Here is a 56,784-nt window from a genome sequence, read left to right on the forward strand (position 1 = left end):
GGTCAACAATCAGTCGGGTTTTGGACGGACAGGCGCAACGCACAGCACGGCGGTGCAAAGCGGCGTCATTATCCTGAATTTGAATCACCTGGTCGGGATGGATTTGGAGCGGGTCGGCGATTTTGCGACCATGCGGCTGCTTGCCCCGGGCCTGATTCCGTTCGAGCATCAGTTGGATGAGCCGACTTCGGTGACAGCGCCATTTATTGCTGACGAGGGCGAGACCGTGCTTACGCGGTTCGATCGCGCCTATCTGCGCGCGCTTTATGGCCTGCAGCCCAATGCTGCCGCCAATCGGCTGCCAGCCGCAGTCGTGCGGGAATATGAAGAGGACGAGTAGGCGGCCTCGATCAGGCCGTCGCCATCTCCAGCACCCGGCCTTGCAAAGAACTTGGCCCCGCCTGCACCAACTCTGCGCGCACCATGTCGCCGATCTGCAATTTGCTGTCGAAGAACACCGATTGTAGCCAGGGAGACTTGCCGAGCATCTGGCCCGGGCGGCGACCTTTACGCTCGATCAGCACATCGCAGGTCTTGCCGACGCTTGCTTGGTTGAATGCATATTGATCGCGGCTGAGATGGGCCTGAAGGCGTTGCAGACGCCCATCCATCACTTCCATCGGCACTTGGTTTTCCATGCTGGCAGCAGGCGTGCCGGGGCGCGGCGAATATTTGAAGCTGAAGGCCGAAGCATAGCCGACCGCATCGACGATCTGCAGCGTCTCTTCAAATTCAGCATCGGTCTCACCAGGGAAGCCGACGATGAAATCGCCGCTGAGCGCAATGTCCGGGCGCACTTCACGGAACCGGTCGAGCAGCTTCAGATAGCTTTCTGCCGTGTGGCTGCGGTTCATGGCTTTGAGCACCCGGTCGCTGCCGCTTTGCACCGGCAGGTGGAGATACGGCATCAGCTTGTCGACTTCGCCATGCGCCGCGATCAGCGCGTCGGTCATGTCGTTGGGGTGGCTGGTGGTGTAGCGGATGCGCTTGAGATCGGGCAGGGCGGCGAGCGCATGGATCAGGCCTTCAAGGCCGACGCTGCGGCCCTTGCCGTCCTCGCCGTTCCACGCATTCACATTCTGGCCGAGCAGCGTGATTTCGCGCGCGCCAGCATCAACCAGTCTCTTCGCTTCCTCGACCAGGTCGTTGTACGGGCGCGAAATTTCGGCGCCGCGGGTGTAGGGCACCACGCAATAGGTGCAGAATTTGTCGCAGCCTTCCTGCACGGTGAGGAAGGCCGTCGGAGACACGCGCCGACGTGCCGGAAGGGCGCCGAATTTCGCATTCTCCGGCATGTCCGTATCGGTCGAACGCTCGCCTTTGGCGGCGCGGTCCACCATATCGCCCAACCGGTGATAGGCCTGCGGGCCCACGACCATGCCAACGCCGGGAGAGCGCTTGATGATCTCTTCGCCCTCCGCCTGCGCCACGCAACCGGCGACCGCGATCATGGGCTTTTTGCCCGCCTCACGGCCCGATTTTTCGATCCGGCCGATGTCCGAATAGACTTTCTCGGTCGCCTTTTCGCGGATGTGGCAGGTGTTGAGCACGACCAGGTCAGCATCTTCACCCTCGGCAGCAGGCGTGATGCCTTTGGCTTCCAGCAATTCGCCCATCCGCTCACCATCATAGACGTTCATCTGGCAGCCAAAGCTTTTGACCCGGTAGGTCTTAGGGGAGTCATTCGATTTCATGATGGCGCGCCTTTAAGCGAATTTTGCGCGCAATTAAAGCATCGCTTCGTGAATCGCCTCTTGCGCAGCGGCGGTCATTGTCTTGCGGTTCTTCAGTTCATCCCCCGACAGCGGCGGGAGGAAGTGGACTGTCAGCCGCACGGGCTTCAGCCGGGCGAGAATGCGTTTGAAGTTGTCGAGGCCGGGCTCGTCTCCTACCCAGCTTACATGCGGCACGTCTTCATAGGCGAGCAGAACCGGCTGCACCGTGGCGCCTTCGGGCAGCGGTTCTAGAGCGCCGAGCAGCGAGGACTTGAACGGCAGCAAGTCGGTGCCGTCGCTTGTCGTTCCCTCGGGAAAGAGAGTCAGCGTGCCGCCATGGTCCAGCGCGGCGCGGATGGCATCGGTCTGCTCACCCACGCTGGTGCGGCGGTGGCGGGCGACAAAAATCGTCTCATTCATTTCGCACAGCCATTTCAGCAGGCCGAACTGCGCCAGCCCGTCATGCGCGACATAGGCAGAATTTGCAGCGTGCGAGAGCGCGAGAATATCCATCCAGCTGACATGGTTGGAAAGCAGAAGCGCGCCGGGAACGCGTTTGCCCTTCTTGCTGAGATTAAGTCCCGCCGCAAAGCCTACGCCCGTCAGGAACATGCGCGGCCACATCCGATCGAGCCCCAGCAACTTCCACAGATAATGCAGCGGCACGCACACGATCAGCAGCACCAGCATCAGCAGGAGACGAAGGGCCATGAGGAGGTAACCCAGCGGCGAAATTCGCACCACGGGGTAGGGAACAGATTGGGCCATTACTGGCGCGCTCAGCTCTTCTTTTCTTCGCGGTCGAGGCGGACGGCGTAAAGCTCCATGCGGTGATCGACGAGGCGATAGCCCAGCTTCTCCGCAATCTGGCGTTGCAGCGCCTCCAATTCCGGATCGACGAATTCAACGACCTTGCCGGTCTCGACATCGATCAGGTGATCGTGATGCGCTTCGGGTGCAGCTTCATAACGCGCGCGGCCATCGCCGAAGTCGTGGCGGTCGAGAATGCCCGCCTCTTCGAAAAGGCGGACGGTACGATAGACGGTGGCGATGGAGATCTTGGGATCGACAGCAGAGGCACGCTCATGCAGCTTTTCCACGTCCGGATGGTCGTCGCTTTCTGTTAAAACCTTGGCGATGGTGCGCCGTTGGTCGGTAATCCGCAGGCCGCGTTCGGCGCAAAGGGCTTCAAGATCGATCATCGTTATGTTCTGGCCTGATTTGGCTGAAATTCAAACCCCAAAAGGGAAACGCCCCGCAGCCTTAGGGGCACGGGCCGTTTCGCTCAAGATCGTGTCCGGCAGAAACACCGGGACAATTTGATCGATTGGATCGATCAGACAGACTTCAGGACTTTGCCTCTTTCTTCTTCGGGCGTTCACCTGGCTTGCGGCCCAGGCCGATCTTTTTTGCCAGCTCGCGGCGCTTCTCAGCATAGGCGGGGGCGACCATGGGATAGTCGGCGGGCAAGTTCCAACGCTCGCGATATTCATCAGGGGTCATGCCGTAAGCCGTCATCAGGTGACGTTTGAGCATTTTCATCTTCTTGCCGTCTTCAAGACACACGATGTAGTCATGTTTGACGGAAGAGCGGATCGGGACCGCCGGTTCGGGCCGCTCCTCGCTCGGCGCTTCGACACCGAGACCGGCAAGCGCACCGTACACATTCTGGATCAGCGTCGGCACCGCATCGACATCGACATTGTTATTCGCGACATGCGCGGTGACGATGTCGGCTGTCAGCTCGATCAGCGTGCCTGTATTATCTGTATTCGTAGAGTCCATAAGTTCCTCTGATTGCGACCGAATTTTTGTATTGCCAAGCGTCTTTCGCGCGCCGGTTCGCGGGAGCCCATGCGATAATTACGGTTGCCAAACAAGACCTATTCGGAGGCCCTGCATAGCATATTTCGACGTGCTGTTGGAAACAAACGACTTAAATTCGGATACGCTTAAGTTAGGCGAGGTCGCGGGCGAAAGTAATCGCGTCCAAAGGCCCGCCAATTGCACCGCGATAATAGCCTTTGCGAAGACCGACCTGTTTGAATCCCAGCTTGCGATAGAGATGCTCTGCAGCATTGCCCTCGCGCATTTCCAGAAACACCCGGCGAACACCGCGCGCGCGGGCACTGGTGAAGAATTGCTCCATCATGTCGCTCCCAAGTCCCTGACCGCGATATTCTGGGCGAACGGCGATCAGGAGCAGCTCTTCTTCGTCTGCCGCGCTGCGTGATAGGGTAAATGCCGTCGGACCTGAGCCGTCCTCGGTCTCGCCCCCAAGCATAAAATGCGTGTTGGGCGTGACGAGCGCATCGGAAACCTGACGCCGCGTCCATGCCTCGCCATAGGCGTGATCGAAGGCATCCTGCATCACCGCCATGATCGCATCGACCGGATCCCCCATCACGCTTGCCCCGGCTTTTTCGCGTCAGGCGCGCGGCCGTAGATCGGCGTGAGGTCCGCAAGTAGATGCGTTTCGTGCAGCAGGGACGCCGCCCGCGCGTCCGGCCCGAGATCGAGCGACATGGTGTCGTCACCAAGCAACTCCGCCAGCTCGCTAGACCGATTGCCTACCACGACCCGATGTTTCGCGAAGTGCGCAGCATCCTGCGGGGACAGCGACTGGACAGGTCCTTCAGCGGTGCTGCTGTCCGAAAAGTTCTGCACGAACCATTCTCCATGGCCGCCATTCATGCACACGGTGACGGGGCGCGGATTGGGCTGCCAGCTCCGCACGGCCACCAGCGTGAGCGTAGGATACCCCAGCACTTCTGCGCCCCAGGCAAGCCCAAGCGCACGCGCTGTGGCGAGGCCGATGCGAACTCCGGTGAAACTGCCGGGACCGAGCGAGACCAGAATACGGTCTGCCCGGCCCTTATTCGGCAATTCGGCGATCATCGGCACAAGCCGTTCGGCATGGCCGCGGCCGAGGACTTCGTGGCGGAAATGCTTCTGGTCCCCGCCCAGCAAAGCTACGGAGCAAGCCTCTGTCGCACATTCGATCGCTAGCGTTCGCATAGCGACCGCGCCTAGCGCCTCAGATCACTTTGTTGAAGGTATCAAATTCGGGACGCGGGCTGCGATCGAAAATCGACTCCGGATCGCCATAGCCGATCGAACACAGCCAATCGGCGGTGTAGCGCGGCTGGTCGGCGAAGAATTGCTTGGTGGTCTTCTCCGGATCGAAGCCCGACATCGGACCGCAATCGAGGCCGAGCGCGCGGGCGGCGATCATCAGATAGGCGCCCTGCAGCACGGAATTGCGGAATGCGCTTTCCTTGCGGCCTTCAACCTTGCCTTCGAACCAGCTTTTCGCATCGGTGTGGGGGAAAAGCCACGGCAGCTGCTCGTGGAAATCGAGGTCGTAGCCGATGATGACGGTGACAGGCGCGCCAAGGATTTTCTCCTTGTTTCCTTCATCCGCGCAATCGGCGAGCCGCTGCTTGGCTTCGTCAGTCGTGACCCAGACGAAGCGGCCCGGCTGCTGGTTGGCAGAAGTAGGGCCCATTTTCATCAGGTCGTAAATCGCTTCGATTTGCTCGCGAGAGACATCTTTGTCGAGCCAGCCATTATAGCTGCGGGCGTCGCGGAAAATGATATCGAGCGCGGAATCGGAAAGCGTTTCTGACATGAAGGGTATATCCTTGAAAGAAAGGTAAGAGGGTTCGACCGGGCAACGCAGGAGCGCCCGGTTGGTTCTCGAAAAATCCTGGGCAGGCTTACGCTGCGCGCACTTCCTTCACTTCAGGAACGTAATGTTTCAGCAGGCCCTCGATGCCGTGTTTCAGCGTGGCGGTGGAGCTGGGGCAGCCCGAGCACGCGCCCTGCATTTGCAGGAACACCACTCCGTCGCGGAAACCACGGTAGCGGATATCGCCGCCATCGCTCGCCACGGCGGGGCGCACGCGCGTTTCGAGGAGTTCGTGGATCTGCGCGACGATATCTTCAGTGCCTTCGTCGTCCTCGATATCAGCAAGGTCCTCTTCGGGCGGCACAGCGATACCGCTCGCATCGCCGCCAGCAAACAGCGGAGCTTCGGAAACGAAATGGTCGAGCAGGATGGCGACCACCTGCGGCTTCAGATCGCTCCATGACACGCCCGGTGCCGAGGTGACCGAGACGAAATTGTAGCCATAGAAAACGCCGGTGACTTCGCCTGTATCGAACAGCGCCTGCGCCAGCGGGCTCGCCTCTGCCTCTTCCGGCGTCGCGAAATCGCGAGTACCGCTTTTGATCACTTCCCGTCCGGGAAGGAATTTGAGCGTGGAGGGGTTGGGCGTTGTTTCGGTTTCTATGAACATACCTGCAAATGTAGTGCTGAGGCGCGGGTGCGGCAAGGGAACAAAGGCTGGGGCGCGGCACAGTTTTTCTTGAGCGTATTCACCGGACCTTCATTCCTCGCTAAGCTAATGGGCACCATGCACAAATTTGTCCGCGCCACTCGCGCTCTTCTGCCCTTTGCTTTTGTCGCCACCTTGGCGGCGCCGCTGCCTGCCTTTGCGCAGAACCCGTGCTTTATCGGCGCGAGCGCGGAAGATGAGCCGGAATTCGCGCGCCCCGATGATCCGTGGATTTACCGCGGCACCGATATTCCGGTCGATGAGCAATGGCTGTTTGGAGAGCTGCCCAATGGCGTGCGCTATGCCGTGCGGCAGAACGATGTGCCGCCGTGCCAGATCTCCCTGCGCGTGCGGATCGATGCAGGATCGTTGCACGAGGAAGATGACGAGCGCGGTTTTGCTCACTTGCTCGAGCACATGGTTTTTCGCGAAAGCGCGACATTCGGCCCTGGCGAAGCGATCCCGCATTTCCAGCGGCTCGGTGCAAGCTTCGGTTTCGATACCAATGCGACGACTAGCCCCACGGCGACCACATACAATCTGAACCTGCCGAACATCACTCGCGCGACTGTCGATGACAGTGTGCGCCGCTTTGCCGGCATGGTGATTTCGCCAATCCTGTCAGAAGAAAACCTCGCACAGGATGTGCCGATTGTATTGAGCGAACGGCGCGAGCAGGCCGGGCCGCAGCGCCGCGTAGCCGAGCGCACGACGCAGACCTTCTTTGCCGGACAGCGCCTTGCAGAGCGCAGCCCCATCGGCACGGTCGAAACGCTGGAAGGCGCAACGGCAGAGGCGGTGCAGGCCTTCCATTCGCGCTGGTATCGCCCGGAAAATGCCGTCGTTGTGCTGGTCGGCGATGCCGATCCGCGCGTGCTTGCCAGCATCGTTGAAGAGCATTTCCGCGATTGGGAAGGCGAGGGCGCATTCGTGCCAGCGCCCGATTTCGGAGACCCTATCGCGCCCGCCGATGCCGATCCGGAAAATCCGGTGGGCGAAGTCGATGTCATCGTCGAGTCCGGCCAGCCGCGTGCGATGACATTCGCAATCATGCGTCCGTGGGTCGAGGTGGTCGACAATCTTGAATATAACCGCGGCAATCTGCTGATGCAGGTCGCCTCCAGCGTCGTCAATCGGCGGCTCGAAAACCGTGCGCGGGCAGGCGGAGCGTTCCTGTTTGCAGGGATCGGTCGCGAGAAAATCAGCCGCTCGGCGGATGCGACTTTCGTGACTCTCGTGCCACTGACAGAGGACTGGGAAACCGCGCTCACCGATGTGCGCAGCGTGATCGCCGATGCACTTGCAGAACCGCCCGCACAGAGCGAAATCGATCAGGCGGTATCCTCTTTCGATGTCGCATTTGTCGACATGGTCGATCAGTCTCGCATTCAGGCAGGTTCTTCGCTCGCCGATCAGATCGTGCAGGCGGTGGACATTCGCGAAGCTGTGGCGAGCCCGGAGACTTTCCTCGAAGTGTTCCGCTCAGTCGCGCCGCGTTTCACGCCCGAAGACGTCTTCGCCGCCACTCAGCGCCTGTTCGAAGGCGACGTTATTCGCGCGACGCTGATGACGCCGTCGCCGGGCGAAGCGACGCCGGTGGATGTGCGCACGGCGCTTTCCACCCCGGTGGCCGCGAGCGCGCTGGCGCGTGACGATGCAGAGGCGATCGATTTCGCCGAACTCCCGCCCGTGGGTGAACCTGCTGCCCCTGTCAGCCGTCGACCCATCGGCATTCTCGAAATGGAGGAAGTCGAATTCCCCAACGGCGTGCGCGCTCTTCTCATGTCGCGCGACAATGAGCCGGGCCGTGTCACCGTGCGCGTGCGCTTCGGTGCTGGCTGGCGCGGGGTTGAGGATGATGAAGCAGCGATTGCCAATCTTGGTCCGCTCGCGCTTGTCAATTCCGGCATCGGTCCGCTCGATCAGAACGATCTCGACCGGCTGGCGGCAACGCTAAAGGTCAGCTTCGATTTCCGGATCGAGGACGGCGCTTTCGTCTTCGAAGGCCTGACCCGGCAGGAAGATCTGGAGGAACAGCTCTATCTCTTCGCAGCCCAGCTCTCCATGCCCGCATGGGACCCCAATCCGCTGGACCGGGCGCGCGCTTCGTCCGTGCTCGCCTATGACAGCTACGGCAATGATCCGAACGGCGTGCTGAATCGCGATCTCGACTGGCTGCTGAAAGACCGCGACCCGCGCTTCGCAACCCCGACGCCCGACCAGCTGGCAGAAGTGACCGCAGCGGATTTTCGCAGCACGTGGGAGCGCCTGCTCGGCCAAGGTCCGATTGAAGTCGCCGTATTTGGCGATATCGACCGCGACGCTGCGGTCGCGGCGCTGGGCAGCACCTTTGGCGCGCTGCCTGCGCGTGATCCGCTTCCTAGCGATGTGGCGATGCGCGAGCAGTCTTTCCCCGAAGCCGGGCGCATGCCGACGACACTAACCCATGCGGGCGATGCCGATCAGGCAGCGGGCGTGATTGCCTGGGAGACCGGCGGCGGTTCGGACGGTATCGTCATGAGCCGCAAGCTGGATCTCCTCGCACAGATTTTCAGCAATCGGCTGCTCGATGGCCTGCGGGAGCGTTCCGGCGCTGCCTACTCGCCTTTCGTCACCAGCAATTGGCCGCTCGATACCGATAGCGGTGGCGTGCTGTTCGCGCTGGTGCAGATGGAGCCGCAATTGCTCTCCGCCTTCTTCGATGAAGCGGAAAGCCAGGCGCAGGATCTGGCAACCAATGGCCCGACGGCTGATGAGCTTGAACGCGCTGCAGAGCCCGCCCGCCAGTATCTCAACCGCGCGCAGACGGGGCATACCTTCTGGCTCAACCAGATCCAGGGTGCTGCCTTCGATCGCAACCGGCTGGTCTATCTCCCCTCGATCTATCGCGACTACGATGAAGCGACCGTGGAAGAGATGCGCAGCCTTGCAGAGCGTTTCCTGACTGGGCCGGGCTTCCGCCTACAGATCCTGCCCGCCACCAACGGAATGGCAGGATCGGCGACGGCGGCAGAGGCGGGGCGGTGAAGGCGAAGGCTGGCTATCCCGCCCGGCAGATAAGATTTCGCAAGTAACCTTTGCGCCTGTGCAATTGCGGGAGTAGAAAGTCGTTTCTCCCCGCAATTTTCGCATACTTCACCCGCCGGGGACGGGCGCATATTGGACGAATTGACCGTGGCACAGAATTGGACACCCGATAGCTGGATGCAGGATCGCTTCACCGCGATGCACCTGCCGCAGTATGAAGACGCTGGCGCGTTGGCCGATGCCACGCAGACGCTCGCCGGGTTTCCGCCGCTGGTCTTTGCCGGGGAAGCGCGCAAGCTGCGCGGAGAGCTTGGCCGCGTCGCGCAGGGAGAGGCGTTCCTGCTGCAGGGCGGCGACTGCGCGGAAAGCTTCGCCGAATTCTCGCCCAACAACATCCGCGATACGTTCCGCGTGATCTTGCAGATGGCGGCGGTGCTAACCTTCGCAAGCAAGCTGCCGGTGGTGAAGCTGGGCCGCATGGCCGGACAGTTCGCCAAGCCGCGCAGCTCGGACACCGAGACGCAGGGCGATGTCACTCTGCCAAGCTATTTTGGCGATAATGTCAACGGGATCGAATTTTCGCCCGAAAGCCGCACCAATGATCCGCAGCGCATGGTCCGCGCCTATTCGCAGGCGGCGGCCACGCTCAACCTGCTGCGCGCCTTTGCCGGCGGCGGCTATGCCAATCTGCGGCAGGTGCACAGCTGGACGCTCGATTTCATGGGCCGTAGCCCGTGGGCCGAGCAATACCAGAGCATTGCCGACCGGATTGGCGAAGCGCTCGATTTCATGGAAGCCTGCGGGATCGACATCGAAGACCAGCCGCAGCTGAAAACCTCCAGCTTCTATACCTCTCACGAGGCGCTGCTGTTGCCTTACGAGCAGGCGATGACGCGCGAGGATTCGCTGACCGGCGAATGGTATGACACTTCCGCCCACTTCCTGTGGATCGGCGATCGCACGCGGTTTGAAGGCAGCGCGCATGTCGAATTCCTGCGCGGTGTGAATAATCCTATCGGCATCAAATGCGGGCCGAGCCTCGATCCTGATGTGCTGCTGAAATTGCTCGATGTGCTCAACCCGTCGCGCGATCCGGGCCGCATTACGCTCATTAGCCGCTTCGGCCATGACAAGGTGGAGCAGGGCCTGCCGCCGCTGGTGCGCGCGGTGACGCGTGAAGGCCAGCCGGTAGTGTGGAGCTGCGATCCGATGCACGGCAATGTGATCAAGGCGGACAGCGGCTACAAGACGCGGCCCTTCGAGCGGATCCTTGCCGAGGTGCGCGGCTTCTTCGCGGTTCATCGGGCAGAGGGTACGCATGCTGGCGGTGTCCATCTGGAAATGACCGGACAGGATGTGACCGAATGCACCGGCGGCGCCGTGGCGATTACCGATGAGGGACTGAACCACCGTTATCACACGCATTGCGATCCGCGTCTCAACGCCGCGCAATCGCTGGAATTGGCCTTCCTGCTTGCCGAAATGCTCAATCTGGAGCTGGGCGAAAAAGGTCGCGCCGCCGCCTGATACGTTCCTTCACTGCGCATCAGGGATAACCCCTAAGTGCGCGCGCGGTGTCGGCTAACCCAATTCGCATAATGATCTTCCATCACCTGTTGGAGGATCATTTTGCCCATCTGGCAACACCTACGTGTAGCATTGGTCGCGGCGCTCGCTTGGGCACTGCTGGCAGCGGGCAGTCTTGCAATGGTCAATTCGGCCGGAGCCGCGCTATTGATCTGGGTGCCGGCGGGCGTCGTTGTCGCAGCCTTCCGCTTTACCCCGCGCCAGCACTGGCCGGTTCTTGCCGCGCTGCTGCTGCCGCTGATTTACATCACAATGATCCTGTTGGGCAGCGAAGCGATTGCATCGATAGCCTTCACCATTTCCGCTTTGGCGCAAGCTGCAATCTGCGCTCTCATCAGCGTGCGGATCCTCGGCGGGCGCACTGCTTTGCCGCGAAGCGCGCGCCAGGTGGTCGGTCTGTTTGGCGCTGCTGTTACGGGTTGTCTCGCAGGGGCGATGATCGCCCTTCCGTTTCGTGCGGAGCAGACTTTTGCAGAGTTCGCCTACCTGTTTCTCGCCAATGTCCTGGGCATCCTGATCATCACGCCGATGGTCTTGCACGTCGGGGGCATCATCCTGCGCATTCGTCGCGGCCGCGCGCTGGAATTCGACCGCGAAATGACATTGGCCTTGCTCGCCTGCGGATCGCTCTGCTTTCTGGCGCTGCGGGTGGAAGGTATCTCGCTCATGCCGCTGCTTGTGGCGGCGATGGTCGCAATGGCGGTACGCTTCGGCCATGCCGCCATTTACCTGACGCTGATCAGCTATGCTGCCGTCGCCACAGTGCTCAGCCTTGGCGGAGAGAACCCGGTTGCCTTCATTTCCGTAACGCGCGATCAGGGCGTGCTGCTGATTCAGAGCTGGCTGCTCACTCTGCTTGCCACCGCGCTGCCCATCGCGGCCATGCTGATGAAGTGGCAGGACATGCAGTTCGAGCTTATCCGGCGCAATTCGGGCATGCACGAAAACCTCATGATGCTCGACTTGTCGGAGCAGATGGCCGGCATCGGGCGCTGGCGCATGGATCTGGTAACGGGGGAGCAAGAATGGTCGCAGCGCATGCTCGAAATCTCCGGTCTGCCCGATCACTTCGAACCCAATTTCGACGACCTGCGCGAACTGCTGCCGGACAAGGGGCTTGAGCTGATTGGCCATCTGGCGCGCAATCGCCGGGCGCGTGAGCCTTTCACTTTCGATTACAAGGTCAATTCGCCGGAGAAAGGCGAGCGCATCCTGCGCATTTCCGTGCTCAATGAATTCGACATCACCGGACGGCGTATCGCGTTGTTCGGCATTGCCATGGATGTGACCGAGCAGGTCCACCGCGTACAGGCGCTCGATCTGGCGCGCGGACAGGCGATGCGGCTGGCGGCAGAGGCGCAGAAGCTCGCCAATACCGATCCGCTCACCAATTTGCCCAATCGCCGCTGCACTTTCGGGCGGCTGGAATCGATGGTGGCTGTCGCTGCCAAGCACGATTCCGCGCTGACGGCGATTATGTTCGACATCGATCACTTCAAGTCGATCAATGATCAGCACGGCCACCAGACGGGCGATGAAGTCATTGTGCAGGTGGCCGAGCTCGCCCGCAGGCAGGCACGGCAGGCCGATGTTGTCGGGCGGATCGGGGGCGAGGAATTCGTGTGGCTGCTTGCCGGCGTCGATGCCCGCAGAGCACGTTCCTTGGCAGAAAGGCTGCGCCAGGCTGTCGAAAGCGGTATCGAAGGATCGCCACTGCCCAACGTCACGATCAGCGTCGGTATGGCCCAATTCCGGGCAGGCGATGACGGGGACGAACTGCTCGCCCGTGCCGATGCGGCGCTTTACGAAGCGAAGGAAGCCGGGCGCAATCAGGTGCGCCGCGCCGCCTGACATTAAGCGGGAAACTCTTTGCAATCCGGGGGTTTCATTTGCAGCCGGTGTGCCGCATGGTATTGCTGAGTGTCCAAACCGCTTGACAGGAGATGGCGTTGCCCGAAGCCGCTCAGCAATCCACGACTGCCGCAACGCCTGATGACCTAGCCGCGCAATTCCGCGAGACGCGGGCGCTTACGGAGAGCCTGCTTGAGCCGCTGAGCGAGGCGGATGCCACCATTCAGTCGATGGAAGATGCCTCTCCCGCGAAATGGCATGCGGCGCATACCACGTGGTTCTGGGAGACATTCCTGCTGCGCGATCACGTGGCCGATTACCAGCTGTATGACGAGCGCTGGCCGTTCCTCTTTAATTCCTATTACGAGGCGGAGGGCGACCGCATCCTGCGTGGGAAGCGCGGCCTGATTTCACGGCCTACCGTGGCGCAGGTGCTGGACTGGCGGCACGCGGTCAACGATGCGATGGATGCTTTGTTGGATGATCCGGCACATACTGAACTCATCGCCCTCGGCATCGCGCATGAACAGCAGCATATCGAATTGCTGCTCACCGATATCAAACACGCTTTCAGCAAAAACCCGCTCGGCCCGGCGATGTGGGAGCATGCGGAAAACCGGTCGCCGTCGCAGGGGACGGGCTGGACGGAGCACCCCGGCGGCATCGCGATGATCGGCCATCAGGGTAATGACTTTGCATTCGATAATGAAGGGCCCGCCCACCGCGTCTTGCTGGAGCCTTTTGCTCTCTCTAAGAGCCTCGTCACAAATGGCGAGTGGGCGGATTTCATCTCCGATGGCGGCTATGAGGATCACCGCCTGTGGCTGTCCGATGCCTGGGCATGGCTCAGCCGCTGCAACATCACCGCGCCGCTCTACTGGCGTGAGGACGAGCATTTCACGCATACCGGCTGGCAAAAGCGCGATCCCGATGCGCCGGTCGCGCATATATCCTATTATGAGGCGGATGCCTTTGCGACCTGGGCGGGCAAGCGCCTGCCGACCGAATTCGAATGGGAAGCGATTGCGCGAGGTAGCGATGCATCCGGCGGAAACCAGCTCGACAATGCCGCGCCGCCTTCGCCCCGGGGCACGCCATCGCTGTTTGGCGATGTCTGGCAATTCACCCGCTCCGGCTATCTGCCATACCCGCGCTTCCAGCCTGCGGAGGGCGCGGTCGGCGAATACAATGGCAAGTTCATGGCCGGACAATGGGTGCTGAAAGGCGCGAGCTGCGCCACCGTGCGCGGCCACTCGCGCGCCACCTATCGTAACTTCTTCTACCCCCAGCAGCGCTGGCAGTTTACCGGACTGCGCTTGGCCAAGGACCTTTGATGAATACCAAGACTGATATCCGCCTTGTCGATCTGGATGAGGATGGTGTGGACCGCGCCTTTCGCGCAGATGTGCTGACGGGCCTCAAATCGGATCAAAAAGCGATCCCTGCCCGCTGGTTTTATGATGAGCGCGGATCGCAGCTGTTCGAAGATATCACCAAAGTCGAGGAATATTATCCCACCCGCGCCGAGACCGAGATTTTGCGCGAACGCGGCGATGAATTTGCGAAGCTGATCGGGCCGGGCCGGGCTGTCGTCGAATTCGGCTCCGGCTCTTCGGTGAAAACGCCGCTTCTGCTGTCTGCGATTGAACCCGGCTCATATGTTCCGCTCGATATTTCGGGCGAATTCCTGCGCGCCGCAGCGGCCGATCTGTCAGCGAAATTTCCCGGCCTGCCAGTCTATCCGGTAGAGGCGGATTTTACGAAGCCTGTCGAATTGCCAGCTGAAGTCTCCGACGCGCCCAAGCTGGGCTTCTTCCCCGGCTCTACCATCGGCAATATGGTGGCGCGCACCGCCACAGACCTCCTGCGCAACATGCGCGAGACGCTCGGCGATGAGGCGCTGCTGCTGATCGGCATGGACCTCATCAAAGACGAGGCGATGCTGAAAAGCGCCTATGATGATGCAGAAGGCGTGACCGCGGCGTTCAATATGAACCTGCTGACCCGCATCAATCGGGAGCTTGATGGCGACATTCCGGTCGATGCGTTCCGCCACGAAGCGCGGTGGGTCGAACCCTATGCGCGGATCGAGATGCATCTTGTCGCGCAGGAGGATGTTACCTTCACCGTCTCGGGCGAGAGTTTCTCGATGCAGGCGGGTGAGACAATTCACACGGAAAACAGCCACAAATTCGATCTGCGCAGCGCGAATATGATGCTGCTCGCAGGCCGATGGACGCCGGTGAAGCGCTGGACCGATGCAGAAGAGCGCTTCTCCCTCATCCTCGCTCGTGCCGCAATGCCGAGGAATGCGCCATGAGCGACTGGCCGAGCCTCGATTTCGCAGCGGATCGGCCAACAATCGAGACCGCGCACCTCGTCCTGCAAATGGTCGGCAAACTGCCCACACGGCTACACCCTTGGGTCAATCACGGCTGGCATGTCGCCCTGCGCGTCACGCCGCGCGGCTTCGCCACCCGCATGATGCCGGCCGCCAAGGCGCGCGATTTCGCGGTAGAAGTCGATATGCGTGACGGGCTGGTCCGCGCTTGGTGCAGCCATGGGGGATCTTGGACGACAGACATCCCCGGCAAAACAATCGCGCAGCTTCACGCCGATATGAGCGCGATGCTCGAAGAAGCGGATCTGCCCGCTCCGCTCCACGGCGCGCCGAATGAAATGCCGGACGTAATCCCCTTCGCCGCGGATGACAGGCCGCGCGAATGGGATGCGGATGCGGCCACCCGGTTGCACGGTGCTTTCGCTGCGGCAGACCGCGTATTCAGCACATTTCGCTCGCGCTATCTCGGCAAGTCCTCTCCCAGCCACATGTTCTGGGGCAGCTTCGATCTCGCGGTCACGCGCTTCTCCGGACGCCGCGCACCGCCACATCCCGGCGGGTTTCCCAATTTACCGGATGAGGTCACGCGAGAGGCCTACAGCCACGAGGTCATTAGCGCAGGCTTCTGGCCCGGCGGCAATGGCGTGGATGAAGCGGCATTTTATGCATACGCCTATCCATCGCCCGATGACCTCTCGGAAGGCACAATCGCGCCTGCTGCCGCCTATTGGCACAAGGACCTGGGCGAATTCGTGCTTCACTATGCCGATGTCGCCGCCGCCGGAGATCCCGAAGCCGCGCTGATGGCGTTCCTCCATTCGAGCTTCGATGCGGCAGCCGCGCGCATGGATTGGCCGGATGATCTGGCGACCTTGCAGGTTTCCTATGGCGAACCGGCGCAGCAAATATGAGCGGCGTCTCGCGCCGCAGGAAATTGCTTCCTATATAGCGTGAATGGACCTCGCTCCCGTCTTTGACCAACTGGCGCAATCGATCCGCGAAATTCCGCGATCAGGCCTTTTGCTGGCGGCGTTCGCGGCCATGGTGCTGGGCGTGCTCGGCTCATTCGTTGCGCGGCGTAATCTGGCGCTGGGCCGGGCCATGCGCTTCGGCAGCACGCTGACACTGATCGCCGTGCTTGGCCTAGTCGTGCTGCAGCTTTCTCGCCTCGATCCGCGTTTCGCCATTGCCGTTCCGCAATTCGGCTTTCCCGAGCAGGTGGTCGAGGGGACGGAAACCCGCGTTCCGCTGCATGTCGATGGGCATTATTGGCTGGAGGCCGAAGTGAATGGCCACCGCGCCGCTTTCCTTGTCGATACGGGCGCGACGCTGACTGCCGTTTCCGAACAGACCGCGCAGGCGGCGGGGCTTGAAGCTCTCGATAGCAGCGTGCCCGTGCGGTTACAGACTGCAAACGGCACTGTGGCGGCACACATGACCAATATCGAAGAAATGCGCTTCGGCAATGTTGCGGCGCGCGGGCTCGATGCCGTCATTGCGCCGGGGCTGGGCGATACGAACGTCATCGGCATGAACCTGCTCAACCGCATGGCATCGGTGCGGATCGAAGCGAATGAGCTGATCCTCACGCCCAATAATCCGCAGCCGCCACTCGAAACGCAAGAGTAGCACTTTGCAATTGGCTGGCGGCTGGGGCAGGGCAAAGCCATGATTCGCCGCGCATTGACCAATACCGGCTGGCTTATGGGTGCGCGCGCCATCAATGCCGTGCTCTCCTTGGTCTACCTCGCCATTGCGACGCGCGAGCTTGGTCCCGAGCGTTTCGGCATTTTCGTGATTGCCTTTACGTTTGCGCAGCTGGTGGTGGGCTTTTGCAGCTTCCAGACATGGCAGAGCATCATCCGCTGGGGTCAGGATGATGACGGCCGCAAGACTGCAACAGGCTTTGCCCTCGCTCTCGATAGTTTGACGATCGTCGTGGGGGCGATCCTCGGCGCGCTGATCCTTTTCAATTTCCACGAAGTCCTGCTGCTGCCGGACAAGATGGTCGTGCCCACTTATCTCTTCACGCTCGCATCCCTGCTGGCAATCCGATCGACGCCGATCGGATTGCTGCGCCTGCATGATCGCTATGACCGCGCGGCGATTGCCGATGCGACGACCAGCATCGTTCGCGCCTTAGGCGCCGGAGTTGTCGTGGTGACGCATCCCAGCATCCAGAGTTTCCTGATCGTTTGGGGCGCGGCAGAGGTGCTGACCGCAGCGATTTACTGGTGGCTCGCCGCGCGGACTGAACCGATCCATTGGCAACGCTACAGCCTCAGACGCCTGCCGCGCGAAGCCAAGGCGCGCGGCGAAAAGGTGTGGAGTTTTGCCATCGGCACAAGCCTTACCGGCATTCTCTCCATCGCCAGCCGCCAACTCCTCGTGGTGCTGACCGGCGTATTCGGCGGTGCAGCGCTGGCCGGTGTCTATCGGGTCGCAAACCAGTTGGGCGATGGATTGCTGAAACTCGCCCAGGCGCTGCTGAAAGCGGTCTATCCCGAGCTCGTGCGCAATCCCGATGCGGCAAAGGCCTTGACCACAAAACTCACCCGTATCGCGATATTCACAGGCGTGATCGTGGTCGCCTTCGGCTTGCTTGCGGGTGAGTGGATCATCACCGCAATTGCAGGCCGCGAATATCTCGCAGCTTTCGTGCCCATGATCGTGCTGGCAGGCGCGGCTTCCATAGAGCTGGCAGGTGCAAGCCTCGAAGCTTTGCTCGTCGCGCGCGGCCACGCGATCCGCAACTTCCTGCTGCGTGGCATCCCGCTCGCCATCGGCCTGATTATGCTGCCTTGGCTGATCGACTGGTTCGGCGCGACCGGTGCTGCCCTCGTCGTCCTCGGCACAAGCCTCGCCAGCGTCACCGGCTTTATCCTGGCGACGCGGGATCAGAAGGTCGTCGAAAAAGGGAGATAGTGGCTGGGGTGGCAGGGATCGAACCTGCGAATGGCGATACCAAAAACCGCTGCCTTACCACTTGGCTACACCCCAGCAGAGATGCGTGCATATAACCGCGTGGCTGCGCGGTGCAAGACCGCGCAGCGCACTATTTGCAGGTCAATCCAGATTGAGGCCGTCGAAGTCGGATGCGGAGTGCCGTTCCGGCAGTCTTTTGTCCTCATCACCCCATGAGCGGTTGACCGCGCGCCCGCGCTTGAAACCGGGGCGGGCGGCGATTTCGCCTGCCCAGCGCATCACATTTTCATAGCTTTCGATTTCGAGGAACGTCTTGGCGTCCTCGTAGATCGTGCCCTCGGTGAACGGCACCAGCCAGGGTGCGGTCGCGATATCGGCCACGGTGTAATCGTCTCCGCCAAGGAAGCGCGTTTCGCCGAGCCGCTTGTCCGCGACATCGAACAGCCGCTTTGTTTCCATGGCATAGCGGTTGATCGGATATTCGTATTTCTCGGGCGCATAGGCGTAGAAATGGCCGAAGCCGCCACCGATGAAAGGCGCGCTGCCAATTTGCCAGAACAGCCAGCTGAGCACTTCGACGCGGGTGTGATCGGTGGGCAGGAACTTGCCGAACTTCTCCGCGAGGTGGACAAGGATTGCGCCGCTTTCGAATACGCGGATTTCGCGGTTTCCGCTGCGATCAAGTAAGGCGGGGATCTTCCCGTTAGGATTGATTGCAGTGAAGCCGCTGCCGAATTGGTCGACTTCGGAAATATCGATCAGCCACGCGTCATAATCCGCGTCCGAATGGCCTGCCTCCAGCAATTCTTCAAACATCACCGTGGCCTTCACGCCATTGGGTGTGGCGAGCGAGTAAAGCTGGAAAGGATGCTCTCCCTGCGGAAGCTCCTTCTCATGCCGCGCGCCAGCTGTAGGGCGATTGATATTGGCGAATTTACCGCCGCTTTCCGTGGGCTTCCAGACTTTCGGCGGCGTGTAGGCAGGATCGGCCATTCATATTCTCCTTCATCCAGGAATGCGTTGGCGTGGAGATAGGTCCGCCAGCGAAGCCAGCAACAGAGCTTTGCTTTGGCCTGCCCGCAGTGCGGCTTCACCGGTGCAAAAATCCATAGGAACCGCGTGGCAGATCAAGGCGTTATCCTGCCACGATGGCCAGCGCCCCTCCAAAACTCGTCTATGTCGATGACACGCAGCCCGGCATTACCCGTAAAGGGGCTGGCAAAGGCTGGGCGTATTACCGGCCCGATGGCGACCTGATAAAAGATCGGTTGGAAAAGAAGCGCCTGAATGCGATTGCCCTGCCGCCCGCCTATGTGAATGCGTGGTTTTGCTGCGATCCCAATGGCCACATCCTTGCGACCGGATATGATGCGCGTGGGCGCAAGCAATATCGGTATCACCCTGAATTTCGCGCCTGGCGTGAAGGTGAGAAGTTCGATGGCTGCGTCGCCTTTGGCGAGATGCTGCCCATCCTTCGCGAAAAGGTTCAGAAGGATATGCGTTCACCCAAATTGGGTCGCGACCGGGCGGTGGCGGCGCTCGTGAAACTGCTCGATCTTGGCGCGATCCGGGTCGGCAACACGCATTACGCCAAAGAGAACAAGAGTTACGGTGCAACAACCCTGCAGCATCGCCATGCCGAGGTGACCGGACGAACGTTGCGCCTGCGTTTCACGGCAAAGGGCGGCAAGGAGCGCGATGTGAAGTTGTCCGATGCATCGCTCGCTCGTGTGGTGCGGCTGATGCAGGATCTGAACGGGCAGGAACTGTTTGCCTGGGTCGGTGATGATGGCGCGCCGCAGGATGTCAATTCGGGCCATGTGAACACCTATCTTCGCGAAATCATGGGCGAGAACTTCTCAGCCAAGAATTTCCGCACCTGGCACGCCAGCGTCATGGCCTTTCGCATGCTGGCAGAGGCGGACGAGGTGCTGACGATCAAGGCCGTGCTGGAGCGCGTGGCGGAGCATCTTGGCAATACCCCCGCAGTAACGCGTAAGAGCTATATCCACCCTGCCGTGATCGATCTCGTTTCGAGGCAGGAAGATTGGCGCGCGCAATTGAAACTGCCGCAGGCAACACCGTTTCTCAACGAATATGAGCGTGGACTGATGCAGTTTCTGGAAGACAGCCCGGAGGCAGGCGAATTGCTGGCGGCAGCTGCCTGATCGGCCCTCTGGCACGTTGAGCCGCATCCCGCTAAAGCGCCGCCCATGGCCATTCCGCACCCTCCCACCAATGCTCCCGTGTGTGTCGCTGCGCTCTATCAGTTCACGCGGTTTGAGGATCATGCTGCGCTACGAGAGCCGCTGTTCAGCGTGTGCGAGGCGCAAGGCGTGAAAGGCACGCTGCTGCTTGCCGCCGAGGGGATCAACGGCACGATTGCAGGCTCGCGGAAGGGGATTGCTGCGGTGCTCGAATACATCCGCAGCCTGCCCGGGTGCGAGGCGCTGGAGGTCAAATTCTCGGGCGCGCAGGAGATGCCGTTCCACCGCATGAAGGTGCGCCTCAAACGCGAAATCGTGACCATGGGAGAGCCCGATATCGACCCGCGCGAACATGCCGGCACCTATGTCGATCCGGCGGAATGGAATGCGCTCATCGCCGATCCCGACACCATCGTGATCGATACCCGCAACGACTATGAAGTGGCCATCGGCCAGTTCGACGGTGCGATCGACCCGAAGACCGCCAGCTTCCGTGAATTTCCCGAATGGTTTCGCAGAGAGCGCGAGCGGCTCTTGGGCGAAGGCAAGCAGCCCAAGGTCGCCATGTATTGCACCGGCGGCATTCGCTGCGAGAAATCGACCGCATTCCTCAACAAGGAAGGCGTGTACGAGGTATATCACCTGAAAGGCGGCATCCTCAAATACCTCGAAGAAATCCCGCCAGAGCTGAGCATGTGGAGCGGCCAGTGCTTCGTTTTCGATGAGCGGGTGAGCGTGGGCCATGGCCTCGCGCAGGGGGAATATGGCCTCTGCCGCGCCTGCCGCCGTCCGGTTAGCACGGAAGATGCCGCGTCCGAGCTATACGAAGAAGGCGTCAGCTGCCCGGCCTGCCATGGCGAGCGCACCGAAGAACAGCGCGCCCGTTACCGCGAACGCCAGCGGCAGGAACGCCTTGCTGCCGAACGCGGTGAGGAGCACGTCGGACGTGAGGAGAATCCCGATGGCTGATCGCATACTCTACAGCTTCCGCCGCTGCCCCTATGCGATGCGCGCGCGCATGGCGCTGGTGGTGAGCAAGACGCGTTGCGAATTGCGCGAAGTAAAGCTGTCGGACAAGCCGCAGGCGATGCTCGACGTGTCGCCCAAAGCGACTGTGCCCGTGCTGATGCACAGCGACGGCAGGTTCCTGGAAGAAAGCCTCGACATAATGCGCTGGGCACTCGGCCACACCGATCCCGAAGGCTGGCTGGAGCGCGACGATCCGGAGCTGATCGCCGAGAATGACGGCCCGTTCAAACACGCGCTCGACCATTACAAATACCCGACCCGCTACAACGATTGCGACCCGCTGCCCCACCGCGCCCGCGGCGAGGAATTCCTGGCGAAGCTGGAAGCGCGGATCGCAGGGCAGGGCCAACTATGCGGCGAACAGCGCGGCGTTACAGACGTCGCGATTTTCCCCTTCATCCGCCAATTCGCCAATCACGACCGCAAATGGTTCGACGCGCTCGACCTGCCGCATGTGCAAAAATGGCTGGCGGGGCATTTAGAAAGCACCCTGTTCAAGACTGCAATGCAGCGCGAGAAACCATGGCAGGAGGGTGATGCGCCCATCGCCATGGCGATCTAAGTCTTAGTCGATCTTCATCACCCAGCCATGTGTGTCCTCGACCGTGCCGCGCTGGATGCCGACGAGTTTTTCGCGGATCGTGCCGGTCAGCTGGCCTGGGCCGCCTGAGCCAATGGTGAATTCGAAACCATCGCTCGCCACTTTGCCGACCGATGTCACTACGGCTGCCGTGCCGCAGGCCATCGTTTCGACGAGCTTGCCGCTTTCCGCATCGGCGCGCCACTGGTCGATGGAATACATCTCTTCGCTCACATCGAGGCCTTGCTCTCGCGCGAGAGTCAGGATGGAATCGCGGGTGATGCCGGGCAGGATCGTGCCGCGCAGGGGCGGGGTGATCATGCGGCCATCGTCGAACACGAAGAACAGGTTCATGCCGCCCAGCTCCTCGATCCACTTGCGCTCTGCCGCATCGAGGAACACGACCTGGTCGTGCCCCTTGGCGAAGGCCTCTCCGGTCGGGACGAGGCTGGCGGCGTAATTGCCGCCGCATTTGGCTTCACCCGTGCCGCCGGGGGCCGCGCGGGTGTAATCGCTCACCCACACCGAAACCGCGGGCGCGCCCGATTTGAAGTAATTCCCGGCGGGCGAAAGGATCACGACGAATTTGTATTGCTTGGCCGGACGCACTCCGAGGAATGCCTCGGTCGCGAACATAAAGGGCCGGATGTAGAGCGCGCCGCCCTCCACGCTGGGGAACCAGTCCTTGTCCGCCAGAACCACTTCCTTCACCGCTTCGACGAACAGGTCTTCTGGGAAGTCCGGCATGGCGAGGCGCGCAGCCGACTTGTTGAACCGCGCTGCATTCGCCTCAGGCCGGAACAGAGCCATGCTGCCATCCTGCAGCTTGTATGCCTTCATACCCTCGAAGATTTCCTGCGCGTAATGCAGCACCGATGCCGCCGGATCGAGGGCAATAGGGCCGCGAGGGCCAAGCGTGGGCGAATGCCAGCCTTTGCCCTCGTCGTAGTCCACCGTGATCATGTGGTCGGTGAACAGCGTGCCGAAACCGGGATTGGCGATAGCCTGATCGCGCGTGGCGCCGGGGGCAGGAGCGGGATGGGGAAGGCGTGTGAAATCCATGGGAGGGCGATTAGTGGGGAGCGTGAGTCGAGGCAAGGGTACCTGTCTTCACCATTCGCGCGCGCCGCACTTCGGACAGATCCTCAAGGCATAGGGCCAAAAGAAAATCGGTAGCGATCCGCTTTGGCCGCATAAGCCATGTCCGCAGCGACGAGGCATAAAAACAGTTACCCAGATCGCGATAGCAAGAACCAGAAGACCAGAGGCGGGTAAAATGACAAGTGGCCATTCCGTCGTGAGGGCGAATAGTCCGACCGGAAGCCAAAGAATTGCAAACCAAGGCGAATAGGGCAAGAGCCTGCGCATGTTCATACCTTAATCCGGGCCGCAAAAAATGAGAAGGCCAGCTTCACCTCGGTGAAACTGGCCTTCGCATGGTCAGCGGTCGTTACACCGCCAACGAAGCCTTACTCGGCGAAAAAAGCCTACCGAATATGCTCCGCACGGGTCGTTTCCGACCTCCCTGCTGAACCATGAGACATCGGATCACCTCCTTTCGCGCTTGAAAGCCAAGAGCCGCCTTTTCACCGGGGCCCAAGACCTGCGATCATCGCCGGTCTTGATACCTGTTGTGAATCGCCAGAGTCGGTAAAACAAGTCTTGAATTATCTTTTTTCACAGGGATAATTCGGCGCTTCCCTTCTTACCCCCTACAATCCTCCATCACCCGGGTGATTTCCGGATAGGCGGGGACGTAGATCGGCTGTGTGCCGGAGACATCCACGGCGAAACGGCCTTTGGAAAAGGCGATCGCATCGAGCAGGCTGTCATTGGGTGACAACTCCACCGTGATAAGCTGCGCGACGTCGTTTACCGGTGTGGCAGTCAGTGTGCGGTCCTGTGTTTCAGTGCGGATCAGCATATCGACCTGGCCGCTTGCTGCGCCGGAGCGCGCAATGCCGACGCGGCGCGTGGCCAGATCGCAACGGATGATTAGATCCACCGTATCGGGCGTGCGACCGGTGCCGAAGACGGCGAGCGTTTCCAGCGGCTCTGCCACGTAGGACCAGTCACCCGGCGTCTGCCGCTCATCCTGCCAAGCTTCCACGACCGGTACAGATTCCTGCGGCTGCGCGGCTGGAGGCGCGGCAACGGGTGCTGGCGTCTCGGCGGCTACTGGCGTGGACGGCGGGAGCGGGGTCGGTTCGGGCTCGGGCGCATTGCAGGCGGAAAGCGCCAGTGCGCAGATCAGGGCAGCACTCACCGGATAGGTACTTCTGACGGTGCGATCACCGCATCGGGTGTTTCCTGCGCTATTGGTGCGGCTGCCATTGGATTGCATCGATCGAGTACCCTGCGAATGCCCGGATGGGTGGGAAATTGGGAAGGCTGGCCCTGCGGAGAGGTCAGCATGAAGACACCCCCCTGATCGGCGAGCGACTGGATAATGGCAAGCCCTTGATTCACCTGCGCGGTCAGTTCGGGCAGCACGCCGCCCGATGGCAGCATGTCGATCCGCGCCGCTTCGCCGCCGGCATCAAGCCGCCATGCCTGCGGGCCACCCGCTGTAGCAGCGACCGATAGTGACACCGAGTTGTAAGTCGGATCGCATGTCACAGTGACCGAGGGTCGCTCTCCGGCCTCAGCATATTGCGCGCGCACGCCCATCGCATCCTCGCCGACGGTCCACGATCCGGGGACAAGTGCCGTGCCATCGGGCGCGACGGTTGCAGCTGCACCCGGTGTCAGCACGGGTGCGGGCGCTTCGGCCACGGCCTGCTCGGGCCCTCCCATCTCCGGTTCGGAATTGCATCCGGCGACCAGGATGGCGCACACGGTGATGCAGCAGAAATGCGCGGATTTGCGGCTGAGGTGCACTGGCGATTGAGCCCTTCGCGATAAAGAATCTGGCCTTGCGGCGTGGCTGGCACTATCGCTCACCCGCATGGCCGAAAGCAAGCCTTCACGCAGCCGGATCGATCAAATGCTTGTCGCTCGCGGCGAGGCGGAAAGCCGCACGCGGGCGCAGGCGCTGGTGATGGCGGGGCTGGTATTCGCCGGACCGCCGGGAAAGCTGCAGCGCATTGTAAAGTCCGGCCAGCAAGTGCCTGAAGAATGGTCGATAGAGGTGCGCGGGCGCGACCACCCCTGGGTGGGACGCGGCGGCATGAAGCTGGACCATGCGATCAAACATTTCGGTCTTGATGCGAGCGGCGCGGTGGCGATGGATATTGGCAGTTCGACCGGCGGGTTCACTCAGGTGCTTCTCCATCACGGGGCGGACCACGTCTTCGCGGTGGATGTCGGCACCAACCAGCTCGACTGGAAGCTGCGCCAAGATGATCGGATAACCGTCCTCGAACAGACCAATGCCCGCGCACTTACTCCGCAGCTGATCGATAGACCCTGCGATTGGGTGGTGTGCGATGCGAGCTTTATTGGCCTAGCAAAAGTGCTCGAAGTTCCCCTGCAGCTCGCCGCAACCGATGCGCGGGTGGTGGCACTGATCAAGCCGCAATTCGAAGTCGCCAAGCATGAAGTCGGCAAAGGCGGTATCGTGCGCGATTCTGCGCTGCATACCCGCGTATGCGATGAAGTCAGCCAATGGCTGGAGGAAAGTGGCTGGCGCATCGCGGGCCTCATTGAAAGCCCCATTACAGGCACGGAGGGCAATGTGGAATTCCTCGTGCACGCGGTGCGCGGTTCGTCTAGTTGATTGCGCAGACTGACCTGCCTGCGGACAGTTCGGCGCATGCTCCTTGCCCAAGCGGCGCTGGCTCGTCACAAACCTGCCTCAGACGAATCACTCGTGTCGGAGCCTGAATGAACCGCCTTGCCTCTCCCGCGCAATTGCGTGCCAGCCTGATCCGCTGGGCTCTGTTCCTCGTGCCGCTGACAATGCTGCTCGGCTTTCTCGCAGGCACGGTGGGCGGAGATGCGGACAGCGCGTGGTTCCAGTCGCTCGACAAGCCCGGTATTTTCCCGCCGCCCGCAACGTTCGGCATCGTCTGGACGGTCCTGTACGCGATGATGGGATTCGCCTTTGCGATGGTGTGCGCCGCATGGGGATCGCGCCTGCGCACCTGGGCGATCATCGCCTTTCTCGTGCAATTTGCGATCAACCTCACCTGGTCGCCGATTTTCTTCGGACAGCAGCAGATCGAGGCTGCGCTGTATGTGATTGTCGCGCTGGACGTGGCGCTAGTCGTGACCATCGTGCTGTTCTTCAAAGTGCGCAAATGGGCAGGGATTTTGCTGCTGCCGTATCTGGCGTGGGCCCTGTTCGCGACTGTGCTTAACTGGCAGTTCCTGCAATTGAACCCCGGTGCGGAGCCGATGGATGACACCGGCGCGGTGCAGACTTTTGAAATTTAGGTTGCGCGTTTAGCCCTAAAACCCCACATTCCGCCCATGCAAAGCGAAAACAAAATCATCGCCGATTTCGTCAAAGTTGCCAATTCCGCAGCGGGTACGCTTGCGGGAATGGGCCGTGAAGCGCGGGAGAATGCGCGTGAGAAGATGAAAGAGGCGATGGGCGGCATGGATTTTGTCTCCCGCGAAGAATTCGACGCGGTAAAAGACATGGCCGCGATGGCGCGCGAGAAGGTTGAAATCCTTGAAGCTCGCCTCGCCGCGCTGGAAGCCAAGAGCAAGTAAGCTCCACATCCTCCCAATACCGAGCTAGGTAGCGCTGATGCATATCCGCGCTCCCGCTATCCTCGTCGCCGCTCGCCAGCATGGTGAGACGGCGGTTGTCGCGCGTTTCCTGACGGAAGAATACGGACTGATCGCGGGCTATGTCGCCGGTGGACGGGGGCGGCAGTTGCGGCCTGTGGTCATTCCCGGCAATGCGGTGGACCTGCAGCTATCTGCCAAGTCCGACAGCCAATTGCCTTTCGCCAAGGTGGAACTGACCGCCAGCCGAGGACCGTGGCTGGCCGAGCCTCTGCCCGCTGCAGCGATCGGCTGGATCTGTGCGCTCACTGCCACGGCTTTGCCCGAACGCGAGCCTTATCCCACCTTGTTCGAAGCGCTGTCCGGCACGCTGGATGCGATCTGCCATGCGCCCTCGGCACGCGGTTGGGCTTCGGCACTGGTCGGGTATGAGGCGCTGCTGCTGCGCGAGCTCGGCTATGGCGGGGCAGGCGGCAGGCCTGAAGGTGAGCTTTCCGAGATCATAGAGATAATGGACGCGATGAGCGAGCCGCTCGACCACTACCTGCTTGCCGACCGGCGCGGCGATGTTATGGCGGCGCGCACACGACTGCGCGCCTTGCTGAAACGGATCGCCTGACATGAAAATCGCCCTGTTCCCCGGAGACGGCATAGGCCCTGAAATCATGGACGAGGCGCGGCGGGTTCTCGACGCGCTCGACCTGCCGGGGCTGGTTGTATTCGAAGGCGATGTCGGCGGCATCGCTTACAAGCGGCACGGCCATCCGCTGCCCGAAGAGACATTGACCATGGCGCGCGCTGCCGATGGTGTGCTGTTCGGCGCGGTGGGTGATCCCGAATGCGATAATCTCGAACGCCACCTTCGACCCGAGCAGGCGATCCTAGGCCTGCGCGCCGAACTCGGCCTGTTCGCCAATCTGCGGCCCGCCACGACCTTCGCGGGGCTCGAAGACATGTCCGCACTGAAACCCGAAATTGCCCGCGAAATCGATGTCCTGATCGTGCGTGAGCTCAATGGCGACGTCTATTTCGGCGAAAAGGGTATGCGCGAGACCGCGAACGGCGAGCGCGAGGGCTATGATCTCATGTCCTACGCGGAAAGCGAAGTCCGCCGCATCGCGCATGTCGCCTTTCGTGCCGCTCAGGGGCGCAAGCACAGGCTATGCAGCGTCGACAAGGCCAATGTGTTGGAAACGAGCCAGCTCTGGCGCGATGTGATTATCGAGACCGCCGCCGATTATCCGGAGATCGAGCTCAGCCATATGTATGTCGACAACGCCGCCATGCAACTCGTCAAAAAACCCGGCCAGTTCGATGTGATCGTCACCGGCAATCTCTTCGGCGATATATTGTCCGACCAGGCGAGCATGTGTGTCGGTTCGATCGGCCTCCTCGCCAGCGCGGCGCTGGGTGAGCGGCAGACCGAATTCGGGACTTTCGGCATGTACGAGCCGATCCACGGCAGCGCGCCGGATATCGCCGGGCAGGGCAAGGCCAATCCGATGGCGATGATTCTCTCGCTCGCGATGCTGCTGCGCCACTCGCTGGGGCGTGAGGACGATGCGGTGCGGGTCGAAAACGCCGTCGCAAAGGCGCTGGAAGATGGCGTACTCGGCGGCGATCTGGGTGGCCCTGCCGGAACACGAGAAATCGGCGATGCGGTGCTGGCGCGGCTGTAAATGCGCGGGCCGGTAACCTTATGGTTAACAATTCCCCGTAACCCGGGTGCATGAAGATGAGCCACGAACAGTTTCAACAGCAGATCGAAACCGCAGCCACGCTGGCGAAAGCGCAGAGCTTGCGCCCGCTCGAGCTGGCAATTGTGCTGCCGACGCTGAATGAAAAAGACAACATCGCACCGATGGTCGATCGGCTGGAAGAGGCCTTGGGCCCATCCGGCTGGGAAGCCGTGTTCGTGGACGACAATTCGCATGATGGCACCGCAGAGGAAGCGCGCCGTATCGGCCGCACCGATAGCCGTATTCGCGTGATCCAGCGCATCGGCCGCCGCGGGCTCGCCAGCGCCGCGATTGAAGGCATGTGCGCCACCGCCGCGCCCTATGTCGCGGTGATGGATGCCGATCACCAGCACGATCCCAAACTGCTCATCGATATGCTGGAAGCGGTCAAATCGGGCGAATATGATCTCGCCTATGCCAGCCGTTTTGCCGAAGGCGGCAATGCTGATGGCCTGTCATCGAAAGGCCGCGAAAGCGGCAGCCGTGTCGCCAACGCGCTCGCGCGGAAATTGACCGGCACCGAACTGACCGATGCCATGAGCGGGTTCTTTCTGCTGCGCACGGATCAGCTGCGGAAACAGGCTGGCAACCTTTCGGGCATAGGGTTCAAGATCATGCTCGACATTCTCGCGACCGCCGAGCCGCGTTTGAAAGTGAAGGAATTCCCCTTGAAGTTCGCAGAACGCCTCGCTGGGACAAGCAAACTCGATCACGGCGTGGTGCTCGATTTCGTCGGCGGCCTCGTCGAACGCTATTTCGGCCGCTGGGTGCCCACGCGCTTCGTGCTGTTCGGCATGGTCGGCGGGCTGGGCGTCTTCGTCCACATGGCGGTGCTCGCAGCGATTTATTGGCCTGAGACGATCGGCTTCGGCTGGGCGCAGGCCATCGCGACGATGGTGGCGATGACGTTCAATTTCTGGCTGAACAATTTGCTGACCTATCGCGACAAGAAATTGTCCGGCCCGGATAGCTTCTTCTGGGGCTGGCTGAAATTCTGCGGAGCCTGCTCCGTCGGCGCTTTCGCGAATGTCGCTGTGGCAACCGTGCTGGAGGACCAAGGCCTCGTCTGGTGGGGCGCCGCTCTGATCGGCGTGGTGATCGCGAGCGTGTGGAATTACGCCCTGTCGAGCAAGTTCGTCTGGGGGCGGTTTAGGTAGCGAGCGCGCCACCACTGTTCGTCATCCCAGCGAAAGCTGGGATCGCTACCTTCGAATAACAACGTCCATATCTCGTAGGTACTCCGTCACATACTCCAGAGCTTTCGCATCTCGCTCTCCTTCCGCACACATCTCACTCGCATCAAAGCAATTGTAGAATTCTTCAAAAACGAAACCCTCAAGCGCCTCGTCATCGAACCTCATGGTGCAAAGTGTGCTCCACAGCTTATTGGCAGCCCAGTCACAGAACTCCCACGAGAGAATCTGCATCGCATAGTCGAGAGCCAATTCTCTGGCGACGACTGCAAATGTAGCTTCCACCGAAAGATCGCCTGCTTTCGCCCACGCTTTGATATCTTCCGGTCGAGGCGAAAATCCGCCTTCACGGTACAATGCCAAGAGGTCGCCGAGTGCAGCTCTATATGCAGGCGTCGCTGGAAACTCCATCACCGCCACCCCTCCGTCCAAGCCCAGCGCAGGAAGTCCTGCGGATCATCGAGCGGCGAGGCGGTCAGAATCGGGAACCAGTAGGCGAAAAACGCCAGCGCACCCGCGACGATCACTCCCGGCACCAGCCGCTCACCGCGCTGCCATAGGCGTTCGACGCCCAGCGCCAGCGCGCCGCTGATAAACATGCCCGGCAGGAAATAGTGGAAGTAGAATTGCACCGCCTTGGGTGCGACGACCCATAGGGCCATGCTGACCACATAGAGCAGCACCAGCGCGAGCATGTCCTTGCGCCGCTCTCGCCAGCCTGCCCATGCGCACCAGCCCATCGCAATCAGGCCGAACCACATGGTCACCGGGTTGCCGATCAGCATCACCCCGCGCTGCGCGCCGTCGATACTCTCATAAAGATACCAGATCGCACGGCTGTTTGCCGCCCATTGCCACCACACGCTCTGATAGGGATGGGCCTCCAGCACCTGCGTTTGCAGGCCGAGCATGTTCTGGTGGAGATCGATAAGGCCGGTCGGATTGCCCGATGGCACGGTCCAGAACAGGAAAGGCCAGAAGGTAATGGCATAGATCGCCAGCGGCAGAACACCGAGCCAGATGGCCGCTTCCCACAGCGAAATGCCGGCCACCGGCCAGCCGCGCGTCGAGAGGATCAGGCGGCGGCGCTCAGCCTTCCAGCGAGAGGCGAGGAAGGCAAGGCCAGGCAACATCGCGATGGGAATCGCATTCCATTTGCTCGCCATGGCGCAGCCCAGCGCCACGCCGCAGAGGATCAGCCGCCAGCGGCCCGTCTCATTCTCCCGCACCGCGCCTGCAAACATCCACAAGGCAATCATCAGGAAGCTCACCATGAATACGTCCAGCATGGCGATGCGGGCATGGACGAAGAGCAGAAAATTGGTGCCGACGAAGAGGCCTGTCAGCAGGCTCGCCGCGCGAGTCTGGCTGGAGAACCACGCCGCGCGCATCGCAGCGAAGAGAGCTAACGCGCCGAACAACAGGCTCGGCAGCCGCCAGCCCCACGGATTGTCGCCGAACAGGGCAATCCCCAGTGCGATGATCTGCTTGGCGAGCGGAGGATGCTCGACATTGGTCGCGAGTTCCAGCTCCAACACAGCTCGCGCGGCGGGCAGGTAATGCACCTCGTCGAAATAGGGCGCGGTGGGGATGCCGAGCCTCACCAGCGCGAGGGCCGCAAACACCAGCGCAATCGCGATGTTGAGCGCTATCGGATCGCGCGGATGATCGGGAAGGTCGTGCATCGCTATGCCAGAGCGTTAATGCGGCAAAGGGCGAGAGGCAATTGGCAAACGCGCGCTGTCCCGATAACAGGCGAGCCCATGAAGAAACGCACCGGAACCGATCCCGCCACCACCGGCAAGTGGCGCGCTGCAACGCAGGCCGTGCGCGCAGGAACGCATCGCAGCGAGCATGGCGAGACGTCCGAAGCGCTCTACCTCACCAGCGGTTTCACCTATGATTCCGCAGAGGAAGTGGCCGCGCGCTTCGCGGGTGAAGCCGACGGGATGCAGTACTCCCGCTTCAAGAATCCCACCGTTGAGATGGCGCAGCAACGCATCGCCGCGATGGAAGGCGCAGAAGCGTGCCTGATGCAGGCGAGCGGCATGGCCGCGATGACCTCCTCGCTGCTGTGCATGCTGAGCCAGGGCGATCACGTCGTCGCAGGGCGCGCGGCCTTTGGTTCGTGCCGCTGGATCCTCGACAATGTACTCAACCGCTTCGGCATCACCCACACGGCGATCGACGGGACGGATAATGCAGCTTGGGAAGCCGCCGTGCAGCCCAACACCAAGGCGTTTTTCTTCGAGACTCCGGCGAACCCGACGATGGATCTGGTCGATCTGGAATTCGTGTGCGGCCTCGCGAAAGCCAAAGGCATTACCACGGTGGTCGACAATGCCTTTGCCACCAGCGTGCTGCAAAAGCCCATGAAGTTCGGCGCGGATGTAGTCGCCTATTCCGCCACGAAGCTGATGGACGGGCAGGGCCGCGTGATGGCGGGCGCTGTATGCTCCAGCCGCGAATGGATCGAAGAGTATCTCTCCCCGTTCCAGCGCAACACCGGCCCGATCGTCGCGCCGTTCAACGCATGGGTGGTGATGAAGGGGCTGGAAACGCTCCCCCTCCGCGCCCCCGCACAGAGCAAGAACGCGCTGCAGGTCGCGCAATTCCTCGAGGAAAAGGGCCTTCGCGTTCTCCACCCCGATCTCGCCAGCCATCCGCAGCACGCGCTTGCGCAAAAGCAGATGCTTGCCGCAGGGCCGATTTTCGCCTTTTTCACGCCAGATGGACAGGAACAGGCCATGGCCCTGTGCAACGCGCTGGAGCTGATCGACATCTCCAACAATATCGGCGATTCCAAAACGCTGATGTGCCACCCGGCCAGCACCACCCATTACAATATGGGCGCGGAAGGCCGCGCAGAGGCGGGCATTGCAGACGGCATGCTGCGCATCAATGTCGGCCTCGAAGACCCGCTCGACCTGATCGAGGACCTGGACCGGGCGCTGGGAAAGATCGGTCTCTAAGCCGCGCCGAAGGCCACGCGGCGCGGCCTTGACTTATCCCTGAAATATCGGTCACTTACCTGCAAGGGGAAGGGGGCTTTCATGATTTTCAGGACGTTTACGGGCATTTTTGGCGCATTGGTGTTGTCGTGCCAGCCTGCAATCGCGCAAGATACACAGGCGGCTAAACCCGGAAATTCAAATGCCGAAATCGCGGACAACGGGATGCCGGATGCCATCCCGCTATCGGCGTTTTCCTACAGCTCCGCTTTGGGCGGTGCGCAGCTTTCGCCGGACGGAAATCGGTTTGCCTATGCAGTCCTGCGCGGCGGCGACACCTATATCGAGGTGTACGATTCCGCGACCCTCCAACGCTATTTCCGATTGAACCTCGGGAATGATCAGGACTTCCGCTTTTTTCGCTGGGCCGGGAACGACAAGCTCCTGTTTTCCATGATCGGAACCTATCGCGGGCAGTATCGCTATTCGCGGCTGTTCTATTTCGACATTGAGCGACAGGTGCTGAACCCATTGGTTTCGGACCGGATGGCATTTGTCGGCGACAATATCATCCACTTGGACCCGGCCGGCAATTACCTGCTCACAAGCTTCGGCACATCCTGGGATGAACCGCCATCCGTTTGGCGCTTCGATTTGACGACCGACACTCCGCCGGAACCGGTGCGCGTCGAACAGCGGCAGCGCAGGGTAAGCTCCTGGGTAGCGGACGAAGCGGGCAATGTTCGTATCGGCGTGGGCTTCCACCGCCGTGGCCGCGTCCAGATGCACTATCGTGATGGGCTGGATGGTGAATGGGAGCGTGTGGCGCAAGCCCGTGTAGACGATGAAGAAAGTGGTCTCGATCTATGGGATTTCATGGGCCTGCGGTCGGATTCCGATACAGGCTATTCCATCGGCATCCCTGCAGGCGGCGAACGCGCCGCATTGATGGAGTTCGACTTCAGCACCGGCCAGCCGGGCGATATCGTTTTCGCATCGCCTGATGAAGATGTCGCTTCCGTCATCTTCGATGAGCAAAACAATCCCATCGCCGTGTCCTATCAGGGCGATGAGGCGCGGCGCGAATGGCTCGATCCCGCCATCCGCGACATGCGAGACCAATTGCTGACACGGCTTACGGGGCCGCGTGTCAGCATCCTCGATATTGCAGCCGATCGCTCACGGATGTTGGTGGTGGAACATGGCCCTGCCTATCCGGGCGCTCTCTATGTTTACACGCCGGCTGAGGACAGGCTGCAGCATTTTGCGGAATTTCGTCCGCAGATCGATCGCCGATCGCTCGCAGAGCCTCAGGCCATTCGCTACGATGCGCGCGATGGCACGCCCATTCACGGTTATCTGACATTGCCCGTGGGCCGCGAAGCGAGGGGACTACCGCTGATCGTGATGCCGCATGGCGGGCCTTACGGCGTTCGTGACACCGATAATTACGATGATCGCGTGCAGATGCTGGCCAATCGCGGATATGCGGTCGTGCAGCCGAATTTCCGCGGCTCCGGCGGCTATGGCACGTCTTTCATGGATCTTGGCTGGGGCCAGATCGGGCGACGCATGCAGGATGATCTCGATGATGCGGTGGCTCACTTGGTGGCCGAAGGTATCGCCGACCCGCAGCGCGTTTGCCTAGTCGGCAGTTCCTATGGCGGCTTTGCCGCTGTCTGGGGCGTAATCCGCAATCCGGAGATTTATCGCTGCGCTGCCAGCTGGGCAGGCGTCATGCATTTCGAACGGCAGCTCAATCACGATCGCGACTATCTCTTCGGCCAGAATGCACGAAGGTGGCGCGAGCGCGTGGACGGTGACCAGACCGATTTCGATCTCGATGATGTGTCGCCCGCCGTACAGGTTGAGCGACTGACGCGCCCTGTCCTGCTGGCGCATGGACAGCGGGACAATACGGTGCCTTTCTCACAATACCAATTGATGGTCGGGCGCGCAGAGCGTGCGGATGTTTTGCTCGAAACGCTCGCTCTCGAAGGGTCAGGGCATAATTTCTTCAGCCGCGCGGATGAGGAAACATACCACCGAACGCTGCTCGACTTTCTGGCAGAGCATAATCCGGCGGATTGATCCGCGTAGTTGGCACCTTGGGAAAACCGGGCCACCATCTTTCGCCAAAATGGGTTTTCAAACTTGCGGTTTTTGCTCGCACCCATAGTCTGGGCGCCGTCTGAGGAGAGGGTTTATATGAAGTTTGTCGCCGAGATGGCCGCCATGTTTGGCGCGGCTGTTCTTGCTATGCCCATAACTGCTGCCGCGCAGGATGAAGCTGCGCAGGCGCAGGCGAGCGCATCCGAAATTCCGCCGGAAATCCCGACTTCTGCCTTTGCTTCGCTTTCGATGCTGAGTGGCGCGCGGCTTTCGCCCGATGGCAGCATGATTGCGTTTACAACCATGCATCAGGGATCGCTGTATCTGACTATTTTCAATGCAGAAACGCTGCAATTCATGACCGGCGCTCGGATTGGGGACAAGGACAAATTCAATTGGTTCCGCTGGGTCGGCAACGATCACATCATTTTCTCCGTGCTCCTTTCGGATTCGCGGGAAACCTATTTCTTTTCGCGCATGATGGGGTTCGAGCTTTCGACCGAAGCCTTGCAGCCCGTCGGCCTGCGCCGGATGGCGTATAACGGCGACGAAATTATCCATATCGATCATGACAATGCCGCGGTCCTCGTGGCGATGCAGAATGGCTTGAACAATTACCCGGATGTCTATCGTTTCGATCTGAACACTCTCAGCGCTGGTGAGCCGGACGGCGTAATTGTCCAGCGGCGTGACGTGCCGATTGTCGACTGGATCACGGACGAGACTGGTGCCGTGCGTATGGGCGTAGGCCGGGCGAGGGGTGGGCGCTATTTCCTTCGCTATCGCGGCTCGGGTGAGGGCGGCTTCGACACGATTGCGGAAACACGCGCCGATGCCGAAAATGCTTTTGACTATTGGGATATCAGGGGCATGCGCGCTGGCAGCGACACTGCCTATGTGCTCGCTCGCCCGACAGGTGCGGATCGTAACGCATTGATGGAATTCGACCTTACCACGGGCACGCCGGGCGCAGTGGTTTTCCAGTCCGAGGATGCGGATGTCTCTTCGGTCTATTTCGATGATGCGGGCGAACCCATCGCTGTCGGATATTTAGGCGATGCATTCCGCCGCGATTGGATCGATCCCGACCTGCGCGATATGCGAGAGGCACTTGGCCGCGCCTTGCCAGGTAGCTGGGTGACGATACTCGACTGGTCTGAAGACCGCGAAAGGATGCTGATCCTGCAATCGGGCCCGGCAGATCCCGGCGCGCTTTACGTTTTCACACCCGGCGAAAACCATCTGCAGCTGTTTTCCGAATACCGCCCGCAAGTGCCCGCAGGCCTGCTCGTCGAGCCGACCGCTCTCCGCTACGACGCACGCGACGGCACATCGATCCATGCCTATCTCACCCTGCCACGCGGCCGCGCGCCGGAAGGCCTGCCGTTGATCGTGCACCCGCATGGCGGACCATACGGCATTCGCGATACCGATCGCTACAATGACATGGTGCAATTGCTGGCGAACCGCGGATACGCAGTCATCCAGCCAAACTTCCGCGGCTCCGGCGGCTTCGGCGAAGAGTTCGAATTGCTCGGCAACGGCCAGATCGGCCGCAAGATGCAGGATGATCTGGACGATGCCGTGGCTCATCTCGCGGCGGAAGGCATCGTCGATCCCAACCGTGTGTGCATGATCGGCTCCAGCTATGGTGGCTATGCGGCCATGTGGGGGGTGATCCGCAATCCGGAAATCTATCGCTGTGCAGTAAGTTTTGCCGGCGTGACCCATTTCGAACGGCAGCTGAATTACGACAGCGATTACCTCTTCGGTCGCAATCGCGGGCGCTGGTGGGACAGGGTCGATGGCGATCAGACCAATTTCGATCTCGACGATGTCTCGCCCGCGGTGCAAGTCGAACGGCTGACGCGGCCGCTGCTACTGGTGCATGGCGAGGAAGACGAGATCGTTCCCTTCAGCCAATATGAGCTGATGGTGAGCCGCGCCGAACGCGCCAATGTCGCAATTGAGACGCTGACTTTCGAGGAATCGGGCCACAACTTCACTTCCGAAGAGGACGAGCAGGCCTATTACGATGCCATCGTCGCTTTCTTGTCGGAGCATAATCCGGCGGATTGATCGGCATAAGGCGAGCTGGGAGGATTACCGCAGAAAGCCCCCTTGAGACTGCGCCGAAACGCGCTACCTTTTGGGGCATGACAGTTTCAGCCATCGAGTCCCTGTTCCAGCATGTCGCGATTACGCATGGCATCACCGTGCGCGTATCGGTCAATTTCATGCCCGAACAATCGCGCATCAGCGCAGGGCGCTGGTTCTGGGTCTACCACATCCGGATCGAGAATGGCCGCGAAGACAGCGTTCAGCTGAAAACGCGCCATTGGCGGATCACCGATGCCGAAGGCATGGTCAATATCGTCAGCGGCGATGGCGTGGTGGGCGAAACCCCGCATCTCGCGCCGGGGCAAACGCATGATTACGTGTCCGGCTGCGAGCTTTCGACCAATCACGGCTCGATGGAAGGGTTTTATACCTTTGAAGCCGAAGGCGGAGAGCCGGTAGAAGTCGCGATCCCGTTTTTCCCGCTCGCTGCCCCTGCTGAGGAAGCGAAGTAAATCCTTCTCCCTTGATGGGAGAAGGATACGGGAGCTTGGCGCATAGCGCCTAGCGGACCTTGGAAGAGGGTGATGGCGATGGGCTCTTCACCCTCTCCCGAGCTACGGTAGGCCAGCAAGCTGGCAACCTTCGCTAGCCCTCTCCCGTCGAGGGAGAGGGGCGCGATTTATCTTATGCGGCTCGGCGCAATCAGCACACTATTCGCGAGCAGCATATCCAGTCCATCGAGATACCCGCGAACCGTGGGATCATGCGCGAAACCGATCGCGAGGCCGCGACCGTTCGGCTGGGCGATCATGTATGGCTTGAACGCCATCTGGCGGCGGTTTTCATCCCAGACATAACCTGATGCGACCAGATCGTCGGGCCCGGCGTAGCGCACCACATTCACCCCGTCGGACAGGGTCAGCGGAGTGAGGATCAGCGATCCGTTTGCGAATACCGTGGGGGCCGATCCGTCGTAACCTGCGGCGAGGAAATTCTCGCCATCCACCACCGTGTTGAGCAATGCGCCGGGCAGGGTGTCGGGGCGGCGCGTCTGGTCGAGGATCGCTTCGCGGTAATCATCCGCATCCTCGAACGCCACGCCGGGAGCGCTGCTGCCGTCTGCCTCTTCTTCCTTCGGATCGCCGCCGAGCACGGTCTCGCGCTGCGTGGCGAAAAGTGCATCATCGCCGTTGGCAAAGCTGGCGAGCGAATTGCCGTAAGTCACCAGCACGCCGCCATTGTTCACGAAGCTGGCGATGGCAGAGCGGGCCGCAGAGGGCAGGCCGAAGCTGTCCGTCACCAGCACGACGTCGAATTCGCCAAGCTCTGCGCGCGCCACGTTGTCGACCCTGATCGGCGCGACGGGCAGGCCGAAGCGTTGCTCGATCACGTAGCGGCTCGCGCCCGCAGAGAGCGGCGAGATATTGCCGTCCCACAGCATCGCGATGCGCGGGGTCTGAAGCAGCACGAAGCTGTCACTGCCAAGATTGGGGCCGTCATCCACCCAGCTTGAGGCAAGCGGGCGGGTCTCTGCACCAATCTCGCGCGCCAGTTCCACCAGCGTGTCGAGCGAGCCACCATTTTCGGCCAGAGTGAACACCACCGATCCGCGCGGGAAAGTCTCACCGTTTACGGTAAAGGCCGTATCGGTTGAGCGGCCCCGCAGGCCAGCCTGCAGCGCGCGGGCGACAAGTTGCACCTGCCCGCTATCGGTCCATGGCACGGCGATGCCAAAAGCGCCCGAAGCGTCAGCGCGGTTCGGCAAAGGCGCATCAGCGCTTACCGCAACACCGCTCGCGGCAGAGCTGCATTCGGTGATGTCGAGCCCGCTCATCTGACCGACAGACCACGCGGTCGTGTCGTAAATCTCATGCGGCAAGTCGCTTGAGCGGCGATCTTCCTGCGCCTGGATGAAATCGGCAGGCAATTGCACATCGCGATCGAGCAAAGTGCGGATCAGGCGCGCGCTTGGCTGGCGCATGCTGATCGAAAGATAGCCCTCAGGATAGCTTCGCCCGCATGCGCTGGCAGGCCCGGCCACGCGGCCCACGGCAATGCCCTGATGCACGAGGCGGCGAGCGAGGCTTTCCGCATTCCAAGTGCGATCAGCCAAATCGATCACGAACCACCCGCTTCCCACTGCACCTGCTGCGGCGCTGCGGCGATATTCAGCGTAATCGCCTAGAAACAGATTGGCATTTCGCGCCACTGTCTCGGCCGTGGCCAGCGACGTGATGAAATTGTTACGGACGCCTTCGCCGTAGGTGAGGATTTCGCCATTATCGCGCTCCCACACCAGGCCGCGCGCGCTGCTCTGCTCGAACGTCATCGCAATCGCGCCGTTCAGCGTCGGCCACGTATCGCCATAGCCGGGATAAAAAGCGTCGAAGACTTCGCGCGTGTAATACGGCTCCCCAATCCGGTCCATCCACGCGGCCATGTTCCGGCCGAGCAAGCCCTGCCGCTCACGCTGGGCGGCGGTGATATAGGGATTGAAGGGGTCGGCGCTCGGCGGGAAGAAATAGGTGCTGTCGCCGCCCATTTCGTGACTGTCCACCAGCACGACCGGATTCCATGAACGCACCGCCGCCACCTTGCCGCGCGTTTCGGGCTGGGTGAGCGCGAACCAATCCCGGTTAAGGTCGAACAGATAATGATTGAAGCGACCGCCCGGCCAAGGCTGGTCATGCCCCGCCGTGTAGCGATTGCCCGATGGCGCAATGCCAAGCTGCGCGTAATAGGAATTGGTGAAGCGTGCGCGCCCGTCCGGGTTCTGGCTGGGATCGATAATCACAACGCTATTGGCAAGGATCGTATCGACCAGCTCATCACCTTGGGCTGCCAGCAAATGATACGCGACGACGAGGGACGAATCCACCGGGCTGATTTCATCGCCATGCACGCCGTAGGACAGCCAGGTGACCGGAAGACTGTCCGGCCCCGGTGCGCCGCCATCTGCAATGCGCTGCATTTCCGCCTGGATAGCATCGATGCGCTGCATGTTCGCAGCGCTGGTGATGATGGCATAGACCAGCGGGCGACCTTCCCAGCTGGTGGCATATTCCACAATCCGCATCCGATCCGGCGCAGCTTCCTCCAGCGCTTCCATATAGCGCAGCACCATTTCGGGCCGGGTGATCTGCTCACCGGAGCGATGGCCTGCCACCTCTTCCAAGGTCGGAATGCCGTCGTCGAAATTGCCTTCAAGGAAGCTTTGCGCCGCCGCGGGTGAAACCATCATGGCAATTGAAGCGAAAGCAGCAAGCAGCAGGCGAAACATGCGATTCTCCGATGGAGGGAAATTTGACAAAGGTCTGCGCACTTGCTCCCGCGCGGTCAAGCATCTTGCCGCAGCGCGCCATCATCCATAAAGCCCCGCCTTGGAAACAGAGATGAAACGCACACACCTTCCCCTGAACGCCCTGCGCGTATTCGATGCCGCCGCCCGGCATTTGAGCTTCACCCGCGCGGCAGACGAGCTGGCGGTGACGCCCGCTGCCGTGGGCCAACAGATCCGCGCGCTGGAAGATGTGCTGGGTGTGGTCCTTTTCCGCCGCACTTCAAGAGGCTTGGAGTTGACCGATGAAGCCGCCGCCGGTTTAGACTCCCTGCGCGACGGCTTTCTGAAATTCGAAGAAAGCGTGCAGGCGATGCAGGCCGGGCAAGCGAGCAGCAAATATTCGATCGCCGCCCCGCGCGAATTCTACGCCCAATGGCTAGCGCCCAAGCTCGCCGAATTCCGGCGCGAAAACCCGGATATCACCATCGTGCTGACATCGGATGAGAACGCCGATTTCACCGAGAGCAATCTGGATCTCGCCATAAGGCTGATCGATGGCCCGGGCGATCTGGAAGGTGTGCAACTGGTCGATGGCTGCAAGGTCGAGGTGAAAGCCCCCGGCGCGCCCGATAGCTGGATCAGCTGGCCCACCTATCCCGCGCCCGAAGGATCGGACGTGGTCCTCTCGGTCGGCAATGCGGGGCAAGTCCTCTCCTCTGCACTTGCCGGGATCGGCCATGCCTATCTTCCGCTGCCGCTAGTGGAAGACTGCATCGCCGAAGGAAAACTCGAAAGGGTCGGCCAACCGGCAGACTGCCGCCAGGCCTACTGGCTAGTCGCCCCGCGCCCGCAATGGCGACAGAAAAAGGTGAAAGCGCTGGTCGCGTTTCTGGTGAGCTGACCATCGCTTTCAAAATTCGCGATGCTTGTTCGGTTCGCGCGCACTTCTTACGTGTAGGATTACAACATGTCCTACTGGCCGCTCATCCTGATCGCCCTCGTCGTGCTGGGCCTCATCTACCGCAGCATTGCGCGGAGGCGAAAGCGAGCGCGGCTTCTTGTTACGCCGCTTACCGATGAACAGCGCACGGTAATCGACCGACTTGTCCCGATGCTGCGCCACTTGCCGGAAGAGCTGCGCCCGGCGCTTGAAGGCAGGATCAATCTCTTCCTCGATCAGATTACCTTCCATGGCAGCGGCGGGCTTGAGCTGAAGGAGCGGATGCGGCTGTCCATTGCGGCGCAGGCGTGCCTGTTGGTGGTCAACAGCCCGGTCTGGTTCGAAACGCTGCGCACCGTGCTGGTCTATCCGGCTGGCTTCGATACCGGGCGCGGCATGCATGATGGATACGTGGTGCATGAGCCTGCTTCTGCGACTTTGGGCGAAAGCTGGGACAGGGGGCCTGTCGTACTCTCTTGGGATGACGCGCTTCGCGGCGGGCTCGATCCGAATGACGGGCACAATGTCGTGATCCACGAATTCGCGCACCAGCTAGACGCGCTGACCGGCAACACCAATGGCATCCCGATCCTGCGTAAAGGGCAACGCTATGATCGGTGGGAGAAAGCCATGCTCGAAGCCTATGAAGGCCATGTCGAAAGGCTCGATCGCGGCGAGCAAACCTTGATCGATCCCTATGGCGCGACCAACCACCAGGAATTCTTCGCCGAGGCGACGGTGACCTTCTTTGAGAGGCCGCAAGCAATGCGGCGTGAGGAGCCTGCGCTCTACGAGCAATTGGCGGAGCTGTTTGCGCTCGACCCGGCAGAGTGGCGCTAAGGCAATTGCCTACATAGGGGGCAGAAGCTTTCAAGGGCCAGAGCCTTGGCAAAAGCGTGGAAAAGGCGCACGCCTTCAGTCTGCGATTGGGTGGTTTGCCGACCGTCCGGTTTCGGCAGGACATCCAGCGCGAGCCGCCATTGATTGGTGTCGCTGAGAATTGGTTGAACTGATCTACAGCCGTTGCTCGAACCAGCGGGCAACTTCTGCTCCTTCTCGATCTTCGATTAGGTCGATGAATCCTTGCAACTCGCTAATGTCTTCTGCGTGCGACCTGACAAGGAGCGCGTCCATAGCCTCCGTGCCGATGCGACGATGCAGGTCCCACAGAATGAGTGGCCCGCGAAAATAAAGGAGCGTCTCGCGCCCGTCGAACTCGCCTTCATCGCGCATGGAGCCTTCGATCGACCCTGAGACGCGCTGCATCTGTTCGAACTTCTCTCCGAGCCATTCATCGCCCCACACGGTCTGGGCGTATCTCTGCGCGACGTATTCCGCGAGGCTTTCGGTCATGAATTCGTCTGGCGTGCCCGCCGCGCCGGATATCCACCAGAAATGAGCGAGCTCGTGGGCGATGGTGAAGTCCTGTTCCTGCGGCGGCGCAACGCCGATGAAAAAATAGTCTCCGCCCGTCGCGTAGGCCATGCGGGACCGCGTGACCCCGATATCGGGATTTGCGTAGATGATCTTCACCTCGTCTCGAGCGCCGCGCGGCGGGCCGATAAGGTTTGTATAATAGGCATAGGCGTCCCGCGCCCTCGCCAGCATCTCGTCGGCGCGCGGTTCGCTGCCGAGCGTGTGGAGCCGCGCTTCCAGACCCGGCGCAAGCTGCCGTGCGGTGATGGTGTATCGGGGCGAGGCGGCGAAAGTGATGCGCCCCAGAATAGGTTTGCCCGGATCTACGATCCAGCGACCATTCGCGTCGCGCTCGATCTCACCGGGGCCGATGACCCGATACCCGTCAGGGACCTGCACGGAAATCCGCGATCGGAGCCGGTTTTCATCCCGCCAATAGGGATACCACAAAGTGCCGAGGCTAAGTTCCGTCCAGTCCTCGCTGATGAGGCCGCGTCCCCATTCGATGCTGTCATCCCTGATGAAGCCCGCGTAAGCGAGGTCGATCGTGACGCGCTGTCCTGCCTGCAGCGGCTGCGCAAATCGGAGCGTGACGCGCTGGGTATTCGGCATTTCGTATGTGCCGAGAACGATCGCCCCTTCCCTGCTCATCGTTGCAGGAACGCTGGGTTCGAACCGTTCGATTTCCAATCCGTTGTTGAGCATGAATGCCGCTTCGGTAGTCGGACCGTCTGCCACGATCTCGATAGTGCCGCGCACGGCGAGATGCTTCGACACCGGGGTGACGTCGACTTCGAGGTCATACAGATTGGCCAAATCGTCCGATATTGATTGCGAGGAAACCGGTCGGCTTGCGTCGGCTGCGCATCCCGATGAAGCGATCGCTAGGGATATTGCTGCCAGCCAACGCATGGTCTTTTTCCTTCAGGCAAGATACAAGCGATATCCGTGAGGGTTAGCTGAAGAGTTGGCAACCCGGCCGGCGCTTCGTCATCGCTATTGTCGACGAAAGGAGCAGCACATCTGACAAACGAGCGTCTGCTTCGAGCAAAAACTCAAGCCAAACCGAACGACTGCTATTGGGGTCGGAAGCTGACATTCGCCAAATCACCGCCTCACGGTAGCGCCCAAGCTTTGTCCGAGCTATTCGTGGCTCTCATGCTCACTCCCACCCTCACCACGCAGCGTTTCACCTGCCGCCAATTACGTGAAGGGGATGAGGACGCATTCTGGCCCGCTTTCTCCAGCGAGACGCATATGCGCTACTGGTCCTGCGCTCCATTCACCGACACAGCGGCGCTGCGCGATTATATGTTCGACGACAAGTGGGACGGGCGCACATGGATTGCCGAACCGAGGGAAGGCGGCGCGCCGGTGTTTCGCATGGTCGCCAGCTCTCCGCATGAGGCGGTCGCGGAGATTGGCTATATCATCGTGCCGGGCAATGAAGGGAAGGGGATTGCGCGGGAGTGCGTCTCTGCACTTATCACCCATCTTTTCCGGGCAGAGGGATACCATCGCATCTTCGCCGATGTCGATCCGCGCAACACGCCGTCCAATCGCTTGCTGGCAAGGCTCGGCTTCACGCGGGAGGCGCATCTTCGCCATGCGATAAAAACGCATATCGGCTGGTGCGACACGTGGTATTGGGGGCTGCTGTCAGATGAATGGGGCGAATAGGCCGGATTCAGAAAGTGTTATCTAGAAAGTGACGCGCGCGGGCGTTAGGCTTCGCGGCAACAACCACACAACGGGGGTAATTTCAATGCGATTCGGATTTCACAAGACCGCTCTGCTCATCGGCGCGGCGGCTATTATGGCGCCCGCCACAGCTTTCGCGCAGGCGCGCGATCTCGACAGCGCGCAGAGCGATGTGCGCGTCTTCCAGGGCACCGTCGACAGCGCAGAGGCGGTGTACGAAGTCAGCGTTCCAGCAGGCTCCGTCATGCAGATCGACGTGATGAGCACATCCGATCTCGATCCGATCGTGACTGTCACCGACACCGCCACGGGTGAGCAAATTGCAGAGGATGACGATGGGGGCGAGGGGCTCAACTCCCGCGTGCGCATACGTGGTGAGGACACCGGCCGCCGCATTTCCATCGCGGTCAACAGTTTCGATGCCAGCTGGGTGGGCGATGGTGAGACCTATGGCGGCAGCTTCGACCTGCGGCTGGAAACCAGCGAATATGTGCCTGTGGAAACCCGCACGGTGACCTATGGTGCGCGGGAGACGGGCCGTATCGATGGTGAGCCGAACCTGTTCGAAATTGCCGGCGTCGCTGGCCAGATGGTCGAGATCGCGCTGCTCGCAGGCGATGACCAGATGCTGGATCCGCTGCTCGAACTGCGCGATGCCTCGGGTGAAGTGATCGCTTACAATGACGATGGCGGGAACGGGCTGAACTCTTACATCGCCCATGTGTTCGAGGAAAGCGGCACCTACACCATCGCCGCCACCGGCTATAGCGAAAGCACGGGCGATTTCATCTTGCGCGTGCGTGACCAGCGCGAAGCCACTGCGCAATTGCCCCTGCAAGTTATCGGCTTTGCCGACCAGGCGAGCGGCGATCTTGCCTCTTCCTTCTCGGATGATCCGATGCGCCCGAGCTTCATCGATTACCAGCTGAGCGAAAGCGCGTTGGCAGCGATCCGCAGCGGCGATGGCGATGTGACGATCCGCATGAACGCTGTCGAAGGCGGCGATGCCGATTTCGGTGGCGACATTGATCCCTATCTCGAGGTCGGTTTCGACACCCCGCTCGGCTTTGCCATCGTGGCAACGGATGATGACGGATCGGGCACGCTCGATTCGATGCTCCCGCTCGATCTCGGCCTGCTGGCCGACAATCCGGAACTGCTCTCCATGCTGCGCATCCGCGCGAAGGGCCTCGGCGGTTCGAGCGGCGCCTACACGCTGGAGATTACCGAAGGGATGGAAGCGCGTGCAGAACCGATCGATTTCCCGGCTCCCGTGATGATCCCGCCGCCCGCGCCTCCCGCATCGGCAGATTAATTTAGCGATGGAATGACGAAAAGGGCGGGGTGAGATTGTTTGTTTCAAGATCGCCCATCCGGGCGATCGTCCTCGCTAGACGCGCTCCGCTCCGCTCCGCGCCCGCTGCGGGCGGCCGTTCGGCCTTGCGGGCTGGTCGCCCGTGCTCCGCGGAACCGTTTGACCGTTGTGCTGGGATCGGGCGCGAAGCGACCGACCGAGCGCACGGCGCGACCCGCAGGTGCCGCGCAGGCGGACGCAGCCCGCCGGAGCGAATAGCACCGAGGACGAAGCCGCGGATGCGGCTTCATGAAGAAATGAGCTTCTCCGCCGCCTCGCGCCGTTCGCGCATTTTGTCGAGCTTCGCGTTGAGGCTGGCGAGGACCTGCGGGCGGCGTGCGCGGGCTTCGGCGCGCAGTTCGGCCTTCACCTCCTCGCGGATGCGTTCGTAGAGCGGATGCCCCGGCACGACATTCGCCAGCGCGCCATTACTGCCATACCGATCCGCCCGGCGATTCTTCAGGAAGAACATCACCAGCGCCTCGTTATGACGCACTTCGGTGCCGAGCACCTTGCCCGAAGAGACGACCATCCGCTCCTCCCCCGCAATCGCCCGGGCGAGCGCGCAGTCCTCTAATCGGCTAACCCCGCGATCCACCGCCGCCTCCCAGGCCGCCGCAAACTCCTCCGCACCCGGCCGCTGGCGCAGCTTGTACAGCGCCTCAAGCGAAGCCCCGATATGCCGCGCCGCCTGCTTGACGATGCCGGTGGCCGCCAGATGCGCGATAAACGCACGCTGTCGGTCCGCCGTGATCGAATTCTTGCGCGGATGGGTGTGGGGGGCGGGGGTGAACCCGAGCAGAGGATCGTCCTCCGCAAGCGGCTCGGCAGCGGGTGCGGTGACGTAGGAAGTGGCTTGGGAGGGTGTTGCGCGAGTCATGCGATACGTTCCAGCAACGCACCCGAACTGTAGGAAAGCGTTTTCTATCCGGCGAAAGTCTCGGCGACCAAAGGCCGACGACAGCCCGCAACCGCGGGCGGCGCAGTAGGGCGGAACCCAAGAGAGCGGACGTGAACGCCGGCGCTTGAGGCTAAACAAACAAGCATGCGCGCGGATGAAGCGGGGGCTGGGGCTGTAGGAAAGGTGGACGTTCAGTGTGGTGGGGGAGGTTTAGCCTCCCCCTTACGGCGTTTCTCAGGACAACTTTCGCAGTATGTCTGGTGATCTAGTTCGCGCCTCTGATTGCTCAGAACCACACAGCCGCGCGCTTCACAATAGCGATCATGTTCTTGAATTTGTCCATATCCACCTCCGCATTTAGAGTTGGGCCGAAACCCAAGTTGATTTCACACAAGGTGATACCAAGCATAGACGCGAACCAAGACACGCCAGATTTTATGTGCTGCTTCCAGTTCTCCTTCGTCGAACTCTCGATCTCGAAATGGAGTTTGATGGGAGCATTTCAAGATCGTGCGCTACTAACTCTTCACTTGGTCTTTCCTTCTCGAAAGCCAATAGCCTCGTAGTACGGCGCCTACTTCTTGCTAGGCGGCGGCGGGGGTGGTTTTGGCGCTCTCGGGGCAGGCATGGTGCCGGTGCCTGGCTGCGGTCGCGGACTGTAGGCTGGGCTACGCGGCGACGGTGAAGCCCCGAATGTCCCATGGCCTGGTGGTTTCGGTGGCGAATTCGGGGAAGGTTTCTTGGTCATTTGCTCTCATCAGATTTACAGAAGCGAATACAAATATGGAGAGAAGGCTCACTGGGAAAGTCCATAAAGCTACAGCATTTAGTGCTTCGAGCCAAGAAGCGCGCGGCGGTTCTTCGTCATTTAGAGCCTGTCTTCTTGCATCAATCGCCTTTCTGGATTCAACGAAGCTGAGTGTGAGGGCAAGAAGTCCAAAGCAACTAGAAAGCCAAGCCATCACTACGAGCCAAAGAAGCGCCGCTGATCCCAATGGAAACAAGTCAGCGACGAATGATATAGAAGCTGCAAACAGAGCCGTATGAGCCAAACCAATAAATGAGTCCCGCTGGGCCTCATTTTGATTGTGTGCGGCGTCAAGGGAGGCAAGTTCCGCATCATACTCTTCTTTAGATCTTACTGGATCGGCCATTGCTCTCATCCTTCAGAAGGTAGAACTTATCTCTTACTCGCAGATAACTTCTGAGTGGCATCAATTACGATAATGTCGGAAGCTGGTTTGTCTAAACCTTCTCTGTAGGTCTTGATGGACTCTATCTGGGTAAGCTTTTTCCCAAGATCGCCGAAGTTCATAATCACGAAGATTCCGATCTCCGTTTGGGCTGCATTCTTGTAGATTTCCAATTGCCGCTCATACCCATGCTTTACCGAGCCGCCAGAACGCTTCATCTCGACAACTACTCTGCATTTGTAGCCGTTCGAAAATTTAAAATCGACAGGGCCACCGCCCATGTTCGCTTCTGGCGAGATATCGATATTGTTGGCTTTGCAGAATGAGTCAGCGATCGCGAAAAACAAAAGTTGGGCCGCCCTTTCCCTTTTGGGCTTCCCATCAATCCAAAGCTCTTCCCAGAGATTTCCATTTTCAACATGATGCTTGAAAACTTCTAGTGCATCAATTGCTACGGCTTTGACGGCCTGAGGTCCGGAGCTGAGATCAAAGTGTTTTGGAGACGTGATCCCAGAAAAGCCTCGAGCTAAGATGTCACGCATCTTATAGTAGCCAAGAGCATCGTCGTTGGGGTCGTAGTGAGAGTTGTACTCCTTCACCATCGCCAGAAATTCTTCAAACGCATCCTTGGACGAAAGTGCAAAATGGCGAATGGCTTCCTTTCGCTCTTCAACTGTCGCCATAGTCATGGCGTTGAAAAACTGGTTCACCTCGCCCCGATAAGCCGAGTTGTGATTGATCGAGTTTTCGATATCGCGAGGACTTCGCGCTATCGGCAATTCGCGGACTATATCTTGCGGCACAAGCAAGAGCGGTTTTTCGTCTCCTGAGCCATCTTTGTACATTGGCAATTTTATCTGAGGGCAAAGATCATTTTTTGCCATTGGCACACCGTGCGCAATACAAAAATCGTTGGTAATCTGGGCCAGAGCTGGTGTGATAACGTGCGTAGTGAAATCACTAATTGTATCTGGTCCAACATCTTCTTCGAAGAATGGCATTAGAGAAATCATCTCGGGGTCTCTTGAGCCCAGTCCGATCACCTCGGACGCAGTTCTCATTATCGCATTCTTAATCTTGGCAGGTCTTGAACTGCCTGATCTACCTGTCGTGCCATAGCCTAGACCATTGGCTGGCGGTTCGGACAGATCAATCATTGATCTAGCTCCTTTCCAAGGAGCGTCGTTAGGCGCTTTTGATAACGCTAATAGCCGAACGAATCTTGCGAAGTGGGCCTTGAACTCTTTCAATCCGTCGTCACTGATTTGTGGAAATGCCGATTTGCCAAGCAACAGCGGGTCAATAAACAGCGGAGTATCGACCTCAATAAACGGATCAATAAGCCCTGCAGCCTCCAACGTGCCGGCGGCAAGTCCAAACTGCGCCGAAAATAAATTTGGGTCGGAGATTTTTCCCATGCCGAATTCCTTGCTGATCGTTGGCGTTACCATGGCGCATATTTGACCTACACTATTCTTCGCTATTACAACTTCGTAATCTCCGCCATCACTGTCCCTTGACCCCCACCCGAATCCTCACTAAGTGCGCGCCCATCCGAGGCGTGCTCTGCATCGCCCCGGTCAGATAGAGCTGAACATTGCCGGTTACGTCCCGGGGCTCCTCGTTTTCGATGAGGGGCTCTTTTCTATTGCAGCGGAGACGCTGGGGGCAGCCGCCAAAGTAACCCGGTGCTCAAGCGCGTCGGGTGGAGCGTTTCAGGCTCGCGCGAATGGTCGCTTGGTCCGCACTTGCTGCGGGGCACACCTTCGCACGAACCCGATACATTCCATCCGGTGCCGGTAGCGCCATCAACGGGTGAAGGGCTGATCCCACCGTTTCCGCGTCCGCGCGGGCGGGCAGGGCGCTCCCCCAACCCACTAAACACGGTGAAGAGTATTTATGCCGACTATTAACCAGCTGGTGCGCAAGCCGCGCAAGCCGATTGTCAAGAAGAGCAAGTCTGCAGCCATGCAGTCCGCTCCGCAGAAGCGTGGTGTTTGCACCCGCGTCTACACGACGACCCCGAAGAAGCCGAACTCCGCTCTGCGTAAGGTGGCCAAGATCCGCCTGACCAACCAGCGCGAGATCATCGCCTACATCCCGGGCGAAGGCCACAACCTCCAGGAACACTCCGTGGTGCTGATCCGCGGCGGCCGTGTGCGCGACCTTCCCGGTGTGCGCTACCACGTGCTGCGCGGCGTGCTCGACACGCAGGGTGTGAAGGACCGCAAGCAGTCGCGCTCCAAGTATGGTGCAAAGCGGCCCAAATGATTTGGTGCGGTCAGGCATCCGCCTGACCTCGGTGCCGGCCCGTCTCGCGTTTTAGTCTCTTGGCCCAAACCACCCGAAGTCCAAGCCGGGTGGTTGGCCAAAGAAACGGAAACAATCGAAGACGGACCGACACAGGTTAGAGTTCAATCGCGGGGCCTGCACGCTCCTCCACCCGGACACCTTACGAAGGTATCCTCCTGGGTGGCCGGGTGGGGGAGTGGGCTGGCACCGCAAGGCGACCCGGATGGGGAGCCGCACTCCGAAGGAGTTAAGAAGAATGTCACGTCGTCGTCGTCCCGAGAAGCGGGAAATCCTGCCTGATCCCAAGTTCAAGGATCAGGTTCTGTCGAAGTTCATGAACAACCTCATGCTGGACGGTAAGAAGGCCGTTGCTGAGGGCATCGTGTACAGTGCGCTCGACACGGTTGAAGCCAAGGCCAAGACCGATCCGATTGCGCTGTTCCATGACGCGCTCAACAACATCAAGCCGCAGGTCGAGGTTCGCTCGCGCCGTGTGGGTGGTGCTACGTATCAGGTGCCGGTCGAGGTTCGCCCCGAGCGTGCCCAGGCGCTCGCCATTCGCTGGCTGATCGGTGCTGCCCGCGGCCGTGCCGAAACCACCATGAGCGCACGTCTCTCGGCTGAGCTGATGGATGCTGCCAACAACCGTGGCAACGCCGTCAAAAAGCGCGAAGATACGCACCGTATGGCCGACGCGAACCGCGCGTTCAGCCATTACCGCTGGTAACAGGCGGAACATTGCAGGCGGGCTGCCCGTTCTCTTCGGTGAGTGACGGGTGGCCGGCCTTCAAGCTGTCACATCTACGACTATATGGGGCGCGAGTTATTGTCCGCCCCCAACCCAAGGAATTGTAATATGGCCCGCGACTATCCGCTGGAGCGCTATCGCAATATCGGCATCATGGCGCACATCGATGCCGGTAAGACCACCACGACCGAGCGTATTCTCTACTACACCGGCAAGTCCTACAAGATCGGCGAAGTGCACGATGGTGCCGCGACGATGGACTGGATGGAGCAGGAGCAGGAGCGCGGGATCACGATTACGTCTGCTGCGACCACGACTTTCTGGACCGCCGAAGATCCGACGATGGACGTGATGTCCTCGCCCGAAGATCTGCGTGCGAACCAGCCCAAGCACCGCATCAACATCATCGACACGCCGGGCCACGTGGACTTCACCATCGAAGTCGAACGTTCGCTGCGCGTGCTTGACGGAGCTGTGGCAGTTTTCGACGGCGTGGCCGGAGTTGAGCCGCAGTCCGAAACCGTCTGGCGCCAGGCCGACAAGTACCGCGTCCCGCGTATGTGCTTCATCAACAAGTTGGACCGTACCGGTGCCGACTTCTACTACTGCGTGCAGTCGATCATCGACCGCCTCGGCGCAACGCCGCTGGTTTTGTATCTCCCGATCGGTGCCGAGAGCAATCTGCAGGGTGTTGTCGACCTCGTCGGCAACCGTGCGATTGTCTGGGACAATGAGCAGCTGGGTGCGACCTACTCGCATGAAGAGATCCCCGCTGATCTCGCAGACAAGGCTGCCGAGTATCGCGAGAAGCTGATCGAGACCGTCGTCGAACAGGACGACGATGTGATGGAAGCTTACCTCGAAGGTGATGTGCCCGATGTGGCGACGCTCAAGCGCCTTATCCGCAAGGGCACCATGGCGCGCGACTTCGTGCCGGTGCTGTGCGGCTCGGCGTTCAAGAACAAGGGTGTGCAGCCGCTGCTGGACGCTGTTGTCGATTACATGCCGTCGCCGGTCGATGTGGAAGCCATCAAGGGCGTCCTGCCGGGCGAAGATGCCAAGGAAGAAACCCGTCCGTCCTCGGATGACGAGCCCTTCGCGGCTCTCGCCTTTAAAATCATGAACGATCCGTTCGTCGGCTCGCTCACCTTTACCCGCATCTATTCGGGCAAGCTCTCCAAGGGCGCTGTCCTGAACTCGGTAAAGGACAAGAAGGAAAAGATCGGCCGCATGCTGCTGATGCACTCCAATAACCGTGAGGACATCGAAGAAGCATTCGCCGGCGACATCGTCGCAATCGCAGGTCTGAAGGAAACCACGACCGGTGATACGCTGTGCGATCCGTCCAACCCGATCATTCTCGAGCGGATGGAATTCCCAGATCCGGTTATCGAACTGTCGGTGGAGCCGAAGACCAAGGCCGACCAGGAAAAGATGGGCGTCGCGCTCAATCGCCTGGCTGCCGAAGATCCCAGCTTCCGCGTCAGCACCGATCACGAATCGGGCCAGACGATCATCAAGGGCATGGGCGAGCTTCACCTCGACATTCTCGTCGATCGTATGAAGCGCGAGTTCAAGGTCGAAGCAAACGTCGGTGCGCCGCAGGTGGCGTATCGCGAATCGCTCGCCCGTGAAATCGAAGTCGATTACACCCACAAGAAGCAGTCGGGTGGCTCGGGCCAGTTCGGCCGCGCCAAGATGGTCATGACCCCGGGTGAACGCGGTCAGGGCATCATTTTCGAAGACGAGATCAAGGGCGGTAACATTCCGCGCGAATATATCCCGTCGGTTGAAAAGGGCGTTCGCGAGCAGGCTGAAAGCGGCTATCTTGTCGGCTTCCCGATCATCGACTTCACCATCCGCCTGATCGACGGCGCCTATCACGACGTCGACTCCAGCACGGTGGCCTTCGAAATCACGGGTCGCGGTGCGATGCGTGAAGCGGCAGAACGCGGCGGCATCAAGCTGCTCGAGCCGATCATGAAGGTCGAAGTCGTCACTCCCGAGGATTACCTTGGCGACGTGATCGGCGACATGAACTCCCGCCGTGGCCAGATCCAGGGCACCGATAGCCGCGGCAACGCACAGGCTGTCGAGGCCTTCGTGCCGCTGGCCAATATGTTCGGCTACGTGAACGAGCTGCGTTCCTTCACCCAGGGACGCGCGCAGTACACCATGCAGTTCAGCCACTATGACGAAGTACCGGCAAGTGTGGCGCAAGAGGTCAAGGAGAAGCTTGCTTAAGACAGAGCAAGCGTTTAGGGGCGGCGCCTGATTCAACGGGTGCCGCTTCCCTCCCGGTGAAATTCAATTTTGACTAACAGAGGTTATTGAGAAAATGGCGAAGGAAAAATTTGAGCGGAACAAGCCGCACTGCAACATCGGCACCATCGGTCACGTCGACCACGGCAAGACCACGCTGACTGCTGCAATCACCAAGGTGATGGCTGAAACCTACGGCGGTGCTGCTGTCGATTTCGCAAACATCGACAAGGCTCCGGAAGAGCGCGAGCGTGGTATCACCATCTCTACCGCTCACGTGGAATACGAAACCGACGCGCGTCACTACGCGCATGTCGATTGCCCGGGCCACGCTGACTATGTGAAGAACATGATCACCGGTGCTGCGCAGATGGACGGCGCTATCCTGGTTGTGAACGCTGCTGACGGCCCGATGCCGCAGACCCGCGAGCACATCCTGCTTGCCCGTCAGGTCGGCGTTCCGGCTCTGGTTGTTTACATGAACAAGGTCGACCAGGTTGACGACGAGGAAATCCTCGAGCTCGTCGAACTGGAAGTTCGCGAACTGCTCAGCTCGTACGACTTCGACGGCGACAACATCGCCATCGTCAAGGGTTCGGCTCTGGCCGCTCTCGAAGGTCGTGACGACGAAATCGGCAAGAACTCGATCGTTGAGCTGATGAAGGCCGTTGACGAGCACATCCCGCAGCCGGATCGCCCGGTTGACCAGTCGTTCCTGATGCCGATCGAAGACGTGTTCTCGATTTCGGGTCGTGGTACGGTTGTGACCGGCCGTGTTGAAACCGGCGTTGTGAATGTCGGCGACGAAGTCGAAATCGTCGGCATCAAGGACACCACCAAGACGACCGTGACCGGCGTTGAAATGTTCCGCAAGCTGCTCGACTCGGGCCAGGCTGGCGACAACATCGGCGCCCTGATCCGCGGTGTTGGCCGTGAAGAAGTTGAGCGTGGCCAGGTTCTGGCGAAGCCGGGTTCCGTTACGCCGCACACCGAGTTCAGTGCAGAAGTCTACGTCCTTTCGAAGGACGAAGGTGGCCGTCACACGCCGTTCTTCGCCAACTACCGTCCGCAGTTCTACTTCCGTACGACTGACGTGACCGGCGAAGTGATCCTTCCCGAAGGCACCGAAATGGTGATGCCGGGCGACAACGTCACGATCAGCGTCAAGCTGATCGCTCCGATCGCTATGGACGAAGGTCTGCGCTTCGCAATCCGTGAAGGCGGTCGTACCGTCGGCTCGGGCGTGGTCGCCAAGATCAGCAAGTAATTCAGCCGCACCTTTTGGTGCAGCGAATTTGAAAAGTGGCCCGGTACTCATTTCGAGTGCCGGGCCCTTTTTTTGGAAGCGTATTTCCTGTTCATCCACACTGGTGAACGGTCTGACCATAAATCCCGGATTTCGGGGGTTGTCAGATGGGGGTGTCCCCCGTATATGCGCGCCAACAGAAAGAGATTCGTCTCTTTCGTAACGAATTTTACGGGAAGGCCGCCCGTTCCGGGAAACCGGGCACAGCGGGGCGGGCCTTTTTGTTTTGGGGTTTTGGCTTTCGGGCTTTGATCCTTTGGCTCTTTCGCATCGGTAGTTGGAATTATGGACGCTCAGAATATTCGCATTCGCCTCAAGGCCTTCGATCACCGCGTGCTCGACCAGGCAACTGGTGAGATCGCGGACACCGCCCGTCGTACGGGTGCTCTTATTCGTGGTCCCATTCCTCTTCCGACGCGCATTGAGAAGTTCACCGTGAACCGCGGCCCGCACATCGACAAGAAGTCGCGCGAGCAGTTCGAGGTGCGCACCTATAAGCGGCTGCTCGACATTGTGCAGCCTAACGCCCAGACCGTCGACGCGCTGATGAAGCTCGACCTGGCAGCTGGCGTGAACGTCGAAATCAAGTTGGCCTAAGCCGCAGATTTCGACCGGTCCTTCTGACGGGACCCTAAACGGTCAGAGAGATTAGGGGCTCCTACAGCCCCGCCATCCTTCGGGATCGGCAAGACATAGGGATACCGCCGGACGTTCCTTCGGGAATTTTGATCCGGGCCTGCGTCCCCCGTCTCGCTCTCGCAGCTCGCTGCCTGAGCAATTCAGCCCGGACGGGGCGACGTATCGACAATTCGGGCTGACATGCACCTGGGGGATGGGCCTCCATGTGCCTCTGTGAAGGAGTACGCGTGATGCGCACAGGCGTGATCGCAAAGAAAGTCGGGATGACCCGCCTGTTTCAGGAGGATGGACGTCACGTTCCCGTGACCGTTCTTTCGCTGGAAGGGTGCCAGGTCACTGGCAATCGCACTGCAGAGCGTGATGGATATTTCTCCGTCCAGCTCGGCGCGGGCGATGCCAAGCACAAGAATGTCAACAAGCCGCAGCGCGAAGCTTTCGCCAAGGCTGAAGTCGGCCTGAAGAAGAAGGTCGCCGAATTCCGTGTCGAGAATGAGGAAGGTCTCCTTCCTGTCGGCGCGACGATCACGGCGGATCACTTCATTGCTGGCCAGATGGTCGATGTCACGGGTCACACCGTGGGTAAGGGCTTTGCCGGCGCCATGAAGCGTTGGGGCTTCGGTGGTCTGCGCGCAACGCACGGCGTTTCCATCTCGCACCGTTCGCACGGTTCGACGGGTAACCGCCAGGATCCGGGCAAGGTCTTCAAGAACAAGAAGATGGCCGGTCACATGGGCGATCGTCAGCGTACGCAGCAGAACCTCGAGGTTGTGCGTACGGACTCCGAGCGTGGCCTTATTTTCGTGAAGGGCTCTGTCCCCGGTTCGAAGAATGGCTGGCTGCTGGTGAAGGACGCTGTGAAGCTGCCGCTTCCCGAGGGCGTTCCGTTCCCCGGCGCGATGCGTCGCAACGCTGATGAAACCGCTTCTGAAGATGCAGCTCCCGGCCTGGTCGAGAGCGGTGCAGAGCACGAAGTGAACCCCGAAGTCGATGTTGAGACCCAGAAGAAACTGGCGGCTCAGCAGGACGCGGGTGCAGGCACCGAAAGCGGCATTCCGCCGGCTGACGATGCCAACACCAAGAACGAGGAAGGCTAACGCCATGAAGGTGAAGGTCCAGAAAATCGACGGCAAGGCCGTGTCGGGCAAGGGCGCTGAGGTTGAACTCAACGACTCCGTGTTCGGTGTCGAGCCGCGTGCCGATATCCTGCACCGCGTTGTAACGTGGCAGCTGGAAAACCGTCGCGGTACCGCACGTCCGACGCGTGAGCGTTCAGACGTTGCCCGTACCGGTAAGAAGTTTGGCAAGCAGAAGGGTTCGGGTGGCGCACGTCACGGTGCCCGTTCGGCTCCGATCTTCATCGGCGGTGGTAAGGCTCACGGTGCACGCAAGCGTGACTTCGAGCAGTCGCTTAATAAGAAGATCCGCGCGCTCGGCCTCAAGATGGCTCTTTCGAGCAAGGCCAAGGACGGTCTCGTGATCGTTGACAGCCTTGACGTGAAGGATGCCAAGACCAAGGCGCTCAAAGGCCACTTCGACAAGAATGGCTGGAACGGCAAGGTTCTCGTGATTGACGGTGACGCAGTGACGGACAGCTTCAAGAAGGCTGCCGGTAACCTGCCGGGCGTCAATGTGATGCCGGCCGTTGGCGCGAACGTCTACGACATCCTCAACCACGACACGCTGGTCCTCACGACCGACGCTGTCGAAAAGCTGGAGGCGCGTTTCAATGGCTAAGAAGCAAGCAACCGATGCGCGTCACTACGACGTCATTCTCGCTCCGCACATCACCGAAAAGGCGACGTTGCTGAGCGAAAACAATGCCGTGGTCTTCAAGGTCGCGAACGATGCCACCAAGCCGCAGATCAAGGATGCGGTCGAGGCGCTGTTCGACGTGAAGGTTACCGGCGTGAACACGATCGTCATGAAGGGCAAGACCAAGCGCTGGCGCGGCAAGCCCTACAAGCGGTCCGATCAGAAAAAAGCGATCGTGACGCTGGCTGAAGGCCAGTCGATCGACATCACCGAAGGCGTGGGCTGATCCGATGGCACTGAAGAACTATAAACCGACAAGCCCGGCCCGTCGCGGCCTGGTCCTCGTCGACAAAACCGGCCTCCACAAGGGTGGTCCGGTCAAGTCGCTCACGCAGGGCAAGACCAAGACCGGTGGCCGTAACAACAAGGGCCATGTTACCTCGCGCGGCAAGGGCGGCGGTAACAAGCAGAAGTACCGCTTCATCGACTTCAAGCGTCGCAAGTGGGACGTTGAAGGCACTGTGGAACGGATCGAATACGATCCCAACCGCACCGCTTTCATCGCGCTCATCAAGTATGACGACGGTGAACTGGCCTATATCATCGCCCCGAACCGTCTCGCACCTGGTGACAAGGTTGTCGCCGGCGAGAAGACTGACACCAAG

General features: G+C 60.5%; 54 protein-coding genes and 1 tRNA gene (2 of these 55 running past the window's edge). 35 read left to right on the forward strand and 20 right to left on the reverse strand.

Annotated features, from left to right (window positions below; all coding sequences use genetic code 11):
• On the forward strand, window positions 1-340 hold the end of the coding sequence (locus I5L03_RS06030) for a hypothetical protein (RefSeq protein ID WP_197920857.1). Its footprint begins 530 nt before the window's first position; only the last 340 of its 870 coding nucleotides appear in the window; its start codon lies beyond the left edge, outside the window; it ends in the stop codon at window positions 338-340.
• Between the two features lie 10 nt (window positions 341-350).
• Here I5L03_RS06030 and miaB read toward each other — a convergent pair whose 3' ends face one another.
• The 8 genes from miaB to I5L03_RS06070 form a co-directional block, all read right to left on the reverse strand.
• Window positions 351-1,694, reverse strand: a complete 1,344-nt coding sequence (gene miaB / locus I5L03_RS06035; RefSeq protein WP_197920858.1) for a tRNA (N6-isopentenyl adenosine(37)-C2)-methylthiotransferase MiaB — start codon at window positions 1,692-1,694, stop codon at window positions 351-353.
• Window positions 1,695-1,727: 33 nt separating this feature from the next.
• Window positions 1,728-2,426, reverse strand: a complete 699-nt coding sequence (locus I5L03_RS06040) for a lysophospholipid acyltransferase family protein (protein WP_234035107.1) — start codon at window positions 2,424-2,426, stop codon at window positions 1,728-1,730.
• A 68-nt stretch (window positions 2,427-2,494) separates the two neighbouring features.
• The gene (locus I5L03_RS06045) at window positions 2,495-2,917 is read right to left on the reverse strand and encodes a Fur family transcriptional regulator (RefSeq protein ID WP_197920860.1); all 423 of its coding nucleotides are present in this window, start codon (window positions 2,915-2,917) and stop codon (window positions 2,495-2,497) included.
• Window positions 2,918-3,062: 145 nt separating this feature from the next.
• Window positions 3,063-3,500 carry a MucR family transcriptional regulator gene (locus I5L03_RS06050; protein ID WP_197920861.1) on the reverse strand — a complete coding sequence of 146 codons (438 nt, stop codon included), beginning with the start codon at window positions 3,498-3,500 and terminating at the stop codon, window positions 3,063-3,065.
• 172 nt (window positions 3,501-3,672) lie between these two features.
• Window positions 3,673-4,119 (reverse strand): ribosomal protein S18-alanine N-acetyltransferase, encoded by a 447-nt coding sequence (gene rimI / locus I5L03_RS06055; protein WP_197921474.1) that lies wholly within the window; start codon window positions 4,117-4,119, stop codon window positions 3,673-3,675.
• Window positions 4,119-4,733 carry a tRNA (adenosine(37)-N6)-threonylcarbamoyltransferase complex dimerization subunit type 1 TsaB gene (gene tsaB, locus I5L03_RS06060; protein ID WP_197920862.1) on the reverse strand — a complete coding sequence of 205 codons (615 nt, stop codon included), beginning with the start codon at window positions 4,731-4,733 and terminating at the stop codon, window positions 4,119-4,121. The genes rimI and tsaB overlap by 1 nt, the downstream gene beginning before the upstream one ends.
• A 19-nt stretch (window positions 4,734-4,752) precedes the next feature.
• Window positions 4,753-5,346 carry a malonic semialdehyde reductase gene (locus I5L03_RS06065; protein ID WP_197920863.1) on the reverse strand — a complete coding sequence of 198 codons (594 nt, stop codon included), beginning with the start codon at window positions 5,344-5,346 and terminating at the stop codon, window positions 4,753-4,755.
• 88 nt (window positions 5,347-5,434) lie between these two features.
• Window positions 5,435-6,016: a NifU family protein gene (locus I5L03_RS06070; protein ID WP_197920864.1), complete on the reverse strand. Its 582-nt coding sequence runs from the start codon at window positions 6,014-6,016 to the stop codon at window positions 5,435-5,437.
• Window positions 6,017-6,133: 117 nt separating this feature from the next.
• Here I5L03_RS06070 and I5L03_RS06075 point away from each other — a divergent pair, with 117 nt between their 5' ends.
• The 8 genes from I5L03_RS06075 to I5L03_RS06110 all read left to right on the forward strand — a co-directional run bounded on the left by I5L03_RS06075 (window position 6,134) and on the right by I5L03_RS06110 (window position 17,786).
• Window positions 6,134-9,082, forward strand: a complete 2,949-nt coding sequence (locus I5L03_RS06075) for a M16 family metallopeptidase (protein ID WP_197920865.1) — start codon at window positions 6,134-6,136, stop codon at window positions 9,080-9,082.
• A 147-nt stretch (window positions 9,083-9,229) separates the two neighbouring features.
• Complete coding sequence (locus I5L03_RS06080; RefSeq protein ID WP_197921475.1) at window positions 9,230-10,609, forward strand: class II 3-deoxy-7-phosphoheptulonate synthase; 1,380 nt, start codon at window positions 9,230-9,232, stop codon at window positions 10,607-10,609.
• Window positions 10,610-10,711: 102 nt separating this feature from the next.
• Window positions 10,712-12,520 carry a sensor domain-containing diguanylate cyclase gene (locus I5L03_RS06085; RefSeq protein ID WP_197920866.1) on the forward strand — a complete coding sequence of 603 codons (1,809 nt, stop codon included), beginning with the start codon at window positions 10,712-10,714 and terminating at the stop codon, window positions 12,518-12,520.
• A gap of 92 nt (window positions 12,521-12,612) precedes the next feature.
• Window positions 12,613-13,854 (forward strand): ergothioneine biosynthesis protein EgtB, encoded by a 1,242-nt coding sequence (egtB, locus tag I5L03_RS06090; protein ID WP_197920867.1) that lies wholly within the window; start codon window positions 12,613-12,615, stop codon window positions 13,852-13,854.
• Entirely contained in the window at window positions 13,854-14,840 is a 987-nt protein-coding gene (gene egtD / locus I5L03_RS06095; RefSeq protein ID WP_197920868.1) for an L-histidine N(alpha)-methyltransferase, read from the forward strand. The genes egtB and egtD overlap by 1 nt, the downstream gene beginning before the upstream one ends.
• Window positions 14,837-15,772 carry a DUF5996 family protein gene (locus tag I5L03_RS06100; protein ID WP_197920869.1) on the forward strand — a complete coding sequence of 312 codons (936 nt, stop codon included), beginning with the start codon at window positions 14,837-14,839 and terminating at the stop codon, window positions 15,770-15,772. The genes egtD and I5L03_RS06100 overlap by 4 nt, the downstream gene beginning before the upstream one ends.
• A 43-nt stretch (window positions 15,773-15,815) precedes the next feature.
• Window positions 15,816-16,490 (forward strand): retropepsin-like aspartic protease family protein, encoded by a 675-nt coding sequence (locus tag I5L03_RS06105; protein WP_197920870.1) that lies wholly within the window; start codon window positions 15,816-15,818, stop codon window positions 16,488-16,490.
• Between the two features lie 39 nt (window positions 16,491-16,529).
• A complete protein-coding gene (locus I5L03_RS06110; protein ID WP_197920871.1) occupies window positions 16,530-17,786 on the forward strand; it encodes a lipopolysaccharide biosynthesis protein in 1,257 nt (418 codons plus the stop codon).
• On the opposite strand, the gene I5L03_RS06115 is transcribed toward I5L03_RS06110, so the two are convergent.
• Together I5L03_RS06115 and yghU are read right to left on the reverse strand one after the other, a co-directional pair.
• Window positions 17,787-17,861 (reverse strand) — tRNA-Gln (locus tag I5L03_RS06115). It abuts the gene before it with no gap.
• A 66-nt stretch (window positions 17,862-17,927) separates the two neighbouring features.
• Window positions 17,928-18,779 (reverse strand): glutathione-dependent disulfide-bond oxidoreductase, encoded by an 852-nt coding sequence (gene yghU, locus I5L03_RS06120; RefSeq protein WP_197920872.1) that lies wholly within the window; start codon window positions 18,777-18,779, stop codon window positions 17,928-17,930.
• Window positions 18,780-18,934: 155 nt separating this feature from the next.
• Here yghU and I5L03_RS06125 point away from each other — a divergent pair, with 155 nt between their 5' ends.
• The 3 genes from I5L03_RS06125 to I5L03_RS06135 are packed head-to-tail and all read left to right on the forward strand — an operon-like array spanning window position 18,935 to window position 21,584.
• Window positions 18,935-19,954 carry a DNA topoisomerase IB gene (locus I5L03_RS06125; RefSeq protein WP_197920873.1) on the forward strand — a complete coding sequence of 340 codons (1,020 nt, stop codon included), beginning with the start codon at window positions 18,935-18,937 and terminating at the stop codon, window positions 19,952-19,954.
• Between the two features lie 45 nt (window positions 19,955-19,999).
• Window positions 20,000-20,962: an oxygen-dependent tRNA uridine(34) hydroxylase TrhO gene (trhO, locus tag I5L03_RS06130; protein WP_197920874.1), complete on the forward strand. Its 963-nt coding sequence runs from the start codon at window positions 20,000-20,002 to the stop codon at window positions 20,960-20,962.
• Window positions 20,955-21,584 carry a glutathione S-transferase gene (locus I5L03_RS06135; RefSeq protein ID WP_197920875.1) on the forward strand — a complete coding sequence of 210 codons (630 nt, stop codon included), beginning with the start codon at window positions 20,955-20,957 and terminating at the stop codon, window positions 21,582-21,584. Before trhO ends, I5L03_RS06135 begins: the two co-directional genes overlap by 8 nt.
• A gap of 3 nt (window positions 21,585-21,587) precedes the next feature.
• Here I5L03_RS06135 and I5L03_RS06140 read toward each other — a convergent pair whose 3' ends face one another.
• From I5L03_RS06140 to I5L03_RS06150, 3 genes are all read right to left on the reverse strand, one after another.
• Complete coding sequence (locus I5L03_RS06140; RefSeq protein ID WP_197920876.1) at window positions 21,588-22,664, reverse strand: branched-chain amino acid aminotransferase; 1,077 nt, start codon at window positions 22,662-22,664, stop codon at window positions 21,588-21,590.
• Window positions 22,665-23,307: 643 nt separating this feature from the next.
• Window positions 23,308-23,868 (reverse strand): hypothetical protein, encoded by a 561-nt coding sequence (locus I5L03_RS06145; RefSeq protein ID WP_197920877.1) that lies wholly within the window; start codon window positions 23,866-23,868, stop codon window positions 23,308-23,310.
• Window positions 23,865-24,482: a hypothetical protein gene (locus I5L03_RS06150; protein ID WP_197920878.1), complete on the reverse strand. Its 618-nt coding sequence runs from the start codon at window positions 24,480-24,482 to the stop codon at window positions 23,865-23,867. Before I5L03_RS06150 ends, I5L03_RS06145 begins: the two co-directional genes overlap by 4 nt.
• Window positions 24,483-24,549: 67 nt before the next feature.
• On the opposite strand from I5L03_RS06150, the gene I5L03_RS06155 reads away from it, so the two are divergent.
• The 6 genes from I5L03_RS06155 to I5L03_RS06180 all read left to right on the forward strand — a co-directional run bounded on the left by I5L03_RS06155 (window position 24,550) and on the right by I5L03_RS06180 (window position 29,175).
• Window positions 24,550-25,320: a TlyA family RNA methyltransferase gene (locus I5L03_RS06155; protein ID WP_234035109.1), complete on the forward strand. Its 771-nt coding sequence runs from the start codon at window positions 24,550-24,552 to the stop codon at window positions 25,318-25,320.
• A gap of 107 nt (window positions 25,321-25,427) precedes the next feature.
• On the forward strand, window positions 25,428-25,979 hold the full coding sequence (locus I5L03_RS06160) for a TspO/MBR family protein (RefSeq protein WP_197920879.1): 552 nt from the start codon (window positions 25,428-25,430) through the stop codon (window positions 25,977-25,979).
• Window positions 25,980-26,015: 36 nt separating this feature from the next.
• Window positions 26,016-26,261: an accessory factor UbiK family protein gene (locus I5L03_RS06165; RefSeq protein WP_197920880.1), complete on the forward strand. Its 246-nt coding sequence runs from the start codon at window positions 26,016-26,018 to the stop codon at window positions 26,259-26,261.
• A gap of 37 nt (window positions 26,262-26,298) precedes the next feature.
• Window positions 26,299-26,898, forward strand: a complete 600-nt coding sequence (recO, locus tag I5L03_RS06170) for a DNA repair protein RecO (protein WP_197920881.1) — start codon at window positions 26,299-26,301, stop codon at window positions 26,896-26,898.
• Window position 26,899: 1 nt separating this feature from the next.
• Window positions 26,900-27,958 (forward strand): 3-isopropylmalate dehydrogenase, encoded by a 1,059-nt coding sequence (leuB, locus tag I5L03_RS06175; RefSeq protein WP_197920882.1) that lies wholly within the window; start codon window positions 26,900-26,902, stop codon window positions 27,956-27,958.
• A 50-nt stretch (window positions 27,959-28,008) separates the two neighbouring features.
• Window positions 28,009-29,175 (forward strand): glycosyltransferase family 2 protein, encoded by a 1,167-nt coding sequence (locus I5L03_RS06180; RefSeq protein WP_197920883.1) that lies wholly within the window; start codon window positions 28,009-28,011, stop codon window positions 29,173-29,175.
• 45 nt (window positions 29,176-29,220) lie between these two features.
• On the opposite strand, the gene I5L03_RS06185 is transcribed toward I5L03_RS06180, so the two are convergent.
• Both I5L03_RS06185 and I5L03_RS06190 read right to left on the reverse strand, forming a co-directional pair.
• Window positions 29,221-29,622: a hypothetical protein gene (locus tag I5L03_RS06185; protein WP_197920884.1), complete on the reverse strand. Its 402-nt coding sequence runs from the start codon at window positions 29,620-29,622 to the stop codon at window positions 29,221-29,223.
• The gene (locus tag I5L03_RS06190; RefSeq protein ID WP_197920885.1) at window positions 29,622-30,896 is read right to left on the reverse strand and encodes a glycosyltransferase family 39 protein; all 1,275 of its coding nucleotides are present in this window, start codon (window positions 30,894-30,896) and stop codon (window positions 29,622-29,624) included. The genes I5L03_RS06185 and I5L03_RS06190 overlap by 1 nt, the downstream gene beginning before the upstream one ends.
• A gap of 78 nt (window positions 30,897-30,974) precedes the next feature.
• On the opposite strand from I5L03_RS06190, the gene I5L03_RS06195 reads away from it, so the two are divergent.
• From I5L03_RS06195 to apaG, 4 genes are all read left to right on the forward strand, one after another.
• Window positions 30,975-32,183 carry a trans-sulfuration enzyme family protein gene (locus I5L03_RS06195; RefSeq protein WP_197920886.1) on the forward strand — a complete coding sequence of 403 codons (1,209 nt, stop codon included), beginning with the start codon at window positions 30,975-30,977 and terminating at the stop codon, window positions 32,181-32,183.
• Between the two features lie 81 nt (window positions 32,184-32,264).
• Window positions 32,265-34,253, forward strand: a complete 1,989-nt coding sequence (locus I5L03_RS06200; protein WP_197920887.1) for an alpha/beta hydrolase family protein — start codon at window positions 32,265-32,267, stop codon at window positions 34,251-34,253.
• Window positions 34,254-34,370: 117 nt separating this feature from the next.
• On the forward strand, window positions 34,371-36,353 hold the full coding sequence (locus I5L03_RS06205) for an alpha/beta hydrolase family protein (protein WP_197920888.1): 1,983 nt from the start codon (window positions 34,371-34,373) through the stop codon (window positions 36,351-36,353).
• 92 nt (window positions 36,354-36,445) lie between these two features.
• Window positions 36,446-36,847: a Co2+/Mg2+ efflux protein ApaG gene (apaG, locus tag I5L03_RS06210; RefSeq protein WP_197921477.1), complete on the forward strand. Its 402-nt coding sequence runs from the start codon at window positions 36,446-36,448 to the stop codon at window positions 36,845-36,847.
• Window positions 36,848-37,014: 167 nt separating this feature from the next.
• Here apaG and I5L03_RS06215 read toward each other — a convergent pair whose 3' ends face one another.
• A complete protein-coding gene (locus I5L03_RS06215) occupies window positions 37,015-39,576 on the reverse strand; it encodes a M14 metallopeptidase family protein (protein WP_234035112.1) in 2,562 nt (853 codons plus the stop codon).
• 151 nt (window positions 39,577-39,727) lie between these two features.
• Here I5L03_RS06215 and I5L03_RS06220 point away from each other — a divergent pair, with 151 nt between their 5' ends.
• Together I5L03_RS06220 and I5L03_RS06225 are read left to right on the forward strand one after the other, a co-directional pair.
• On the forward strand, window positions 39,728-40,516 hold the full coding sequence (locus I5L03_RS06220) for a LysR family transcriptional regulator (protein ID WP_197920890.1): 789 nt from the start codon (window positions 39,728-39,730) through the stop codon (window positions 40,514-40,516).
• A gap of 66 nt (window positions 40,517-40,582) precedes the next feature.
• Complete coding sequence (locus I5L03_RS06225; protein ID WP_197920891.1) at window positions 40,583-41,395, forward strand: M90 family metallopeptidase; 813 nt, start codon at window positions 40,583-40,585, stop codon at window positions 41,393-41,395.
• Between the two features lie 174 nt (window positions 41,396-41,569).
• On the opposite strand, the gene I5L03_RS06230 is transcribed toward I5L03_RS06225, so the two are convergent.
• Window positions 41,570-42,787 carry a M1 aminopeptidase family protein gene (locus I5L03_RS06230; protein ID WP_197920892.1) on the reverse strand — a complete coding sequence of 406 codons (1,218 nt, stop codon included), beginning with the start codon at window positions 42,785-42,787 and terminating at the stop codon, window positions 41,570-41,572.
• A 342-nt stretch (window positions 42,788-43,129) separates the two neighbouring features.
• On the opposite strand from I5L03_RS06230, the gene I5L03_RS06235 reads away from it, so the two are divergent.
• Together I5L03_RS06235 and I5L03_RS06240 are read left to right on the forward strand one after the other, a co-directional pair.
• Entirely contained in the window at window positions 43,130-43,651 is a 522-nt protein-coding gene (locus tag I5L03_RS06235) for a GNAT family N-acetyltransferase (RefSeq protein ID WP_197920893.1), read from the forward strand.
• Between the two features lie 85 nt (window positions 43,652-43,736).
• Window positions 43,737-44,987, forward strand: coding sequence for a hypothetical protein (locus I5L03_RS06240; protein WP_197920894.1), 1,251 nt, complete (start codon window positions 43,737-43,739; stop codon window positions 44,985-44,987).
• Between the two features lie 286 nt (window positions 44,988-45,273).
• On the opposite strand, the gene I5L03_RS06245 is transcribed toward I5L03_RS06240, so the two are convergent.
• The 3 genes from I5L03_RS06245 to I5L03_RS06255 form a co-directional block, all read right to left on the reverse strand.
• Entirely contained in the window at window positions 45,274-45,906 is a 633-nt protein-coding gene (locus I5L03_RS06245) for a hypothetical protein (RefSeq protein ID WP_197920895.1), read from the reverse strand.
• 689 nt (window positions 45,907-46,595) lie between these two features.
• The gene (locus tag I5L03_RS06250; RefSeq protein ID WP_197920896.1) at window positions 46,596-47,081 is read right to left on the reverse strand and encodes a hypothetical protein; all 486 of its coding nucleotides are present in this window, start codon (window positions 47,079-47,081) and stop codon (window positions 46,596-46,598) included.
• A gap of 26 nt (window positions 47,082-47,107) precedes the next feature.
• The gene (locus I5L03_RS06255; protein ID WP_197920897.1) at window positions 47,108-48,538 is read right to left on the reverse strand and encodes a hypothetical protein; all 1,431 of its coding nucleotides are present in this window, start codon (window positions 48,536-48,538) and stop codon (window positions 47,108-47,110) included.
• Between the two features lie 481 nt (window positions 48,539-49,019).
• Between I5L03_RS06255 and rpsL the strand changes: the two genes are divergently transcribed.
• The 9 genes from rpsL to rplB all read left to right on the forward strand — a co-directional run.
• Window positions 49,020-49,391 carry a 30S ribosomal protein S12 gene (rpsL, locus tag I5L03_RS06260; RefSeq protein WP_197920898.1) on the forward strand — a complete coding sequence of 124 codons (372 nt, stop codon included), beginning with the start codon at window positions 49,020-49,022 and terminating at the stop codon, window positions 49,389-49,391.
• Between the two features lie 277 nt (window positions 49,392-49,668).
• Entirely contained in the window at window positions 49,669-50,139 is a 471-nt protein-coding gene (rpsG, locus tag I5L03_RS06265) for a 30S ribosomal protein S7 (protein WP_197920899.1), read from the forward strand.
• Window positions 50,140-50,268: 129 nt separating this feature from the next.
• Window positions 50,269-52,404, forward strand: a complete 2,136-nt coding sequence (fusA, locus tag I5L03_RS06270; protein WP_197920900.1) for an elongation factor G — start codon at window positions 50,269-50,271, stop codon at window positions 52,402-52,404.
• 94 nt (window positions 52,405-52,498) lie between these two features.
• On the forward strand, window positions 52,499-53,689 hold the full coding sequence (gene tuf, locus I5L03_RS06275) for an elongation factor Tu (protein WP_197920901.1): 1,191 nt from the start codon (window positions 52,499-52,501) through the stop codon (window positions 53,687-53,689).
• Window positions 53,690-54,013: 324 nt separating this feature from the next.
• Window positions 54,014-54,325 carry a 30S ribosomal protein S10 gene (gene rpsJ / locus I5L03_RS06280; protein WP_010234663.1) on the forward strand — a complete coding sequence of 104 codons (312 nt, stop codon included), beginning with the start codon at window positions 54,014-54,016 and terminating at the stop codon, window positions 54,323-54,325.
• A gap of 272 nt (window positions 54,326-54,597) precedes the next feature.
• Window positions 54,598-55,461: a 50S ribosomal protein L3 gene (rplC, locus tag I5L03_RS06285; RefSeq protein WP_197921478.1), complete on the forward strand. Its 864-nt coding sequence runs from the start codon at window positions 54,598-54,600 to the stop codon at window positions 55,459-55,461.
• 4 nt (window positions 55,462-55,465) lie between these two features.
• Window positions 55,466-56,101 (forward strand): 50S ribosomal protein L4, encoded by a 636-nt coding sequence (rplD, locus tag I5L03_RS06290; RefSeq protein WP_197920902.1) that lies wholly within the window; start codon window positions 55,466-55,468, stop codon window positions 56,099-56,101.
• The gene (locus tag I5L03_RS06295; protein ID WP_197920903.1) at window positions 56,094-56,405 is read left to right on the forward strand and encodes a 50S ribosomal protein L23; all 312 of its coding nucleotides are present in this window, start codon (window positions 56,094-56,096) and stop codon (window positions 56,403-56,405) included. The genes rplD and I5L03_RS06295 overlap by 8 nt, the downstream gene beginning before the upstream one ends.
• 4 nt (window positions 56,406-56,409) lie before the next feature.
• Window positions 56,410-56,784 carry the beginning of a 50S ribosomal protein L2 gene (rplB, locus tag I5L03_RS06300; protein WP_197920904.1) on the forward strand. 462 nt of this gene lie beyond the right edge of the window, so 375 of the gene's 837 nt are visible here — the first part of the coding sequence; its start codon is at window positions 56,410-56,412; its stop codon lies off the right edge, out of view.

Source organism: Aurantiacibacter sediminis, from assembly GCF_016019885.1.
Lineage (GTDB): Bacteria > Pseudomonadota > Alphaproteobacteria > Sphingomonadales > Sphingomonadaceae > Alteraurantiacibacter > Alteraurantiacibacter sediminis.

Coding starts and splice junctions, on each gene's coding strand:
- rpsJ (WP_010234663.1), top strand. CDS start 54,014: ATGGACGCTCAGAATATTCGCATTCGCCTCAAGGCCTTCGATCACCGC.
- I5L03_RS06155 (WP_234035109.1), top strand. CDS start 24,550: ATGGCCGAAAGCAAGCCTTCACGCAGCCGGATCGATCAAATGCTTGTC.
- I5L03_RS06105 (WP_197920870.1), top strand. CDS start 15,816: ATGGACCTCGCTCCCGTCTTTGACCAACTGGCGCAATCGATCCGCGAA.
- I5L03_RS06070 (WP_197920864.1), bottom strand. CDS start 6,016: ATGTTCATAGAAACCGAAACAACGCCCAACCCCTCCACGCTCAAATTC.
- I5L03_RS06045 (WP_197920860.1), bottom strand. CDS start 2,917: ATGATCGATCTTGAAGCCCTTTGCGCCGAACGCGGCCTGCGGATTACC.
- recO (WP_197920881.1), top strand. CDS start 26,299: ATGCATATCCGCGCTCCCGCTATCCTCGTCGCCGCTCGCCAGCATGGT.
- egtD (WP_197920868.1), top strand. CDS start 13,854: ATGAATACCAAGACTGATATCCGCCTTGTCGATCTGGATGAGGATGGT.
- I5L03_RS06200 (WP_197920887.1), top strand. CDS start 32,265: ATGATTTTCAGGACGTTTACGGGCATTTTTGGCGCATTGGTGTTGTCG.
- yghU (WP_197920872.1), bottom strand. CDS start 18,779: ATGGCCGATCCTGCCTACACGCCGCCGAAAGTCTGGAAGCCCACGGAA.
- rimI (WP_197921474.1), bottom strand. CDS start 4,119: ATGGGGGATCCGGTCGATGCGATCATGGCGGTGATGCAGGATGCCTTC.
- I5L03_RS06140 (WP_197920876.1), bottom strand. CDS start 22,664: ATGGATTTCACACGCCTTCCCCATCCCGCTCCTGCCCCCGGCGCCACG.
- I5L03_RS06250 (WP_197920896.1), bottom strand. CDS start 47,081: ATGGCCGATCCAGTAAGATCTAAAGAAGAGTATGATGCGGAACTTGCC.
- I5L03_RS06100 (WP_197920869.1), top strand. CDS start 14,837: ATGAGCGACTGGCCGAGCCTCGATTTCGCAGCGGATCGGCCAACAATC.
- I5L03_RS06185 (WP_197920884.1), bottom strand. CDS start 29,622: ATGGAGTTTCCAGCGACGCCTGCATATAGAGCTGCACTCGGCGACCTC.
- I5L03_RS06220 (WP_197920890.1), top strand. CDS start 39,728: ATGAAACGCACACACCTTCCCCTGAACGCCCTGCGCGTATTCGATGCC.
- I5L03_RS06110 (WP_197920871.1), top strand. CDS start 16,530: ATGATTCGCCGCGCATTGACCAATACCGGCTGGCTTATGGGTGCGCGC.
- I5L03_RS06235 (WP_197920893.1), top strand. CDS start 43,130: ATGCTCACTCCCACCCTCACCACGCAGCGTTTCACCTGCCGCCAATTA.
- I5L03_RS06125 (WP_197920873.1), top strand. CDS start 18,935: ATGGCCAGCGCCCCTCCAAAACTCGTCTATGTCGATGACACGCAGCCC.
- I5L03_RS06295 (WP_197920903.1), top strand. CDS start 56,094: ATGGCTAAGAAGCAAGCAACCGATGCGCGTCACTACGACGTCATTCTC.
- I5L03_RS06190 (WP_197920885.1), bottom strand. CDS start 30,896: ATGCACGACCTTCCCGATCATCCGCGCGATCCGATAGCGCTCAACATC.
- rplC (WP_197921478.1), top strand. CDS start 54,598: ATGCGCACAGGCGTGATCGCAAAGAAAGTCGGGATGACCCGCCTGTTT.
- I5L03_RS06240 (WP_197920894.1), top strand. CDS start 43,737: ATGCGATTCGGATTTCACAAGACCGCTCTGCTCATCGGCGCGGCGGCT.
- tuf (WP_197920901.1), top strand. CDS start 52,499: ATGGCGAAGGAAAAATTTGAGCGGAACAAGCCGCACTGCAACATCGGC.
- I5L03_RS06225 (WP_197920891.1), top strand. CDS start 40,583: ATGTCCTACTGGCCGCTCATCCTGATCGCCCTCGTCGTGCTGGGCCTC.
- I5L03_RS06160 (WP_197920879.1), top strand. CDS start 25,428: ATGAACCGCCTTGCCTCTCCCGCGCAATTGCGTGCCAGCCTGATCCGC.
- rpsG (WP_197920899.1), top strand. CDS start 49,669: ATGTCACGTCGTCGTCGTCCCGAGAAGCGGGAAATCCTGCCTGATCCC.
- tsaB (WP_197920862.1), bottom strand. CDS start 4,733: ATGCGAACGCTAGCGATCGAATGTGCGACAGAGGCTTGCTCCGTAGCT.
- leuB (WP_197920882.1), top strand. CDS start 26,900: ATGAAAATCGCCCTGTTCCCCGGAGACGGCATAGGCCCTGAAATCATG.
- I5L03_RS06135 (WP_197920875.1), top strand. CDS start 20,955: ATGGCTGATCGCATACTCTACAGCTTCCGCCGCTGCCCCTATGCGATG.
- fusA (WP_197920900.1), top strand. CDS start 50,269: ATGGCCCGCGACTATCCGCTGGAGCGCTATCGCAATATCGGCATCATG.
- I5L03_RS06205 (WP_197920888.1), top strand. CDS start 34,371: ATGAAGTTTGTCGCCGAGATGGCCGCCATGTTTGGCGCGGCTGTTCTT.
- I5L03_RS06215 (WP_234035112.1), bottom strand. CDS start 39,576: ATGATGGTTTCACCCGCGGCGGCGCAAAGCTTCCTTGAAGGCAATTTC.
- I5L03_RS06040 (WP_234035107.1), bottom strand. CDS start 2,426: ATGGCCCTTCGTCTCCTGCTGATGCTGGTGCTGCTGATCGTGTGCGTG.
- miaB (WP_197920858.1), bottom strand. CDS start 1,694: ATGAAATCGAATGACTCCCCTAAGACCTACCGGGTCAAAAGCTTTGGC.
- I5L03_RS06245 (WP_197920895.1), bottom strand. CDS start 45,906: ATGACTCGCGCAACACCCTCCCAAGCCACTTCCTACGTCACCGCACCC.
- I5L03_RS06180 (WP_197920883.1), top strand. CDS start 28,009: ATGAAGATGAGCCACGAACAGTTTCAACAGCAGATCGAAACCGCAGCC.
- I5L03_RS06065 (WP_197920863.1), bottom strand. CDS start 5,346: ATGTCAGAAACGCTTTCCGATTCCGCGCTCGATATCATTTTCCGCGAC.
- I5L03_RS06255 (WP_197920897.1), bottom strand. CDS start 48,538: ATGGGAAAAATCTCCGACCCAAATTTATTTTCGGCGCAGTTTGGACTT.
- I5L03_RS06050 (WP_197920861.1), bottom strand. CDS start 3,500: ATGGACTCTACGAATACAGATAATACAGGCACGCTGATCGAGCTGACA.
- I5L03_RS06075 (WP_197920865.1), top strand. CDS start 6,134: ATGCACAAATTTGTCCGCGCCACTCGCGCTCTTCTGCCCTTTGCTTTT.
- I5L03_RS06165 (WP_197920880.1), top strand. CDS start 26,016: ATGCAAAGCGAAAACAAAATCATCGCCGATTTCGTCAAAGTTGCCAAT.
- rpsL (WP_197920898.1), top strand. CDS start 49,020: ATGCCGACTATTAACCAGCTGGTGCGCAAGCCGCGCAAGCCGATTGTC.
- trhO (WP_197920874.1), top strand. CDS start 20,000: ATGGCCATTCCGCACCCTCCCACCAATGCTCCCGTGTGTGTCGCTGCG.
- rplD (WP_197920902.1), top strand. CDS start 55,466: ATGAAGGTGAAGGTCCAGAAAATCGACGGCAAGGCCGTGTCGGGCAAG.
- egtB (WP_197920867.1), top strand. CDS start 12,613: ATGGCGTTGCCCGAAGCCGCTCAGCAATCCACGACTGCCGCAACGCCT.
- I5L03_RS06195 (WP_197920886.1), top strand. CDS start 30,975: ATGAAGAAACGCACCGGAACCGATCCCGCCACCACCGGCAAGTGGCGC.